The sequence below is a fragment of the Streptomonospora nanhaiensis genome, from assembly GCF_013410565.1.
In the GTDB taxonomy this organism is placed as follows: domain Bacteria; phylum Actinomycetota; class Actinomycetes; order Streptosporangiales; family Streptosporangiaceae; genus Streptomonospora; species Streptomonospora nanhaiensis.
This window is the reverse complement of record NZ_JACCFO010000001.1, coordinates 2,114,591-2,172,261: the sequence shown is the minus strand read 5'-3', so window position 1 is coordinate 2,172,261 and position 57,671 is coordinate 2,114,591. Positions and strand designations below refer to the sequence as shown.

48 protein-coding genes and 1 tRNA gene (2 of these 49 running past the window's edge) are annotated in these 57,671 nt (G+C 73.1%); 22 read left to right on the top strand and 27 right to left on the bottom strand.

The window, feature by feature from the left end; genetic code table 11:
- Window positions 1-245, bottom strand: the start of a protein-coding gene (gene nhaA, locus HNR12_RS09295; RefSeq protein WP_179767108.1) for a Na+/H+ antiporter NhaA. Its footprint begins 1,045 nt before the window's first position; the window shows 245 of its 1,290 coding nt (coding positions 1-245); its start codon is at window positions 243-245; its stop codon lies off the left edge, out of view.
- A gap of 236 nt (window positions 246-481) precedes the next feature.
- On the bottom strand, window positions 482-1,393 hold the full coding sequence (locus tag HNR12_RS09290; RefSeq protein ID WP_179767107.1) for a cation diffusion facilitator family transporter: 912 nt from the start codon (window positions 1,391-1,393) through the stop codon (window positions 482-484).
- A gap of 94 nt (window positions 1,394-1,487) precedes the next feature.
- Here HNR12_RS09290 and cmtR point away from each other — a divergent pair, with 94 nt between their 5' ends.
- The 3 genes from cmtR (at window position 1,488) to HNR12_RS09275 (ending at window position 5,942) form a co-directional block, all read left to right on the top strand.
- Window positions 1,488-1,835, top strand: a complete 348-nt coding sequence (gene cmtR, locus HNR12_RS09285; RefSeq protein WP_274614001.1) for a Cd(II)/Pb(II)-sensing metalloregulatory transcriptional regulator CmtR — start codon at window positions 1,488-1,490, stop codon at window positions 1,833-1,835.
- A 527-nt stretch (window positions 1,836-2,362) separates the two neighbouring features.
- Window positions 2,363-5,629 carry an efflux RND transporter permease subunit gene (locus HNR12_RS09280; RefSeq protein WP_179767105.1) on the top strand — a complete coding sequence of 1,089 codons (3,267 nt, stop codon included), beginning with the start codon at window positions 2,363-2,365 and terminating at the stop codon, window positions 5,627-5,629.
- A 166-nt stretch (window positions 5,630-5,795) separates the two neighbouring features.
- On the top strand, window positions 5,796-5,942 hold the full coding sequence (locus tag HNR12_RS09275) for a hypothetical protein (RefSeq protein ID WP_179767104.1): 147 nt from the start codon (window positions 5,796-5,798) through the stop codon (window positions 5,940-5,942).
- A 171-nt stretch (window positions 5,943-6,113) separates the two neighbouring features.
- Here HNR12_RS09275 and HNR12_RS09270 read toward each other — a convergent pair whose 3' ends face one another.
- Window positions 6,114-6,566: an ATP-binding protein gene (locus tag HNR12_RS09270; RefSeq protein WP_179767103.1), complete on the bottom strand. Its 453-nt coding sequence runs from the start codon at window positions 6,564-6,566 to the stop codon at window positions 6,114-6,116.
- Between the two features lie 764 nt (window positions 6,567-7,330).
- Between HNR12_RS09270 and HNR12_RS09265 the strand changes: the two genes are divergently transcribed.
- From HNR12_RS09265 to HNR12_RS29735, 9 genes are all read left to right on the top strand, one after another.
- Window positions 7,331-9,370, top strand: coding sequence for a PhoX family protein (locus tag HNR12_RS09265; RefSeq protein ID WP_179767102.1), 2,040 nt, complete (start codon window positions 7,331-7,333; stop codon window positions 9,368-9,370).
- A gap of 127 nt (window positions 9,371-9,497) precedes the next feature.
- Window positions 9,498-10,574 carry an L-glyceraldehyde 3-phosphate reductase gene (mgrA, locus tag HNR12_RS09260; RefSeq protein ID WP_179767101.1) on the top strand — a complete coding sequence of 359 codons (1,077 nt, stop codon included), beginning with the start codon at window positions 9,498-9,500 and terminating at the stop codon, window positions 10,572-10,574.
- A gap of 410 nt (window positions 10,575-10,984) precedes the next feature.
- On the top strand, window positions 10,985-11,968 hold the full coding sequence (locus tag HNR12_RS09255) for an ABC transporter permease (RefSeq protein WP_179767100.1): 984 nt from the start codon (window positions 10,985-10,987) through the stop codon (window positions 11,966-11,968).
- Window positions 11,969-12,017: 49 nt separating this feature from the next.
- Window positions 12,018-12,923 (top strand): ABC transporter permease, encoded by a 906-nt coding sequence (locus HNR12_RS09250; protein WP_308118625.1) that lies wholly within the window; start codon window positions 12,018-12,020, stop codon window positions 12,921-12,923.
- A 9-nt stretch (window positions 12,924-12,932) separates the two neighbouring features.
- Window positions 12,933-15,065, top strand: coding sequence for an ABC transporter ATP-binding protein (locus HNR12_RS09245; RefSeq protein ID WP_179767099.1), 2,133 nt, complete (start codon window positions 12,933-12,935; stop codon window positions 15,063-15,065).
- 68 nt (window positions 15,066-15,133) lie between these two features.
- The gene (locus HNR12_RS09240) at window positions 15,134-16,849 is read left to right on the top strand and encodes an ABC transporter family substrate-binding protein (RefSeq protein WP_218902451.1); all 1,716 of its coding nucleotides are present in this window, start codon (window positions 15,134-15,136) and stop codon (window positions 16,847-16,849) included.
- Window positions 16,850-17,439: 590 nt separating this feature from the next.
- Entirely contained in the window at window positions 17,440-18,018 is a 579-nt protein-coding gene (locus HNR12_RS09235; RefSeq protein WP_179767097.1) for a hypothetical protein, read from the top strand.
- Window positions 18,019-18,077: 59 nt separating this feature from the next.
- Window positions 18,078-18,937 (top strand): IS5 family transposase gene (locus tag HNR12_RS09230; protein WP_372454511.1). Its coding sequence is split into 2 segments (ribosomal slippage): window positions 18,078-18,453 and window positions 18,453-18,937, totalling 861 coding nucleotides; the frame shifts between segments, so codons are not numbered across the junction.
- 39 nt (window positions 18,938-18,976) lie between these two features.
- The gene (locus tag HNR12_RS29735; protein WP_179767096.1) at window positions 18,977-19,420 is read left to right on the top strand and encodes an ankyrin repeat domain-containing protein; all 444 of its coding nucleotides are present in this window, start codon (window positions 18,977-18,979) and stop codon (window positions 19,418-19,420) included.
- Between the two features lie 473 nt (window positions 19,421-19,893).
- Here HNR12_RS29735 and HNR12_RS09220 read toward each other — a convergent pair whose 3' ends face one another.
- The 17 genes from HNR12_RS09220 to HNR12_RS09140 form a co-directional block, all read right to left on the bottom strand.
- A complete protein-coding gene (locus HNR12_RS09220; protein ID WP_179767095.1) occupies window positions 19,894-20,313 on the bottom strand; it encodes a hypothetical protein in 420 nt (139 codons plus the stop codon).
- Window positions 20,314-20,561: 248 nt separating this feature from the next.
- Complete coding sequence (locus HNR12_RS09215; RefSeq protein ID WP_179767094.1) at window positions 20,562-22,166, bottom strand: hypothetical protein; 1,605 nt, start codon at window positions 22,164-22,166, stop codon at window positions 20,562-20,564.
- A 194-nt stretch (window positions 22,167-22,360) separates the two neighbouring features.
- Complete coding sequence (locus tag HNR12_RS09210; RefSeq protein ID WP_179767093.1) at window positions 22,361-23,212, bottom strand: hypothetical protein; 852 nt, start codon at window positions 23,210-23,212, stop codon at window positions 22,361-22,363.
- A 137-nt stretch (window positions 23,213-23,349) separates the two neighbouring features.
- A complete protein-coding gene (locus HNR12_RS09205; protein ID WP_218901897.1) occupies window positions 23,350-23,931 on the bottom strand; it encodes a C40 family peptidase in 582 nt (193 codons plus the stop codon).
- Window positions 23,932-24,032: 101 nt separating this feature from the next.
- Window positions 24,033-24,608: a hypothetical protein gene (locus tag HNR12_RS09200; RefSeq protein WP_179767092.1), complete on the bottom strand. Its 576-nt coding sequence runs from the start codon at window positions 24,606-24,608 to the stop codon at window positions 24,033-24,035.
- An 8-nt stretch (window positions 24,609-24,616) separates the two neighbouring features.
- Complete coding sequence (locus tag HNR12_RS29500) at window positions 24,617-25,540, bottom strand: OmpA family protein (protein WP_338119745.1); 924 nt, start codon at window positions 25,538-25,540, stop codon at window positions 24,617-24,619.
- 181 nt (window positions 25,541-25,721) lie between these two features.
- Entirely contained in the window at window positions 25,722-26,369 is a 648-nt protein-coding gene (locus HNR12_RS09190) for a pilus assembly protein TadG-related protein (protein ID WP_179767091.1), read from the bottom strand.
- A gap of 22 nt (window positions 26,370-26,391) precedes the next feature.
- Window positions 26,392-26,613 carry a hypothetical protein gene (locus HNR12_RS09185; RefSeq protein ID WP_179767090.1) on the bottom strand — a complete coding sequence of 74 codons (222 nt, stop codon included), beginning with the start codon at window positions 26,611-26,613 and terminating at the stop codon, window positions 26,392-26,394.
- A 109-nt stretch (window positions 26,614-26,722) separates the two neighbouring features.
- A complete protein-coding gene (locus HNR12_RS09180) occupies window positions 26,723-27,622 on the bottom strand; it encodes a type II secretion system F family protein (protein WP_179767089.1) in 900 nt (299 codons plus the stop codon).
- A gap of 22 nt (window positions 27,623-27,644) precedes the next feature.
- Window positions 27,645-28,577: a type II secretion system F family protein gene (locus HNR12_RS09175; RefSeq protein WP_179767088.1), complete on the bottom strand. Its 933-nt coding sequence runs from the start codon at window positions 28,575-28,577 to the stop codon at window positions 27,645-27,647.
- A 58-nt stretch (window positions 28,578-28,635) separates the two neighbouring features.
- The gene (locus HNR12_RS09170; RefSeq protein WP_179767087.1) at window positions 28,636-29,988 is read right to left on the bottom strand and encodes a CpaF family protein; all 1,353 of its coding nucleotides are present in this window, start codon (window positions 29,986-29,988) and stop codon (window positions 28,636-28,638) included.
- A 55-nt stretch (window positions 29,989-30,043) separates the two neighbouring features.
- Window positions 30,044-30,412 carry a TadE/TadG family type IV pilus assembly protein gene (locus HNR12_RS09165; protein ID WP_179767086.1) on the bottom strand — a complete coding sequence of 123 codons (369 nt, stop codon included), beginning with the start codon at window positions 30,410-30,412 and terminating at the stop codon, window positions 30,044-30,046.
- A gap of 32 nt (window positions 30,413-30,444) precedes the next feature.
- The gene (locus HNR12_RS09160; protein WP_179767085.1) at window positions 30,445-32,088 is read right to left on the bottom strand and encodes an AAA family ATPase; all 1,644 of its coding nucleotides are present in this window, start codon (window positions 32,086-32,088) and stop codon (window positions 30,445-30,447) included.
- Complete coding sequence (cpaB, locus tag HNR12_RS09155) at window positions 32,088-32,915, bottom strand: Flp pilus assembly protein CpaB (RefSeq protein ID WP_179767084.1); 828 nt, start codon at window positions 32,913-32,915, stop codon at window positions 32,088-32,090. Before cpaB ends, HNR12_RS09160 begins: the two co-directional genes overlap by 1 nt.
- Before the next feature lie 79 nt (window positions 32,916-32,994).
- Complete coding sequence (locus HNR12_RS09150; RefSeq protein ID WP_179767083.1) at window positions 32,995-34,872, bottom strand: hypothetical protein; 1,878 nt, start codon at window positions 34,870-34,872, stop codon at window positions 32,995-32,997.
- Window positions 34,873-35,399: 527 nt separating this feature from the next.
- A complete protein-coding gene (locus HNR12_RS09145; RefSeq protein ID WP_179767082.1) occupies window positions 35,400-36,782 on the bottom strand; it encodes a hypothetical protein in 1,383 nt (460 codons plus the stop codon).
- A 323-nt stretch (window positions 36,783-37,105) separates the two neighbouring features.
- Complete coding sequence (locus tag HNR12_RS09140) at window positions 37,106-37,510, bottom strand: nuclear transport factor 2 family protein (protein ID WP_179767081.1); 405 nt, start codon at window positions 37,508-37,510, stop codon at window positions 37,106-37,108.
- An 86-nt stretch (window positions 37,511-37,596) separates the two neighbouring features.
- Between HNR12_RS09140 and HNR12_RS09135 the strand changes: the two genes are divergently transcribed.
- Window positions 37,597-38,223, top strand: coding sequence for a TetR/AcrR family transcriptional regulator (locus HNR12_RS09135; protein ID WP_179767080.1), 627 nt, complete (start codon window positions 37,597-37,599; stop codon window positions 38,221-38,223).
- Here HNR12_RS09135 and HNR12_RS09130 read toward each other — a convergent pair.
- The 6 genes from HNR12_RS09130 to HNR12_RS09105 all read right to left on the bottom strand — a co-directional run bounded on the left by HNR12_RS09130 (window position 38,212) and on the right by HNR12_RS09105 (window position 45,542).
- Window positions 38,212-38,287, bottom strand: a tRNA-His gene (locus tag HNR12_RS09130). The two genes, HNR12_RS09135 and HNR12_RS09130, sit on opposite strands and share 12 nt — an antisense overlap.
- 74 nt (window positions 38,288-38,361) lie before the next feature.
- A complete protein-coding gene (gene orn, locus HNR12_RS09125; RefSeq protein WP_179767079.1) occupies window positions 38,362-39,009 on the bottom strand; it encodes an oligoribonuclease in 648 nt (215 codons plus the stop codon).
- Between the two features lie 106 nt (window positions 39,010-39,115).
- On the bottom strand, window positions 39,116-40,909 hold the full coding sequence (locus tag HNR12_RS29120; protein WP_179767078.1) for a DUF2510 domain-containing protein: 1,794 nt from the start codon (window positions 40,907-40,909) through the stop codon (window positions 39,116-39,118).
- A 62-nt stretch (window positions 40,910-40,971) separates the two neighbouring features.
- A complete protein-coding gene (locus tag HNR12_RS09115) occupies window positions 40,972-41,646 on the bottom strand; it encodes a hypothetical protein (RefSeq protein WP_308118638.1) in 675 nt (224 codons plus the stop codon).
- A 144-nt stretch (window positions 41,647-41,790) separates the two neighbouring features.
- Window positions 41,791-43,590: a substrate-binding and VWA domain-containing protein gene (locus tag HNR12_RS09110; RefSeq protein ID WP_179767077.1), complete on the bottom strand. Its 1,800-nt coding sequence runs from the start codon at window positions 43,588-43,590 to the stop codon at window positions 41,791-41,793.
- A 257-nt stretch (window positions 43,591-43,847) separates the two neighbouring features.
- Window positions 43,848-45,542 carry a substrate-binding and VWA domain-containing protein gene (locus HNR12_RS09105; RefSeq protein WP_179767076.1) on the bottom strand — a complete coding sequence of 565 codons (1,695 nt, stop codon included), beginning with the start codon at window positions 45,540-45,542 and terminating at the stop codon, window positions 43,848-43,850.
- Between the two features lie 333 nt (window positions 45,543-45,875).
- Between HNR12_RS09105 and HNR12_RS09100 the strand changes: the two genes are divergently transcribed.
- The 5 genes from HNR12_RS09100 (at window position 45,876) to HNR12_RS09080 (ending at window position 51,847) form a co-directional block, all read left to right on the top strand.
- Window positions 45,876-46,403 (top strand): hypothetical protein, encoded by a 528-nt coding sequence (locus HNR12_RS09100; protein ID WP_179767075.1) that lies wholly within the window; start codon window positions 45,876-45,878, stop codon window positions 46,401-46,403.
- 67 nt (window positions 46,404-46,470) lie between these two features.
- Window positions 46,471-47,286 carry a TrmH family RNA methyltransferase gene (locus HNR12_RS09095; protein WP_179767074.1) on the top strand — a complete coding sequence of 272 codons (816 nt, stop codon included), beginning with the start codon at window positions 46,471-46,473 and terminating at the stop codon, window positions 47,284-47,286.
- 86 nt (window positions 47,287-47,372) lie between these two features.
- The gene (locus tag HNR12_RS09090) at window positions 47,373-48,290 is read left to right on the top strand and encodes a 2-hydroxyacid dehydrogenase (RefSeq protein WP_179767073.1); all 918 of its coding nucleotides are present in this window, start codon (window positions 47,373-47,375) and stop codon (window positions 48,288-48,290) included.
- A 487-nt stretch (window positions 48,291-48,777) separates the two neighbouring features.
- Complete coding sequence (locus HNR12_RS09085; protein WP_179767072.1) at window positions 48,778-50,478, top strand: bifunctional 3'-5' exonuclease/DNA polymerase; 1,701 nt, start codon at window positions 48,778-48,780, stop codon at window positions 50,476-50,478.
- A 190-nt stretch (window positions 50,479-50,668) separates the two neighbouring features.
- Window positions 50,669-51,847 (top strand): C40 family peptidase, encoded by a 1,179-nt coding sequence (locus HNR12_RS09080; RefSeq protein ID WP_179767071.1) that lies wholly within the window; start codon window positions 50,669-50,671, stop codon window positions 51,845-51,847.
- Window positions 51,848-52,233: 386 nt separating this feature from the next.
- On the opposite strand, the gene HNR12_RS09075 is transcribed toward HNR12_RS09080, so the two are convergent.
- Entirely contained in the window at window positions 52,234-52,980 is a 747-nt protein-coding gene (locus HNR12_RS09075) for an IclR family transcriptional regulator (protein WP_179767070.1), read from the bottom strand.
- A gap of 241 nt (window positions 52,981-53,221) precedes the next feature.
- Between HNR12_RS09075 and HNR12_RS09070 the strand changes: the two genes are divergently transcribed.
- The 4 genes from HNR12_RS09070 to HNR12_RS09055 all read left to right on the top strand — a co-directional run.
- Window positions 53,222-54,181, top strand: a complete 960-nt coding sequence (locus HNR12_RS09070) for an MBL fold metallo-hydrolase (RefSeq protein ID WP_179767069.1) — start codon at window positions 53,222-53,224, stop codon at window positions 54,179-54,181.
- 38 nt (window positions 54,182-54,219) lie between these two features.
- On the top strand, window positions 54,220-55,944 hold the full coding sequence (locus HNR12_RS09065) for an FAD-dependent monooxygenase (RefSeq protein WP_179767068.1): 1,725 nt from the start codon (window positions 54,220-54,222) through the stop codon (window positions 55,942-55,944).
- A gap of 117 nt (window positions 55,945-56,061) precedes the next feature.
- Window positions 56,062-57,231, top strand: a complete 1,170-nt coding sequence (locus tag HNR12_RS09060; RefSeq protein ID WP_179767067.1) for a homogentisate 1,2-dioxygenase — start codon at window positions 56,062-56,064, stop codon at window positions 57,229-57,231.
- Between the two features lie 122 nt (window positions 57,232-57,353).
- Window positions 57,354-57,671: the beginning of a hypothetical protein gene (locus tag HNR12_RS09055; protein WP_179767066.1), read on the top strand. It continues 528 nt past the right edge of the window; 318 of the gene's 846 nt are visible here — the first part of the coding sequence; its start codon is at window positions 57,354-57,356; its stop codon lies beyond the right edge, outside the window.

Below are 57,671 nucleotides of genomic sequence, written 5' to 3'. Positions count from 1 at the left end.
AGGCCGTCGGCGGCCCACGCCTCGACGCTCAGGTGCAGGTGCAGCGGCTCCGGGCCGAAGGAGAAGGTCCGGATGGACTCATAGGCCCCGGCCCAGGGGGAGTTGGCCCAGACCAGTGCGACCACGGCGCCCGCGATCAGCAGGAAACCGCTGACGACGTCCTCGCGGAGGGCGTCGGTGAGCCTGTTGAGGCCGCTGGGCCTGCCGGCCCCGCCGATCGCGCCCGGGCTCCGTCCCTCGGTCATGTATCGCGCTCCCCACAAGCTGGTCGACGTCGTGACGCACCGGCTCCGCCGCGGCCCGCGCCCGGCGCGCCCGAGGGCGTGCCGGGCGGCCGGCGGGGGCGCGCAGGCGCCCGCCCCGGCCGGGCGGCGACGTTGCCGACCCCTTCGGTGCTTTGTCCAGGTCACGACCTGTCCGCACCGTTGGGGTCCGATGACGATACCCCGCCGGGCGGTGCGGCGCGCCCGGCGGGGGCGGCTCAGGCGTGGCAGGGGCCCTCGTGCTCGACGTGGCCGGCGGGCTCCAGTTGCAGTGTGGAGTGCTCGACGTCGAAGTGCCCGGACAGACACGCGTGCAGGTCGTCCAGCACGCGCCCGGCGTCGGCCAGGCGGCCGTCCTCGACCACCACGTGCGCCGACATCACCGGGGTGCCCGAGGTGATGGTCCAGGCGTGCAGGTCGTGGACGTCCAGCACGCCGGGCTGGCGCATCAGGTGGGCGCGGACCTCGTCGAGGTCGACGTTGCGCGGCGTGGCCTCCAGCAGGACGTGCACGGCCTCGCGCAGCAGGCTCCAGGCGCGCGGCACGATGAAGGCGGAGACGGCCAGGGAGACCAGGGAGTCGACCCGCTCCCAGCCGGTGAGCCAGATCAGCCCGCCGCCCACCAGCACGCCCACCGAGGCCAGGGCGTCGCCCATGACCTCCAGGTAGGCGCCGCGGACGTTGAGGCTGTCGCGCTGGCCGCCGCGCAGCACCAGCAGCGCGACCACGTTGGCGGCCAGTCCCACCGCGGCCACGGCCGCCACCCAGGGGCCGGCGACCGGCTGGGGGTCCAGCAGCCGCCGCACGGCCTCGACGGCGACGAACCCGCACAGGGCGAAGAGGGTGAGGGCGTTGAGGGCGGCGGCCAGCACCTCGGCGCGCTGGAGGCCGAACGTGCGGTCGGCGCTGGGCGGCCGTGCGGCGACCCACACCGCCACCAGGGCCAGCACCACGCCGAAGGAGTCGGCGACGGTGTGCCCGGCGTCGGCCAGCAGCGCCAGGCTGCCCGAGGTGGCGGCGCCGGCGACCTGCACCACCGCCACCCCCAGCATCAGCGCCAGTGCGGCGGCCAGCCGCCAGCGGTTGGCGGCGGCGGCCGTGGCGTGGCCGTGGCCGTGTCCGTGGCCCATGCGGATCCTCCTCGCGCGGGCGGCGCCCGAGTGCCTACTGTTCAGTCGCCACTGTTTATACAGCCTGGACTGTCTATACAGCAAACGCTGTAAAATGGTTTTCATGTTGACTTCCGAGCAGCGCCTCGCCGCGATCCAGCGCCTGGGCCGGGCACTGGCCGACCCCACCCGCTGCCGGCTCCTGCTGGCCCTGCTGGAGGGCCCCGACTACCCGGCGCACCTGGCCGAGCAGTTGGGTCTTACCCGGCAGAACGTCTCCAACCACCTGGCGTGCCTGCGGGAGTGCGGCCTGGTCGCCACCACCGCGCGCGGCCGGCAGGTCAGCTACCAACTCGTCGACGCCGCGCTGGTGCACGCTTTGGAGGACCTGCTGCGCGTGGTGTGGGGCGTGGCCCAGGAGCACCTGCCGCCCGGCGAGACCACCCCGGTGGCCGCCGGCTGAGCCGGGCCCGCGCGGCGCGCCCGGCGCCGCGCGACCGGTGCCGGCTCTCCCGCGGGGCCTCCTTTGGGGCCGGGGGCGGGCCTCCCCGCGGGCCTGACGCGCCCTGTGCCGCCGGGCCGGAAGTTCCCGCCGCGGCCGGCCGAATGCGGTCCGCCGCGGGCCGCCCGGCGCGAGCCGCGGCCGCCCCGGCGCCCGCGCCCGCCGTCGGCGCCGCTCAGCGGCCGGGGGTACCCCTGATATCCCCCTGACAGGCCCCTGACACCTGCCTGATGTCGGCCCGATCACGGTGAATTCCCGGCATATCGCGAAGTATCGTTGTTGACGCGTGCCCGGCAGTACCCCACTCGGATCCCCGTTTCGAGACAGCCGTGTGGGTGTCCATCGTTCTACCGCTCGTCGCAGCGGTGCCGTTCGCAGCGCGAGAATCCCTTCCGAGGAGTAACGACTCTCATGTCCCACACTGCCAAGTCCGTTCTTGGCGTCCCCTTCGGCCCCTTCCCAGCGGGCACGCGGCGTAGGGGGGCGCGGTGAACCGGCTCGCACAGCTCTCCCTGGGCAACCGCGCCCTGATCCTGCTCATCACCCTGGCCGCGGCGGTCTTCGGCACACTGGCCACCGTCAACACCGAGCGCGAGCTGATGCCCACGCTCGACGTCCCGATGGTCATGGTCAGCGCCCAGTACCAGGGCGCCTCTCCCGAGGTCGTCGAGACCGAACTGGCCGAGCCGCTGGAGCAGGCCGTCCAGAGCGTCCCCGGCGTCGTCAGCTACACCTCCACCTCCAGCACCGGATCGGTGCAGGTGACCGCGGAGTTCGACTACGGCGACAGCAGCGACGACGTCGTGCGCGACGTCCAGCAGGCCGTCGACCAGGCCGAGGGCCTGCTGCCCGAGGACGTCGACCCCTCCGTGACGGCCTTCGGCACCGACGACATCCCCGTCGTCATGCTGGCCGCCGGCGCCGGCGACGGCGACGAGCAGGCCCTGGCCGAGCCGCTGGAAGAACAGGTCGTCCCCGAACTGGAGTCCATCGACGGCGTGCGCGCCGCCACGGTCACCGGTGTGCGGGAGTCCTCCGTCGTCATCACGCCCGACGACGACGAGCTGGAGGACCGCGGGCTCACCGCCAACGACATCACCGGCGCCGTCCAGGCCAGCGGGGCGCTCACCCCCGGCGGCGACATCACCGAGGACGGCCGCACCCTGACCGTCACCACCGGCGACCAGTTCGAGTCGGTCGAGGACGTCCGCGACATCCTCGTCACGCCCGGCGGGCAGGCCGGCGCGGGCGGTGCCGGCGCCGCGGCGGGAGCCGGCGCCGCGGGCGCGGCCATGCCGGGCGCGGCGGCCGCGGCCCCCGAACCCGTGCGCCTCAGCGAGATCGCCGACGTCGAGCTGCGCATGGACGAGCAGTCCAGCATCACCCGCACCGACGGCGACCCCAGCCTCGGCGTCATGGTCACCAAGACCCCCGACGGCAACACCGTCGAGATCTCCGAGCAGGTCCAGGCGGCCCTGGACGACCTGGAGCCCATGCTCGGCGACGACGCCGAGATCACCGTGGTGTTCGACCAGGCGCCGTTCATCAACGACTCCATCGTGGCCATGGCCGAGGAGGGCGCGCTGGGCCTGGCCTTCGCGATCGTCATCATCCTGGTGTTCCTGGTCTCGATCCGCTCGACCCTGGTCACCGCGGTGTCCATCCCGGTCTCGCTGCTCGTGGCGATGATCGGCGTGCAGGCGTTCGGCTACTCCCTCAACCTCCTCACCCTGGGCGCGCTGACCATCGCGGTGGGCCGCGTGGTCGACGACTCGATCGTGGTGCTGGAGAACATCAAGCGGCACATGTCCTACGGCGAGGACAAGTTCCACGCCGTGCTCACCGGTGTGCGCGAGGTCGGCGTGGCCATCACCGCGGCCACCCTGACCACCATGGCGGTGTTCCTGCCGATCGGGTTCGTCGGCGGCCAGGTGGGCGAGCTGTTCCGGCCCTTCGCCGTGACCGTGAGCCTGGCGCTGGCCGCGTCCCTGCTGGTGGCGCTGACCATCATCCCGGTGCTGGCCTACTGGTTCATGCGCCCGCGCGTGGTCCCGCCCGAGGAGCTGGAGCGGGTCAAGGCCGAGGAGTACCAGCGCGAGCTGCGCACCCCGCTGCAGCGCATGTACCTGCCGGTGATCCGGTGGACCACCCGCCACCGCATCATCACGCTGGCGGCCTCGGTGGTCCTGCTCATCGGCACCTTCGCCGCGGCGGCCAACCTGCAGACCAACTTCCTGGGCAACCAGGGGCAGAACACCTACCAGGTGACCCAGGAGCTTCCCGTCGGCACCTCCCTTGAGGAGGCCGACCAGGAGGCCGCGAAGGTCGAGGACACCCTTGAGGGCCTGTCCTGGGTGGAGTCCTACCAGACCTCCGTGGGCGGGGGCGGCCCCGAGGCCATGCTGATGGGCGGCGGCGGAGCCGACACGGTGACCTACACCGTCACCTCCGACCCCGAGGAGGACCAGGCCGCGATCGAGGAGCGGCTGCGCGACGCCCTTGAGGACGTCGACACCGACTCCGAGCTGCGGCTGGCCTCCGCCGGCATGGGCGGCTCCACGCTGCAGGTCGAGGTCCGCGCCGAGGACCAGGACACCCTGGTCGACGCCGCCGGCATGGTCGAGGACGCCGTCCGCGACATCCCCGGCGCCGCCGACGTCGAGAACAGCATCGCCGCCGCCCAGCCCGCGCTGGAGGTCAACGTCAACGCCGAGGACGCCGCCGACGAGGGCCTGACCGAGGCCGCGATCGGCCAGGCGGTCTCCCAGGCGTTCCAGGGCGCCGAGGTGGGCACCGCCGTCATCGACGGCGCCCAGCGCGACCTGGTGGTGCGCGACACCGAGCGGCCCGCCACGGTCGGCGACCTCGAGGACCTGCGCATCGCCACGCCCACCGGCGACGAGGTCCGGCTCGGCGCCGTGGCCGACGTCGAGGAGGTCATGCAGGCGCCCCAGCTCAACCGCTCCGACGGCGTGCGCAGCGCCACCGTCTCGGCCACGCCGACGGCCGAGGACCTCGGCGCCGTCACGACCGAGCTGACCCAGGCGCTGGACGAGCTGGACCTGCCCGAGGGCGCCACCGCCGAGATCGGCGGCGTCAGCAGCGACCAGACCGAGGCGTTCGCCCAGCTGGGGATCGCCATGATCGCCGCGGTCGCGATCGTCTACCTGATCATGGTGGCGACCTTCAAGAGCCTGATGCAGCCGCTCATCCTGCTGGTCTCGATCCCGTTCGCGGCCACCGGCTCGATCGGCCTGCTGCTGGCCACCGGCCAGCCCATGGGCCTGGCCGCGATGATCGGCATGCTGATGCTGATCGGCGTGGTCGTCACCAACGCCATCGTGCTGATCGACCTGGTCAACCAGTACCGGTCGGAGGGCATGGAGCTGCGCGAGGCGGTCGTGGAGGGGTCCCGGCACCGGCTGCGGCCCATCCTGATGACCGCGCTGGCCACCATCTTCGCCCTCACCCCGATGGCGCTGGGGATCACCGGCGGCGGCGCGTTCATCTCCCAGCCGCTGGCGATCGTGGTCATCGGCGGCCTGGTCACCTCGACGCTGCTGACCCTGGTCCTGGTGCCGGTGCTCTACACCATGGCCGAGGGCCGCAAGGAGCGCCGCGCCCAGCGGCGCCAGGCCAAGCGCGACGCGGCCGTCGAGGAGGAGCGGCGCCGGCGCGCCGGCACGGAGTCCGGCTCCGCCGCCGACGACTCCGAGTCGGCCGAGGCCGACGTCGCCGGGAAGCCGCGCGGCTAGCCGCACGGCGTCCGGCCGCCGGCAGTGCGACGGCCGCCGCGGGATCCTCCCGCGGCGGCCGTCCGCGTTTTCCGCGGGCGCCGCCCGCCCGCCGCCGGTGTTGCGTTTCGCGCAACGCCGAGGCGCCGATTTGTGATCGGCCCTCTACGGAAGGCAAGCTGCAGGCATGGATCCCAAGGAAGCAGACCTGGACGACCTGGTCCGCGAGGAGCTGGGCGGCGAGCCCTCGCAGGAGGCCAAGGACTACGCGCGCGAGCTGTATGAGAAGTACCGCCTGCCCAGCACCCCCGCCCCACCCAAGGAGGACAGCTAGCCCGAGCAGCGCACAAGCCGCGCAATCCGCACAACGGCGGACAGCCGGCCGCGGCCCGGGGGCGCGACCGGCGGCATCGGCGGCACCGTCGACGTGGGGCCTCCCCGCGGTGGGAGGCCCTTCACCGACGATGCCGCTCCGCGGGCCGCCGCGGCCCGCGGAGCGGGCGGGTCAGTCCCGGTCCGCCCCGCTCTCGCCGGGGTCCCACACCAGCTCGAACCACACGAGCCGGCCCAGGCCGTCGGGGCGGGGCTCGGTGCCCCACTTGGCGGCCAGCGCCTCGACCAGGTCCAGGCCCCGGCCGTGCTCGCTGGTGTCGTAGGGGTCGCGGTGCTGGGCGCGCGGCTGCTCGGGACTGCCGAGGTCGCGCACCTCCACCCGCGCCCAGCCGGGCGCCAGGTGCACGGCCACCTCGAACTTGCCCCCGGGCAGGCCCGAGGAGCTGTGCGTGATGGCGTTGGTGGCCAGCTCGCTGGTGAGCAGCGTGGCCGTGGTGATCTCGGGTGATGGGGCGATCGTCCGCTCGACGAAGCGGCGCGCGTACTGGATCTGGCTCGCGAGGGCCGGGAACCGGCGGCGCGCGGGCGGTCGGGAGGCTCCTGCGGTGGCGTGGGGCTCTTCCATGGTGTTCGCCGGACGTTCGGTGGACGGGTGGGTGCTGCCCGGGGCGACGGGCGGCGCGGTACGCGGGCGGGTCAGGCCTCGCGGCCTCGCCGTCGGGATGTCGGGCACGTGATCTCACTCCCCTGTGGCAGTGGCGGACCGTCACACCCGGACGAGCCGCGGTGACGTCGAGCGGTTCCCGCGGGGTGCGTCCGATGCCCGGATCCGGGTCACGGCGCGTGGCCGCGGGCGTAGGGGATCGCTCTTCGGATCGGTGTCGTGCGTGGAGTCGGTTCTGGTAGGGGCGCCTCACAAGCCGAACGGGCACGCCCGAGCCCAGAATACGCGGGTGGACTTCTGGTGAACCAGGTGGGGGTGATGAGCGGCCGCCGTCGGCGCCGATTCCGCGGCGGCCCGAGCCTGGGCGGCGGAAACCGCGTACATCACGCGCGGTCACGGGTAGTCACAGGTTACGAATAGGTGTCCGGAGGCGGACAGGCGGCGCCGCGGGCCCGCGGCGCCACCGGGCGGCCCGATCGGCGGTGGCGCTGCTCACGCGGTGCTCCACCGCCGTCGCGAGGAGGTGGATCCGCAACGCGTGTGGCGAAGTTGTCAGTGCATTAACGGCGGATTCACTCGGACGAGTCCCTTGTCCGCAAAGGTCAAGGACGTTCGGGTACCCCCCGCCACCCCGGACACGGACCTCCGGCGGCCCGCGCGACCCCCGCGACAGCGTCGTGCGGCCCCCGTTCGGCGGTCATCCCCGTGAGCCATAGGAGGACCCAGTGCCGCAAACCGCGCCTCACCGTCGCCTGCTGCCGCTGCTCGGCCAGGTCGGCGGCGGCCGTTCCCGGACCACCTGCCGCTTCCGCTGCGGCGACGCCTGCTTCCACGAGGCGCCCAACACGAGCGACAACGCCTATTTCGGCGACATCGCCGCCGCCGCGCTGTCCCGCCGAAACGTGCTGCGGGCCGGAGCGGTCGGCGCGGGTGCGACGGCAGCCGTCGGCCTGGCCGGGTTCGGCCCCGCGCTGGCCTCCCCCGGGCCGCGCAACCCCCGCCTGAAGTTCGACGGCATCGAGGTGGGCACCTCCGACCGCGTGGAGATCCCGCGCGGCTACGAGCAGCGCGTCGTCGTGCGCTGGGGCGACCCGGTCGTGCCGGGCGCGCCGAAGTTCGACATCAACCGCCAGACCGCCGAGGCGCAGGAGAAGCAGTTCGGCTACAACTGCGACTACGTCGCCTTCCAGCCGCTGGGCCGCGACCGCGGGCTGCTGTGGGTCAACCACGAGTACACCAACGAGAACCTGATGTTCCGGGGCTACACCGACGGCGCCGAGGCCGACCTGGAGCACATCCGCATCGCCATGGCGGCCCACGGCGGCTCGGTCGTGGAGATCCGCCGCGTGGGCAGGACCGGCGGCTGGCGCCTGGCCGACGGCGGCCGCCACTTCAACCGGCGCATCACCGCCACCACCCCGATGAAGCTCACCGGCCCGGCCGCCGGCAGCGAACTGCTGCGCACCGAGGCCGACCCCGAGGGCACCCGGGTACTGGGCATGCTCAACAACTGCGCCGGCGGCATGACCCCGTGGGGCACCATCCTCACCTGCGAGGAGAACTTCAACCAGTACTTCGTCGGCGGCGAGGGCGCCCCCGAGGAGAAGAAGGCGGCGCTGCGGCGCTACGGCATCGCCACCTCCGGCGACACCCGCGCGGGCAACCGCCGCTTCGACCGGGTGGACGAGCGCTTCGACCTCTCCCGCCACCCCAACGAGGCCAACCGGTTCGGCTACGTGGTGGAGATCGACCCGTTCGACCCCGACTCCACGCCGCGCAAGCGCACCATGCTCGGCCGCTTCAAGCACGAGGGCGCCACCACCCGGCTGACCCGCGACGGCCGCGTGGCGGTCTACATGGGCGACGACGAGCGCTTCGACTACATCTACAAGTTCGTCAGCGCGGGCCGCTACCGCAAGGGCTCCCGGCGCGCCAACAGCAGCCTGCTGGACACCGGCACCCTGTACGTGGCCCGCCTCAGCGGCGACAGCCCCGCCGAGGAGCTCGACGGCTCCGGCGCCCTGCCCGCCGACGGCGCGTTCGACGGCCGCGGCGAGTGGGTGGCGCTGTGCACCGACAAGAAGAGCTTCGTCGAGGGCTTCACCGTGGCCGAGGTGCTGGTGCACACCCGCCTGGCCGCCGACGCCGCCGGCGCCACCAAGATGGACCGCCCCGAGGACATCGAGGCCAGCCCGGCCACCGGCAAGGTCTACTGCGCGCTGACCAACAACTCCGCCCGCGAGCCCGGCCAGGCCGACGAGCCCAACCCGCGCGGCCCCAACCGCTTCGGCCACATCCTGGAGCTCTCCGAGCAGGGCAACGACGCCGGCGCCACCCGGTTCCGCTGGGACGTGCCGATCGTCTGCGGCGACCCGGAGGACCCCAGCACCTACTTCGCCGGCTACGACAAGTCCAAGGTCGTGGCGATCTCCTCGCCGGACAACCTCACGTTCGACGAGCAGGGCAACCTGTGGATCTCCACCGACGGCCAGCCCGGCACCATCGGCGTCAACGACGCGCTGTTCGCCGTGCCGGTCGAGGGCCGCTACAAGGGCGAGCTGAAGGCGTTCGCGTCGGTGCCGGTGGGCGCCGAGTGCTGCGGCCCCTTCATCACCGAGGACCAGAAGACGGTCTTCATCGCCCCGCAGCACCCCGGTGAGGACGGCACGTTCGACGAGCCGCAGAGCACCTGGCCCGACGGGGACTTCCCGCGCCCCTCGGTGGTGTCCATCTGGAACAGCAAGGGCCACGACATCGGCCGCTAGCCCCGCGCCCCCAGTGCCCCCAGGGCCCGCTCGCCGCCGGTTTTCGGGCGGCGGGCGGGCCCGCGCCGGCGCCCGCCCGCGGTGCTCGGTTCGGGGCGGGCGCGCACCGGGTGGAATGATGGGGCCCATGGTGCGAGAACACGACGTCCCCCGGCTCGACGCGCCACCGGCCGGGGTGCACACCGCCGACCCCGGGCGCTACGACGGGCGCATGCCCTACCGGCGCAGCGGGCGCAGCGGGCTGGACCTGCCCGCCGTGTCGCTGGGCCTGTGGCAGAACTTCGGCGACGACCGGCCGCTGGAGACCCGGCGCGCCATCCTGCGCCGGGCCTTCGACCTGGGGATCACCCACTTCGACCTGGCCAACAACTACGGCCCGCCGGCCGGCGCGGCCGAGGTCAACTTCGGCCGGATGCTGCGCGAGGACTTCCGGCCCTACCGCGACGAGATCGTGATCTCCACCAAGGCCGGCTACGACATGTGGCCCGGCCCCTACGGCAGCGGCGGCTCGCGCAAGTACCTGCTGGCCAGCCTGGACCAGTCGCTGGCCCGCATGGGCCTGGACCACGTCGACATCTTCTACAGCCACCGCTACGACCCCTCCACGCCGCTGGAGGAGACCATGGGCGCGCTGGCGCACGCGGTGCGGTCGGGGCGGGCGCTGTACGCGGGGATCTCCTCCTACTCCGCCCGGCGCACCGCCGAGGCGGCGGCGCTGCTGCGCGAGATGGGCGTGCCGCTGCTCATCCACCAGCCGTCGTACTCGATGGTCAACCGGTGGATCGAGGAGCAGGACCTGCTCACCGTGCTGGAGCGCGAGGGCGCGGGCTGTATCGTGTTCTCGCCGCTGGCCCAGGGCCTGCTGACAGGCCGCTACCTGGGCGGGGTGCCCGCCGACTCCCGGGCCGAGCGCGGCAAGGCGTTCTCCCGGGACTGGCTGGGCCCCGAGGTGCTGGAGCGGGTGCGGGCGCTGGACGCGCTGGCGCGCGGACGCGGGCAGACCCTGGCCCAGCTGGCGCTGACCTGGGCGCTGCGCGACCGGCGGGTGACCTCGGCGCTGATCGGCGCCAGCAGCGTGGCGCAGCTGGAGGAGAACGTGGCCGCGGTGCGCGGCCCGGCCCTGAGCGAGGAGGAGTTGGCCGAGATCGACCGGCACGCGGTGGACCTCGGGGTCAACATCTGGCGGCGCTCCAGCGACGCCTGAGGGGCCCGGCCGGCGCCCCGGCCCCCGCCCGCGGCGGGTGCGCGCGGGGCCGCCGGGCGACCTGTGGATGATCTGAGCGGAAGCGTCCGGGGGTGGTTTATATTCTGCTGTGAAGTGCGGGGATGTGAAGAAAAACTACGCTCGTTGTGCTTTCTTGATAGCCCGGTAACCTTCCGGTGTCCGAGAACAGCCCAAACTCGTGTCAATTCGGATCACTGACCGTGAATCGGATGTAAGTGGATTGCGGTCACGCCGGGGAGCCGATCCTCTCCCGCGGGACTGGACTCCATTCCTCGCGCCCGTCTGAATGTAGGTAGGCACAGAACGCACTCTGTGGGCCATGAGGACTTGCGCCGATCGTCGACAGCGGGTCCGAACCGGTCCACCCGGGCGAGACGTAGGGGCATCCGTTGGCGAAGTTCCTGATCAGGAGACTGCTCAGCTCACTCATACTGGTCTTCCTGGCGTCGAGCCTGGCCTATCTGCTGGCCGCCACCACGCTCAGCCCGCGTACCAACTTCGAGCAGCAGCAGCCGCCGCTCAGCGCCGAGGCGATCGAGCGCGAACTCGACCACCTCAATCTCAACGACCGCACACCGCTGGCGGAGCGCTACGCGACGTGGCTTTCCGGGGTAGTGGTGGGTGATTTCGGCCAGACCATTACCGACCAGAGCGTCAACGAGCACATTGCCAGAAAAGCCGGGGTCACCTTGCGGCTGATCGTCGTCGGCGCGGTCATCGGCGCCACCCTTGGCGTGGCGGTCGGCGCCTATGCCGCCGTCCGCCAGTACCGCGCCTTCGACCGGGTGGCCACCGTCGTCGCGTTCTTCCTTTTGGCCGTGCCCACCATCGTGATCGCCGTGGTCCTCCAGGTCACCGCCGTGTGGATCAACGACGTCACCGGGCAGCAGCTCCTGGAGTACGGCGGCGAGTACACCGCCAACCTCGACGCCGGGTTCTGGGGCACCCTGGCCGACCGCGTCCAGCACGCCATCCTGCCCACGCTCACGCTGGTGCTGGCGCTGTTCGGCGCCTTCAGCCGCTACCAGCGCAACATGATGCTCGACGTGCTGGCGTCGGACTTCGTGCGCACCGCCATGGCCAAGGGCCTCACGCGGCGCGCCGCCCTGTTCAAGCACGCGCTGCGCACCGCCATGATCCCCACGATCACCTACTTCACCTTCACCTTCGGCATCCTCATCGCCAACGCCACCTTCACCGAGAAGGTGTTCGGCTGGCACGGCATGGGCGCGTGGGTCGTGGACTCCATCGTGACCAACGACGTCAACGCGGTCGCGGCCGTCACCTGCTTCATGGCCGTGTGCGTGATGGCCGCGTCGTTCCTGTCCGACGTGCTCTACGCCTGGCTCGACCCCCGGGTCCGGGTGAGCTGACCGTGCGCACCGCCCCCGCATCCCACCGCCCGGCGTTGGAGGAGTCCCCGTGAGCATCGCAACCGAGCGCGAGGCGCAGGCGCCCGACGACACCCCGCCGGCCATCACCGGCCGCTGGTCGTCGCTGGCCAAGGAGGTCCTGGGCACCCCCCGGGTGGTCGTCGGCCTGGTGATCATCGGAGCCCTGGTGGTCATGGCCTGGGTCGGGCCGCTGTTCAGCCCCTGGGAGTTCGACGAGCGGGACTTCTTCGCGTTCCGCAGCCCGCCCTCGGCCGAGCACTGGTTCGGCACCAACACCACCGGGCGCGACGTCTTCCACATGACCATGGTCGGCCTGCAGCGCTCCATCGTGATCGGGCTGTGCGCGGCCGTGGCCACCACCGTGGTCGCCGCGATCGTGGGCGCCTTCGCCGGCTACTACCTCGGCCCCACCGACCGCGTGCTGATGTGGATCACCGACCTCTTCCTGGTGCTTCCGCAGTTTTTGATCCTGGCGATCCTCTACCCGGTGCTGCGCGGCTCGGAGTGGCCCGTCTTCGTCATCCTGCTCGCGGCGCTGATGTGGATGGTCACCGCCAAGATGGTGCGCGGCATGACCATCTCGCTCAAGGAGCGCGAGTACGTGCTGGCCGCCCGCTACATGGGGGTCAGCAGCGGGCGCATCATCCTGCGCCACATCCTGCCCAACATGTCGTCGCTGCTGATCGTCGACATCACCATCAACGTCAGCAGCGCCATCATCCTGGAGACGGCGCTGTCCTACTTCGGATTCGGCGTGCAGCCCCCCGACGTCACCCTCGGCTCCCTCATCGCCGAGGGCTCGCGCCAGGCCCTGGCCTTCCCGTGGACCTTCTGGTTCTGCACCGGGCTGCTCATCCTGCTGGTGCTGGCGGTCAACCTGGTCGGCGACGGCCTGCGCGACGCCCTTGACCCGCACTCCAGGCGCAGGAGCTAGAGGGGAACCATGACCTCCACCACCGCCCACACCCACGGCAGCGCCGCGCGGCCCGACGGCACCGACACCCCGGTCCTCCAGGTCACCGACCTGGAGGTCACCTTCCCGGGCACCCGCAACAACCCCGACGTCACCGCCGTGCGCGGTGTCAGCTACGAGCTGCGCCGCGGCGAGATCCTGGGGATCGTGGGGGAGTCCGGGTCGGGCAAGTCGGTGTCCTCGCTGGCCGCCATGGGCCTGCTGCCCGACTACGCCCGCGTCAGCGGCTCCATCCGGCTGCACGGCGAGGAGCTGCTGGGGCTGGACGACCGCGCCATGGCCGCCAAGCGGGGGCGCGCCATCTCCATGGTGTTCCAGGACCCCCTGTCGGGGCTGACCCCGGTCTACACCGTGGGCGACCAGGTCGCCGAGGCCGTCCGCGCGCACAACCCCGGGATCGGCAAGGAGCGGGCGCTGGCCCGCGCCGTCGAACTGCTCACCCTCGTCGGCATCCCCGACGCCGCGCGGCGGCACCGCTCCTTCCCCCACGAGTTCTCCGGCGGCATGCGCCAGCGGGTCATGATCGCCATCGCGATCGCCAACGACCCCGACGTCATCATCTGCGACGAACCCACCACCGCCCTCGACGTCACCATCCAGGCCCAGATCCTGGAGGTCCTCAAGACCGCCCAGCGCGAGACCGGCGCGGCCATCATGATGATCACCCACGACCTGGGTGTGGTGGCCGGCCTGGTGGACCGCGTGCAGGTCATGTACGCCGGGCGGCTGGTCGAGACCGGCCCCGTCGACGACGTCTACTACCGCACCCGCATGCCCTACACCATGGGCCTGCTGGGGTCGGTGCCGCGCCTGGACCAGGACGGCAAGGCCCCGCTCATCCCCATCGCCGGAAGCCCGCCCTCGCTCACCGACATGCCGCCCGGCTGCCCGTTCGCTCCGCGCTGCCCGCTGGCCGTCGAGGCGTGCACCGCGGCCGAGCCCGCCCTGGAGCAGGTGGGCGCCCCCGGCCACCGGGCGGCCTGCGTGCGCGCCGGCGAGATCGAGGCCAACGGCTGGGGCGCGCGCGACGTCTACCCCGTGCCCGAGATCGGCGAGCCACCCCAGGCGGCGGTCCCGCGCGAGGAGCGCACCACCGTGCTGGAGGTCGACAACCTCGTCAAGCACCACCCGCTGATGCGCGGCGCGCTGTTCAAGCGGCGGGTGGGCACCGTCTACGCCGTCGACGGCGTCAGCTTCGACATCCGCGAGGGCGAGACCCTGGGCCTGGTGGGGGAGTCCGGCTGCGGCAAGACCACCACCCTGCTGGAGATCCTCAGCCTGGACAAGCCGCAGAGCGGCGCGGTGCGGGTGCTGGGCACGGAGTCCGGCCGGATCGGCGCGCGCGAGCGCATGCGGGTGCGGCGCGACATGCAGGTGGTCTTCCAGGACCCCATGAGCTCGCTGGACCCCCGCATGCGGGTCTTCGAGATCGTCGCCGAGCCGCTGCGCACCCACGGCCACCCCAAGGACCGGCTGCAATCGCGGGTCATGGAGCTGCTGCGGCTGGTCGGCCTGGAGCCCGAGCACGCCGCCCGCTACCCGGCCGAGTTCTCCGGCGGCCAGCGCCAGCGGATCGGGATCGCCCGGGCGCTGGCCCTGGAGCCCCGGCTGATCGTGCTGGACGAACCCGTGTCGGCGCTGGACGTGTCGATCCAGGCCGGGGTGATCAACCTGCTGGACGACCTGAAGGCCCGGCTGGGCCTGGCCTACCTGTTCGTCGCGCACGACCTCTCGGTGGTCCGCCACATCGCCGACCGCGTCGCGGTGATGTACCTCGGCAAGATCGTGGAGATCGGGGACGTCGACACCCTGTACCGGCAACCCACCCATCCCTACACCCAGGCGCTGCTGTCGGCGATCCCGCTGCCCGACCCCGAGAAGGAGCGGCAGCGGTCCCACATCGTCCTGGAGGGCGACCTGCCCAACCCCGCTGACCCGCCCTCGGGGTGCCGCTTCCGCACCCGGTGCCAGAAGTTCGCCGTCCTCGGCGAGGAGGAGCGCGCCGCGTGCCGGGAGCGGGAACCGGAACTGCGGCGCCGCGTGGAGGGCGCGGCCGACCAGGCCGCCGCCTGCCACTACGCCGAGCGGCACGAGCCCCTGTGACCATCGGAGGGCCGATCGCGCCCGGCCGATCCCCCAGGAAAGTGATCAGTGAGGAGACTCCCGTGCGGATGAGACGCGCCGCCAAACTCGGCGCCCCCCTCGTGGTCCTGGCCCTTGCGGCCAGTGCCTGCGGCGGTGGCGGCGGAGACGAGGGGAACGAGAACCAGGAGACCCTGGCGGACATCCCCGCCATCGACATCAACCAGACGGACCGGGCCGACCTCCAGGAGGGCGGCACCTTCCACTGGGGGATCAACGAGTTCCCGCCGCAGTACCAGGTGCACCACACGCAGGGCAACCTTGCCAACGCCGAGCGGATCGTCTCCGCGGTGATGCCGCAGGCGCACTACTTCGACCAGAACGGCGAGCCGCACCCCGACGAGGACTACGTGCTCTCCAGCGAGATCAGCGACGACGGGCGCACGCTCACCTTCGAGCTGAACCCCGACGCCGAGTGGTCCAACGGCGAGCCCATCACCTGGGAGGACTACGCCGCCCAGGTCGAGACGGTCGGCGGGCACCGCGACAACGACAGCGACTTCGACATCGGCGACAAGACCGGCTACGAGCGCATCGGCGACGTGGAGCAGGGCGAGGACGAGTACGAGGTGGTCTTCCACTTCGACGAGCCCTTCGCCGAGTGGCCGCGCCTGTTCGACGCCCTGTACCCCAAGGAGTACATGGAGGACCCGGACAAGTTCAACGAGGACTACGAGCTGGCCTTCCCCGTGACGGCGGGGCCGTTCGGCGACGTGGAGTTCGACGAGACCGCGCAGACCATCACGGTCAACCGCGACGACAACTGGTGGGGCGAGCCCGCCATCCTGGACTCGATCGTGTTCCACACCTACGGCAACGACGCGCTGCCCGGGGTGATGAACAACGGCGAGATCGACGGGTTCTACCTGGGCTACGACGCCGCCGCCTACGAGCTGCTGAGCGACGCCGACGGCGTGCGCCTGACCAAGGCCATCGACAACGCCTACCGGCACATCACCTTCAACGCCGGCGAGGGCCGCCTGCTCGCCGACCGCGAGGTCCGCAACGCGCTCGTGCACGCCATCGACCGGTCGCAGATGGCCCAGGCCACGCTCAGCGGCGTGAACTGGACCACCGATCCCACGGTGAACCGGCTCATCCGCTCCAGCCAGACCGGCTTCCGCGACAACAGCGAGGGGTTCGGCGAGTACGACCCCGAGCTGGCGGCGCAGATGCTGGAGGACGCCGGGTGGACCCTGGAGGGCGAGGGCGAAGTCCGGACCAAGGACGGCGAGCGCCTTGAGCTGGACTGGGTGATCCCCTCCGACCTGCAGAACACCGCGGACGAGGCGGAGATCGCCAAGGCGCAGCTGGCCGAGGTGGGTGTGGCGGTCAACGTCGAGACGGTGCCGAGCAACGCCTACTTCCCGGAGTACGTCGTGCCGGGCGAGTTCGACGCCACGACGTTCGTGTACTCCAGCACCAACCCCTACGCGGGGTACTTCGCGGAGAACTTCACCGGCCCGGTGGGCGAGGACGAGGACGGCAACCCCACGTGGGGCAACAACCTGCACTTCTCCTCCACCGACGAGATCAACGAGGCGTTCGACGAGCTGTCCAAGGAGACCGACCCCGAGGCGTACGCCGAGCAGGCCAACGAGATCGACCGGATGCTGTGGGAGGAGAGCATGGCGGTGCCGCTGTTCCAGCGGCCCGGTATTTACGCGGTGAACCCCAACGTCGCCAACTGGGGTGCCAACGGGCTCGCCTCCATCGAGTACACCGACATCGGTTTCGTGGAGTAACCCGGCGGTCGGGTGATTCCGGTCCCCGGACCATCGGAGCAGCCCCTCATCCGCTCCACCGGTCGAGCAGCCCCGCCCGACCGCCATCCTCGCGGTAACCGTTCGGTGCCCCCGCCCTGCCCCGGGCGGGGGCACCGCCGTGTGCGGGGTGCGCGGACGGAGGCGGGGGAGGCGGGGGAGGCGGGGGAGGCGGGGAGAGGGAGGGGGAGCGGGAAAGGGCGGGACGCTTCGGACGGGTGCGGTGGGACGCCCGTTCCGTCTAGACTCACCGCTGAACCGCCCGCACCGGCCGCGGCCGCGCGCCGCCCGGCGCACAGTCGGGATCCGCACGTCAGAGCGGTGGCGGCGGCCGGGGAGGACAGGCGGCCGGGACGGCCACGAGCCATGACGGCCGCGGCCGTCCGGCGGCGGATGGGTGGCGGTGCGGTGGGAGCCAAGGGCGAGCCGGGGCAGAGCCGGCCGGTGGGACCCCGTCGGCACCGGGAACGCCGCTCACCGGCGGCGGGACCGGAGCACGGACGCGGATCGCGGCGGGGACGGCGCAACTCGCGGGGGATGGACGCATCCGAACACGAGTCGGCGGAGGGACAATGGTCGAGTTCGTCCGGGCCTGGATCATCGGCGCGGTGTCATGGTTCATGCTCACCAACATCGGCGCGCTGGCGTTCCGTCTCCTGGCTCCGCCCGAGCACGCGGGGAGCTTCGGCTGGGCGCTGCTGTGGCTGGGCGGGATCGGGTTCGCCGCCTACTTCCTGACCGTGGTCGCGACCGCCCTGGTCCACCGGGCCCCGGACCGCCACGATCTCGGCCGCAACGCCCTGGCGGTGCTCCTGGCCCCGCTGGTGGGGACCGCGATCGACACGGGCCGCCTGCTGGCCGGCACGGGCGTGAACTGGCCGCTGTACGGAAGTTGGACGGCCATCGCCCTGGTGGGCGCGGTGCTGGCCTTCCTGCTGATGCGCCGGCTCCAGCGCCCGGCCGTCGTCGAGGCGGAGACGGGCGACCGCGTCCCCAAAACCTACTGGGACCGCACCGACGCCGGCTCGGCTGAGGAGCACGCGCCCGCCCCCGAGTCCGAGGCCCCCTCCGGCACCGAGAAGGAGCAGGACGCGGATTCGGCGCAGAGGCAGACCGAGCAGACCCCCGACTCGGCGTCGGCACCGGACTAGGGCCTGTTGTGAAAGTGGATCTTGGTCGTGAATGATCGCGCCTTGTTGGGCGTAGTGATCTGACGAATGGCCAGTGGGCCCGGTTGGAGCCGCTGTTGCCGCAGGGCATCAAGCCGGGCCGTCCTCTGGTGTGGACGCGGCGGCAGTTGATAGACGGCATGCGGTGGCGGACCAGGACCGGTGCCCCCTGGCGCGATGTGCCGGAACGCTACGGGCCCTGGGATCGGGTCTACGACCTCTTCCGACGCTGGCAGCGCGATGGGACCTGGGCCAGGATCGTCACCCGGCTCCAGGCCGAGGTCGGCGCAAAGGGCCTGATCACCTGGGACGTTAACGTCGACTCCACCGTCTGCCGGGCCCACCAGCACGCCGCCGGGGCGTCAAAAACGGGGACCTGCAAAAGGAGCCACCCGGCGGCATCGTCGTCGAGCCGGCGGACCACGGTCTCGGACGCTCCCGGGGCGGGCTGACCACAAAGGTCCACCTCGCGGTCGAGCAGGGACAGAAGCCGCTCTCTATCGTGATCACGGCCGGTCAGCGGGGTGATTCCCCGCAGTTCGAGCCGGTCCTGGAGGCGATCTGGGTGCCCCGACTCGGCCCTGGGCGGCCTCGCAGGCGACCCGACCGGGTGCGGGCCGACAAGGCGTACGACTCCCGCCGCAACCGGGCCTACCTGCGCAGACGCGGGATCAAGGCGACCATCCCGGTCCCGGCGGAGCGGGTCCGCAACCGCCACAAGCTCGGCTCCCGGGGCGGTCGGCCTCCGAAGTTCGACAAGAGCGACGACCGCGAGCGGCATGCCGTCGAGTGCGGCATCGATCGCCTCAAGCGCCATCGGGCCGTGGCCACGCGATACGGCAAGCTCGCCGTCCGCTACGAGGCCACTGTGCTGGTCGCAATGATCAACGAATGGATATGAGTGGTTCTGACGTACGCCCGATCGCTAGCCTTACCGGCTATGAAGCAGCGGCAGCAGAAGAAGCTCTCCCACCGCCTTTTCGAGGCAATCCTGTCAGGTGACGCCAGGAGCGTGAAGACCCTGCTGCGCCGTGGAGCAAATCCGGAGAGAAGGAACACTGACGGCACCACTCCTCTGTACCTTGCATCGGTGCAGGGAGAGGCCGCGGTGGCCCGCTTGCTCATGGAGTCCGGCGCTTCCCCTGACACTGAAAGCAGCGGTCCCGGCTCGGAGGGCACACCGCTGTGCGCAGCTGCTAGCTGGGGACACACCGCAACGGTCCGGGAACTGTTGGCGCATGGGGCCGATCCCACCCTCCGCGAAGACCACGGCGCAGGCTGGTCTCCGCTGGACTGGGCGGACAATGGCCCCCACCCCGAGACTGCCGAGGTCCTCAGGGCCGCAGGAGCGCACCCAGCAACGAAAGCTCACCCAGCTCTGTAGCCAGGAAAGTCTCACTACCCACTTTCCCAACAGGCCCTAGGGCGGCGGCGTCCGCGGTCGCGGGGACCAGGCCCGCGGACCCAAGGCCGCGGAGCGGTGTGGGCGGTGCCGGAGGCATTCGGCCTCGCCGCATCCCCTTACGGCAGAGCGGATCGGGGCCGGGGCGGCAAAGCGAAAGCCCTGGCCCGGTTGCCGGTGCGGGAAGCATCGGACCACGGTGGCGGCGAGCGGGCAGGCGGTTCGGGTAGGGGTCGCTCGGGCGGGGAGGCGACGGGTGTGGCCCGGTCGGGCGCGGGCGGCGTCAGGCCACGGTGGCGGAGCGTGCGGTTGTGGTGGCCGTGGGCCTCGCCGTGAGGACGTCGGCCAAGGGGGACCGGCCCCGCCGGCGATTGCGGCCCGCGCGTGGAAGGCGCGTGCGCCTTCGGGCGGCCGTCCTTCCGCGAGGCGCACGGCTGCCGGTGTCGGCCGAGGGGTCATCGGGTGGACCGGGAACGCGGTGGGCGGAGTACCGCGGCCAGCCGGAGCCCTGCGGCGCTGCCGAGGGTGAGCATGCTGAGCGCCACGGCCGCTGCGGCGGCGTCGGTCGGATCCGGGCCGCCAGGAGCAAAGGCATGCGCGGCGACCTCGGCCGCCGCGCCCAGTCCCGGGACCGCGAGGGCCGCCGCGAGGCGGCGGCCACGGCGGTCGCGATGGGGTCGGGGATGGGCGAGCCCGCCCGCGAAGGCGACGAGCGTGTACCCCGTCAGCGTGGTGCACGCGATCCAGTTGAGCCTGGCGGAGGTGTCCGCCAGGGCGCCGGGCGGCAGCCACGACAAGTGCGCCTGGGCACTGGCCACCGCCCAGCCCGTCCACACCGTCAGCCCCACCGTCCAGGCCCGCAGCAGATCTAGCAAACCGTCCTCCTTTCTCAGGCCCGTGCGGACTCCGCCGCCGGGCCGCCATGGGCGTCCTCAGCACCGCGTTCGCCGGTGCCCGGAGCGAGCGCGCCTCGCCGGAGCGCGGCCGGCCCTGCGAGTGCGGCCGTGGCGAGGGCGCCGTCGCGCGCAGGGATGCCGAGGGGAAGGGGTGCGGAGTGGGTGCGGGGGGCAGTGCCCATCGGCGGAGGAGCGCCCGGCCGCATCGCCCCTCCCTCTCGCCTGCCTCAGTTCGTGCATGCCGCGAAGGGAACGAGGTCGCGCCGTCCGTCGCCGTCGGGGGCGCCGAGGTACCGGGCGCCGGTGGCGGTGCGGGATACCGACTCCCATCCGGTGGAGCCGCCGAACGCCCATCCGGCGAGGGTGGCGTCGGCGCTGAACTCCCGGCCGCCGGTCTCAACGGCGTAGCGGACCGTGCTGTAGACGCCCTCGGCGTGGAGGAGCCGGTCGAAGTCGCTGAGGCGCACGCGGCGCCCCTCGCCCGCGTGCTCCCTGTCCTCCCCGCCCTCTTCGACGTCCCCGCCGCCGCTGTCGCCGCTGTCGCCGGACGCGGGGCGGCCCGGGGCATCATCCGCTCCGCCGGGCGGATGTTCGGCGCGCGGATCGGTGGCGTCCTTGGGGCGGCCGGTGGTGGAGAGGAAGGACAGCGCCAGCAGCGGCTCCCCGCCGTTGAGCCAGGCGCGGACGGTGGCGCGGTTGGCGTCGGTCACCGCGAGGCGGGCTGTGCCCTCCGTCTGGCCGTGCTCGTCGGCGGCGTTGACGACGCGGATGGCGACCTCGGTCAACCGGCCCGTCCGGCGGTCGCGGGTGGTGGTGAGGGCGGCGCTGACCACGCGGTCGCGGGCGTCCTCGGGGGTGACGACGGACCTCGGCATGAGGCGACCGACCTCTCCCGCCTCCTCGAAGGCGAAGCCGACGGTCTCGGCGACCGTGTCCCGGCGTTCATCGGTCTCGCGCGAGAAGTGCGCGCTGCCCTCGGCACTCGCCGATACCAGGTGCAGCAGGTCCACGCCGCTGGCGACACCCTGCCGTCCGGTACGGGGGCCGGAGGGGGCGCCCGGGGCGTCGGGCGCCGCCGGGCCGCCGTCGGAGCCGGAGCGCTCGGGGCCGGCGGCGCGGCGACCGCGCCCGCCCAGCGTGGCACCCAGCTCCCCGGTCAGCCGTACCCCGCCGTCGGCCACCACCTCGCGGCGGTCGGGCGGAGGCAGCCCACCCGAACCGCCGCCGGCCTCGGGGCCGCCGGTGCCCAACGACCGCTCCAGCAGGCCGACGATCTGCGCCCCCACGGCGTCGAAGGCGCCGCTGTCCTCGGTCAACTCGTCCAGATGTACTTGGCGCGCGACCCGCTCGCGGAAGGCGGTGGCCGCGCGGCGGTCGTCGAGCACCCAGGTATCGACCGCCGTGACCCCGCCGCGCACGCCTGCGGCGACGCCGGCCTCGGCCTCGGCGAGATGGCCGACACCGGCTCCCCAGCGGAACGGGCTCGGCAATTCCGCGGCGGCCTCGAAGCCGCGCGCCAGGCTGACCTCCACGGTGCCGTCGGAGTTGACCCGCTCGGCGATCCGGACCTTGCCGCCGGGGGAGACGGCCACCGAGACACCGGTGGCGGCGGTCAGGGACGACGTACCGGTGGTGCAGCCCTGGGGGCGGAACGCGGAGTCGGGGTTGGCGGCGGCACCCGCCCCGGCCGTGCCCGTGCCGCACCCTTCCAGCCGCAGCACGGCGCAGACGGCGCGCTCGACCTCCGCGAGGGCGCGCCGGCCGGGCTCCGTCAGCCCGGCCATGCCGGTGGCCACGCCCGCGACCAGGGCGAGCACACCCGCGTACTCCAATAGGGTTCCACCGCGATCACCGCGGCCGGTCCGGCGGCACAGCGCCATGGCAAGCCTCGCAAGCAGCGCTCAACAGCGACAACGAGAAGAAGCCGGAGGAGCCAGGCACAGGGCCGGCGGCGCGATCGCCGCACTGCCGCGCGGGGAGGCGGATGCCGCCGCGCGCCGAAACGGCGGGCGGGGCGGGCATCGGTCTAGGGCGCGGTCACCGTCTCGTCGGTGCTCCAGTCCGTCAGGGTCAGGGCGAACCAGCGGTTCTGCAGGCCCGTGCGGTCGGGCGGAAGGTGCTGGTAGTACACGAGCGGCCGGTTGGCGTCGTCCACCCACAGTTCGACGTCGACGGCGGCCTCGCCGAGGCCCATGTCGACCAGGGCGGTGTACTCGCTCCGGGCGAAGCCGACCGCGTGCTCCCGGAGGTCGTCGATGTAGGCGGTCCCGCTCCAGTGGGCCGTGGGGGTGCCGTCGACCTCGACCGCGTCCACGAGGCGGAGGTCGGTGCTGACGGCCAGCGCGGCGGTGATGTGCGAGCAGTTGGCGCCGCGCGCGGCGGTGAGGTCGGGCAGGTAGTCGGAGGGGATGTCGGCGGCGCGGTAGTCGTCGCCCAGGGGCCAGAAGTCGCCGCCGGAGGCACTGTGCAGGCCGTCGTCGGTGGCCACCGAGCCACTGGCCTGGACGTCGGCGGCGGAGGTCTCGTCGCCCTCGTAGTCGCGGCCGGGCACGAAGTCGGGCTCCAGCACGTAGCGTGTGGCGTCGCCATCGACGCGGTAGACCCCCGAGCCGTCGCCCGAGCAGCTCAGCCGCCCGCTGTTGAGGGTGGCCATGCCGCTGCTGTCGAAGCTCTGCAGCCGCCACGCCGCGGAGTCCTCGGCGTCGAGCGCGGCGGTGACGGCCTCGGCCAGTTCGGTCCGGTCGGAGGCGTCGCCCGGAGTGGGCACGGCCGTGCCCTGCGGCTCGGGCCCGCCGGAGGCCCCGACGCAGGAGGACAGCACCGCGACACACAGCGCGGCGGCCATACCGGCGGCCATCCGGCGTGTCGCGCGTGTCACGCCGCCAGCGGGCATCGCGTGCGCCGCACACCCCACACGCGCCCGTCGGGCCGCGCGCGCACCCGCGCCCCCGAGGGACCCGCCCGCGCCCGCCCCGTTCACGCCGTTCACCCCGCTGTCGTCCACCCCGATCACGGTCACCCCTGCGGCACCCGCGCCTGCCCGACCCAGATCGACTCCCAGTGCGGGTTGCCGATCACCTGCGTGACGTTGACCGGATTGCCGGCGTGCACCATCTGCCCGTTGCCGATGTACATGCCGACATGCGTGGGCGGCTCCATCTCGGGCATCGTGTGGAAGAAGATCAGGTCGCCGGGCTGCAGTTCGCCCTTGGAGATGTTCGGCAGCGCCGCGATCTGGTCCCAGGTGGTCCGCGGAAGACTCACCCCCGCCTCGCGCCAGGCCTCCATCATCAGCGAGGAGCAGTCGTACCCGTTGCGCCCCGTGGCCCCCCAGATGTACGGCTTCCCCTGCTGCGCCAACGCGAACGCCACCGCCACCCGGGCGTCCCCCTCGCCGCGTACCTCACCGTCCCACGTGCTGGAAAAGGTCCACACATACTCCTCGGGCTCTTCGGGCCGCTCATGCTCGACCCAGCTCTCGCCCCCGCATTCGGGCCCTTCGACCCGACACACATAGTCGCGCGTGGCATCGTGCAGCACATCGGCGATCGACGAGGAGGAAAGCCCGATCACAACCACCGCGGCAATGGAGATCAAAGCCGCCGTCTCCATAATCGAGGCCCCACGATCACCCCCTCGCCCAGAAACCCGAGCAAGCGGAGTCACGGACTTGCCCACCGGATCACTCCTTCTCCGCCTCAGCCGACCGGGACGTTCTCAATCGGATCGAAACCAGGGATCTCGACGGTAAACGACGCGGTATCGGACGGGGTTCGGTAGGTAGTCCAGTAATCGACGCTTTGATTTGGTTCGATGAGCGGGTCATAGGGAGATAGGGAGACATATCCCGAACAAAGGCAGTTGGTTTCGGCGTCGATCAGTGGGTGATGGCGGATCTGCGATGATTCGTCAAGCAGAGTGACTCCGCTGAGATGGGTGTGTCGGTAATCGTAGATTGGATTGGCGAAGTTGTTGGCGTGAATGTTTTCGGTGCCTGTGTTGGTGATTCTTACAGTAAGAACGGTGAGCCCACTGCTCGTTGAGTGCTTGAGGTCCAGGACCTCGGCCATTGCATCAGAGACGTTTTCGAGTTCTCCACTGCTTTCAGTGCTGCCAAGCGCTGGAGAAGCGGACGTTCCCGGAGTCGATTCGGACCCTGGCGACGGTGATGGCGAAGTAGCGGCTGCAGACGCGCTTGAAAAGGGGACAACGAGCAGGGATGTCGCGGCCACCGTCCAGGTCAGGCAGTGCACAAGATAGCGTTTCTTTTCCATGTGCTTCCTTATTTCGCGAAGGTAATAGTGACCCGGCGGTTTTTCGATCTCCCCTCCTCGCTGTCGTTGTTTGCGATCGGCTGACCGGCCCCGTGCCCTGCGACCTCGTAAGAGATCTCCTCTTTCTCCACAAGATCGGCCAGGGCGTCGCGTACAGCACGTGCTCGGTCCTCGGAGAGAGGAATGTTGACACTGTCGTTTCCAGTGTTGTCGGTGTGGCCGTCTACGCTGACCGTCCGTGCTGAAGAGTCGTCAATCTCCCTGGCCACCTGCTGGATAACCTCGTTGGCGGATTCATCGAGGGAGGACTCGTTGGTGTCGAACAGGACATCCGAAGACAGTGATATGGCGACCTCTTCGGAGGTCTCCTCTCGAGTGGAATTGTCCTCCAAGCCTTCCTCAAGGCTTTGCACGTCCCAGATCTGGGGCGTGGACAGTTCCTGTGCCGGCTCCTCGACTCTCTCGCCAGGCGAGTCGGTCACGGGTATGTCCAAGATGGGCGGAGTCGCATAGGAGAGGAAGGTCATGTGCTCGACGTCTGCAGGCGGGGCAGGGAAAGCCACCCACGCTCGCACAGATTCTCCAGGTGCGAGCGAAGTGTCGTGCCACGCTTCGCAGTAGCAGGTGCCGTCTTCATACAGAAGGGGAAGATGCTTTTTGCTATTAGCTCCGTCGATTAGAGTCAGGGACTGAAGGTCGCCAGGTTCTTCGCCTTGCTGGGGTGGAGCATAGATCGAAACGGATTCGGTCGGGCTGGTATTCGAAATGGTGAGGTCCAGTGTGACAACGTCGGCGTTCTGGCGGTTCAGCGAGTGGATGTCGATGCGGAACTCGGACCCGATTTCTGTCGATGAGGTCGTGCTTCCGGCTACGACGTCGCCCTCTGTGAGGTTTCCGCCCGCGGACGGGCCTCCCGATGGTTCGGTGTTCACGGTGTCGTCGCCGTTGCCGTCACCAGAGGAGCCCGAACTGACACACGATGACGAAAGTGAGCAGGCCAGAAAGAGCAGGAAAAGAGATCGACCACCGCGGCGGAGGCGTGAAGGTATTCTCCAAGTTCCCACGATCATCCCTTTTCCGTGCAGAGGTTCAATCGGGATAGCAGTTTCCTGTCTAGACGACTGTCCCGATCGGCTTGTAGATGTACTGGCCTTCGCTGTTGGTGAGCCGCACATCGATGGCCCGCCGTGCCTGATTAATTTCGGTTATCCGGACGCCATCGCATATTAGTCCACCGATTTCTGTGCCGGTTATTCCGTACTCGCATTCAGGGATCACGACCTCGGCAATTGCTGCCGCGTTTCCCGTATGATTCGCGTCGTGATCGGGGGTTCCGCAGTCGATGTTCGCCCAGTGCCGGGTGCGGTCCTGTTCCAGTTCGGCCTGGCATTCGGCACTTCGCACCTCGACGCGTACGATATTTCCCAGATTTCCTTGGCTGTCGTCGCTGGCTCGTATGTCGTCGAGTATCGCTCCGTTCACTTGGGCATACTGTTCAGCCCTGCTTCTTCCTTCGGCCGGATCGTAGAGGCGGCTGTAAGGCATGTTGCCTTCGGCCAGCTCCTGCGCGGCCTGTTCACGGGCAACACCGGCTGCGGCCAGGGCAGCCGCGTCAGCCGCAGTCTGCGACTGTGTCCGCAGGTCGTTGGCATTCCCAAGCCGCACGAAGAGCAGCATGATCGCTATGAGAGACAAGGTCAGGCCCACCAGTAGATACAGGTTGGCCTGGCCGCTGTCCGACGATCTCAGGCGGGCTGACATCACAATCCTTGGTCGACCGCCACTATCCCATTTCGGCGAGCAACTCGTCCACACGCTGCTCAAGGGTGTTCACAAGATTGTCGAATACCTGCAATTGCAGGAGCGCCACGGCGACTCCGGCGACCAGAACGATCACCGCGGCGTACTCCAGGATGCTGGCGCCCTTGTCTTGGTTGGGCTGGGTGAGGTGTTTTGTGATCATTGCTCGTGTTCGGGCTTGTAGGGACAGCAGACGGTATTGCATTCAGCCCTCCCGGGGGTGTGCGAAGGGCTTGGGGGCCCTGGCGACAGTTATTAAGTTACGGGGGCCGCGACCTGTTGTGTAGGGGTTGGGGCCGGGTGTGGATAGTGGGTCAGCCACCGAGGACTCCGGTGAAGTCGATGCCGGAGCCGAGGATCATGGCGCCGCCCACCAGGAGGAGCAGGCCGGGGAGCATGGTGGCCGCCGTGATGCCCGTTACCCGGGGGTTGAGGCGCTGCGCCTTGCGGCGCATGTACTGGGCGTCCTGGCGGCGCATGTCCTGGCCGATGTTGAGGAGGGTGTGGGAGAGCGGGGCGCCCAGTTCCTCCGACTGCTGGATGGCTGTGACGAACTTGCCCAGGGCCTCGTTGCTGTTGCGCTGGCGCAGGGCCTGGAACGCCTCCCTGCGGCTGGTGCCGAGGTCCATCTGGCGCAGGACGATGCGGAACTCGTCGGCCAGGGTGCCGGGCATGGAGTCGGCCACGCGGGCCAGGGCCTGGCGGAAGGCGAGGCCGGCGCCGACGCTGACCGCCAGGACGTCGAGGAAGTCGGGGAGTTGGCGCTGGATGTCGTCCTGGCGCTGGCGGGTCTTGAGGAGCAGGTCGGCGTCGGTCAGCACGACGAAGCACAGGGCCAGCATGGCGAGCATGGTCTGGCCGCGGGTGAGCAGCAGGATCGCCGCGGTGCTGTAGAGCAGGATCTCGCCGACCTTGCGCTGCAGGTAGCGCTCGACGGTAAGGCCCTCGGGGCAGCCGGCGGCCTCGATGCGGAGGCGGATGCTCTCCTCGCGCTCAGGGCCCACCAGTTCCTTGACCGCGCCGACGAACGGGCGGCCGATCAGCTCGGTGATCCGGTTGAGGATGAACGTGGACGGCCGCTTGGGCTTGGGCGGGGCAAGGGAGATGTCGCCCGCCACCTCGCTCTGCTTGGTGAACAGGTAGACACCCCAGCAGAAGACGGCCACGACCGCGGCGGCGGCCAGGCCGAGCGCGACGATCAGCACGAAGGACATGAGGGCTCCGGGGGCGTGGCGGCTAGAAGTCGATCTTGGTGGTGATCCGGCGCACCAGCAGGAAGCCGGTCAGGAACAGGCCGCAGGACAGGGCGAGCACGACGGTTCCCGCCGGCGACTCCGTCATGGTGCGGATGGCGTCGGGCTGCAGCATGTTGACGAGGAACAGCGCGCCCACGCCCATGGCCAGCAGCGCCCACGCCGTCGACGTCGTCTCGGTGAGGATCGTGTGCACCTCGCGGCGCGACTCCTTGCGCTCCTCCAGGGTCTCGGCGATCGACCGCAGCGCCGAGACCAGGGCGCCGCCCGAGCGCGCCGACACCAGCAGGGTCGAGATCAGCACGCCGATCTCGCGTGAGGGCATGCGCTCGCGCAGCTCCCGCATCGCCTCGTCGAAGGGCTGGCCCAGTTTCATCGACTCCGCCGCCCGGCGCAGCTCCGAGCCCGCCGGGTCGTCCAGCTCCTCGGCGGCCATGTCGATGGCCGTGGGCAGTGCCAGCCCCGCCTGCGTGGCGTTGGACAGCACGCGGGCCAGCTCCGGCAGCTGCGCGGTGAACTCCTCCTTGCGCCGCTCCTCCTGGCGCTTGAGGTAGGCGAAGAAGATGAAGCCCACCCCCACCGCCGCCGCCAGCCCGAACACCGGCGCCAGCGCCTGCCACACGAACACGATGGCCAGCGCCGCCGCCCCCACCAGCAGCAGGACGAAGGTCGACACCTTCACCTTGACCCCGGCCCGCGCCAGCCGGTACTCGATGCGCCGGCCCGGCTCGGTGCGCCGCAGTACGACGTCCAGCCGCGCCAGGGGCGTGTTGGCGCGCCGCTCGACCTCGTGCAGCGCGCTGCGCGAGGCCAGTTGGCGCCGCTGCACGGTGCCGTCGATGTAGACCACCAGGCCCCAGATGAAGACGCTGATCGTGACCAGCGACAGGCCCAGGATGATCACGGTGTAGGTCACGGCCCGACCTCCGGAGACGACTCGTGTGCCGTGCGGCGGTTGGCGGTGGCGGCGGGGGTCACAGCGGGACCTCCGGGAGCGTGAAGTCCGTGCGCGCCGCGCGGCGGGCCTGCGGGGCCGGCTGGACGCCGAACGCCGCGGGCACGCTCTCGCCGGCCGCGTGAATGCGCGCCGCGATGTGGCGCGGCAGCGGGAACCGGCGGAACTCGCCGCGCACCGTGCCGCTGCCGTCCTGGGGGTAGGCCTCGAACTTCAGCAGGGGCTCCAGCCGGAACTCCTCCTGCCGGGTGGAGGCCACCACGGCGACCTCGGCCACCCGGCGCGAGCCGTCGGGGTAGCGGCTCAGGTGCACGAGCACGTCCACCGCGGCGTTGATCTGGTCGCGCAGCGCCTCGAACGGGATCTTGACCTCCGACATCGAGGCCAGCGTGAGCAGCCGGTGCACCGCGTCCTCGGCGGAGTTGGCGTGCACCGTGGCCAGGGAGCCGTCGTGGCCGGTGTTCATCGCCTGCATCATGTCCAGGGTCTCGGCCCCCCGGACCTCGCCGACGATGATCCGGTCAGGCCGCATCCGCAGGGAGTTGCGGACCAGATCGCGGATGGTGATCTGCCCGGCGCCCTCGATGTTGGGCGGCCGCGCCTCCAGCCGGATCACGTGCTCCTGCTGGAGCTGCAGTTCGGCGCTGTCCTCGATGGTCACCACGCGCTCGTGCGCCGGCACGAAGCTCGACAGCGCGTTGAGGAACGTGGTCTTACCGGTGCCGGTACCCCCGGAGATGATCACGTTGAACCGCGCCCGCACCAGCGACGCTAGCAGCACCGCGGTCGCGCCGTCGACGCTGCCCTTGGCCACCAGCTCCTCGACGGTGAACGGCTTGGGGAACCGCCGGATCGTGATGACCGGCCCGCTCAGCGACAGCGGCGGGATGATCACGTTGACGCGCTCTCCCGTGGGCAGCCGCGCGTCGACCATCGGGCTGGACTCGTCGATGCGCCGGTTGACCTGCGACACGATCCGGTCGATCGTCTGCATCAGCTGCTCTTCGCTGGTGAACGCGGTGTCGATGCGGTGCACCCGGCCCCGCTGCTCGATGTAGATGTTGTCGGGGCCGTTCACCATGATCTCGGTGATGCTCTCGTCGGCCAGCAGCGGCTCCAGCACCCCCAGCCCCAGCGCCTCGTCGACGACGCGCCGGACCAGCGAGCCGCGCTCGCGGTCGCTGAGCACCGGCCCCTCGCGGGAGATGATGTGGCCCACGACCTTCTCCAGGCGCGTGCGCCGCTGCTCCAGCGTGAGCGTGGCCATGTCGTCCAGGTTCACCTCGTGCAGCAGCCGCTGCCGCCAGTGGGCGATCTGGTCGATGGGGTGGTCGTTGCCGTGGTCCTCGGTGAGGCGGTCTTTCAGTGCCATGGGCGTACCTGGGAATCGGTCGGGCGAAACGGGCGGACTAAGCGGGCGGCGGGGGTCATAGCGGCATGTCCACGCGCCGGGTCAGGTCGAGTTCGAAGCCGGGGGTGGGGAACATGAGCGGGAAGTCCACCGTGATCTCGGTGTAGTACCCGCCCTCACCGTTCTCTCCCACCGTCACCTCGGCCTGATCCAGCCATGTCGGAAGCGCCGAGCGGGCCGTGGCACCCGCCGCGTCCAGCCCCTGGATGCCGGCGATCCGCGCGCCCGCCCGCGCCGCGTGCTCCATGCGCTCGGCGGCGATGAACGCGAAGAAGGTCTCCAGGGCGATGGTCGCCACGAGCACGAACAGCGGGAAGTACGCGGCGAACTCCAGGATCTGGGACCCCCGGTCGCCGCGCCGCCGTGCGCGCCTGTGCGGTCGCATGACTCACCTTTCGTCGTCCGATCGTCGCGGAATCAGCCCTCGGGCAGGATCAGCGCCTGGCTGCTGATCCGCCACGGGCCGTCGACGCCGGGCAGGAACACCGGCGTGGCGATGCTGACCTGCACGGCCTCACCGCCCTCGGTGTCGATGATCTCGACCGAGAAGGTCCCCTCCTCGTTCCACGGCGGGCTGACCCGCTTGGCCGCCTCCTCCTCGATGGCCTCCAGGTCGGAGGAGTCGATGGCCGCCTGGCGCGCGCCCTCGTTGGCGGCGTGCGAGGCGAACATCCCGGTCAGACCGACGAGCAGGATCTGCCAGGTGATCAGCAGCGCCAGCCCGACGAAGGGCAGAGTCGAGGCGAACTCCACGAACAGCGCGCCGGAGTCGCCCCGCCGCCGCCAGGCGCGGACGCGGCGTCCGCGCGGCGAGGTGAGGTCGGGGTCGACGTCCAGCGGGCCCGAGGGGGAGAACACCGCGGACTCCCCGGGGCCGGTCTGGTCGTAGGGCGACTCCGGCCGGTTCAGCATGCCCAGCTCGCCCGCGATCTGGGCGTAGGCCCGCAGCAGGTTCTCGTCGGTCAGCCGCGCCGGGTTGCCGGTGTTGGCGGCCTCCTCGACCGCGCGGAACGCCGCCGGAACCGTGGTGCGCAGGGTGGGCGTGGCCAGCAGTTTGCGCGCGAAGTCGGGCTGGATCTCGTTCTTGCGGCTGTGCCGCATCAGCAGCACGGTGGTGTTGCGGGAGTCGCGGATCTGCAGCCGCCCCCACATCGCCACCACCCGCTGGGCCGCCCGCAGCGCCGGAAGGTCGGGGTTGACCAGCAGCACCGCGGTGTCGGCGAGCTCCACGGCCATGGCCGTGGCCTCGGTGGTGGCGGCGCCGCAGTCGACGACCACCAGGTCGTAGCGGGAGCGCAGCGCGCCCAGGATCTGGCGGGTGGCGCGGCCGGTGACGTCCTCGCCGCGCTCGCCGTCGTTGGGCGCCAGCAGGATGTGCAGCCCCTCGGAGTGCACGTACAGGGTGTCGGCCAGCATCGAGGCGCTGATGTCGTCGGACGCCTCGACCAGGTCCACGATGCTGCGCCGGTGCTTGAGGTCGAAGTAGCCGGGGATGTCGCCGGACTGCAGGTCGAGGTCGACCAGGCACACCACCCGGCCCGAGCGGGCCGCGATCCGGGCGAGGTGGATGGCGCTGGTGGTGGTGCCCACGCCGCCCTTGGCGCCCGACAGCGTGATGATCGACCCCTTGCGGCCGTCCATGGGGACGTCCAGTGAGGCCGCCTCCAGGTGGCGGCGCAGCGTGCGCGACCAGTCGGCGGCCGTGGTGACCCGGGCCCCGATCTGGTCGACCGTGGCGTGGGTGGGCAGCACGCTGCGCGCGCCCGCCTCCATCGCGTTGGTGAAGATGTCGGCGTCGACCTCGTCGACCACGAGGATGACCGCGAGCTGGGGGCGGCTGCGCGACAGGTCGCGGATGAGGTCGAGGACCGGCAGCGGCCCCATGCGCTCGTGCACCAGGACGACGTCGAGCGTGGGCACCTGCCCCACGCTGTCGCTGATCTCCTGCGAGGAGCGGTGCACGCCCACCACCTCGCAGTCGAGCAGTTCGTCGAAGCGCGCGGTCAGCGCCGCCTCGACGTCGGCCGAGGGCACCCCGAGCATGACCTGGTAGGTGCTCATCACTCGCCCTCGGGCTGCTCGGCCGCGGGGGACTCCTCGGCTCCGGCGGAGGGCTCGGTGGCGCCGGGCGCGACCGAGCCGCCGGCCTCGGCGTCGTCGGCCTGCTCCTCGATCAGCTCCAGTTGGTCCTCGGTGCAGAACTCCAGGTTGCCGGGGTCGCCCGACCCCTGCGGGCTGACCGCCGCCAGCCGCAGGCTGGTGGCGAACGCCTCGGCATAGGTGAGGTTGAGCGCCTGCTCGGGGGTGAGGCGGAAGGTGACGGGCACGACGCTGTTGGTGTCGCCCGTGGTCTCGTCGATGGAGGACCCGATGTCGCCGATGTCGAGGATCTCGATGTTGGTCAGCACCCGGTACGCGCACGCCTGCGCCTGCCCCTCGCCCGGGTTGAACGCGGCGTAGACGTCCACCCGCGACTGGCGCACCACCTTGCCGGCCACACCGGTCTCGGCGTCGACCATGATCGCGATCTCGCGCTCGCCCTCCTCAAGGTCGGGGGCCGGGATCACCATGCTGCGCTGCAGCAGCTCACCCTCCTGCAGCGCGCTGGAGGCCACCGGGAGCCGTCCGACCTCCTCGCTGATCTCGCTGAAGTCGCCGATGAAGGTGTCGGCGTCGAAGAACCGCGCCGGGACCTCGTACTCCTCCAGCATGTCCGGGGTGATCTGCTCGTAGGGCTGGACGTCCTGGGTCAGCCGCAGCGCCGTGCGGTAGCTGCCCAGTTCGTTGTTGAGCGTGCCCACATACGACACCACCGTGAGGAACACGGCCACACCGCCGATGGTGGCGATGATCATGAGCAGAACGCCGCGCCGTTGACGAGGGTTCATGGCGCTCCATTTCTAGACGGACGGGGGGCCACTGGGCCGCTGGGGTGGACGGCGCCGGGGCGGGGCTGCCGGGCGGCGCTCATTGGGGGGCGCGGGGGATGGAGAGGTCGTGTGCCCGGTCGTGGTCGTCGCCGAAGGCGTCCGCGGACAGGGCCTCAGACGGGACCGAGGCCGGATGGGCGGACGAACCCGTTGACGGGCCCGTGGACGGACCCGCGGGCGAATGGCCGGACACCGAGGAGGACGCGGCGGCCGAGGACCGCGCCGCCGCGGGCGCCCCGAGGGCCGCGGCGCGGGGGCCGGTGTCGGCGCCGGTGACGGCACCGCCGCGGCGGCGTACGTGCGGCAGCGCCGAGACCGGGAGCGACGCCGCGTGCGGCGCCGACTGCAGCCGGTAGCCGGGCGGCGCGGAGTCGGAGGGCGCCGTGGGTGAGGGGCCGGTGTCCGCGGGCCCGGGCGCGGCGGACCGGGGATCGATGGGCCCGGCGTCGCCGGACTCCCCGCCGGCGGGGCCGGATGCGGGCGGCGCTGTGGGGGCGGGGCCGGTGGGCGCGGTGCCGGTGGGACCCGCACCGGGAACGGCGGGGGCGGGCGGCGCGAAGGCCGAGGGACCGTGCGGTCGGGCGGGGTCCGCGGAATCCTCGTTCAGCGGCGGCAGTTCCTGCGGGACAGGCAGGTCCTCGTCCTCGATCGGCTCCGCGTAGCGCGGACGCGGCCGCTGCGGCGCGGCGGGACCGCCGGGCGGGGGCGCGCCGCCGCCCGGGTAGGGCGCCGCCGGCGGGTGGTGGGGCCCTGCGGGAGGGGCGGAGGGCGTGTGCGGGGGCGCCGGCTGGTGGTGGGGCGATGTCGGCGGGCGGTGGGGCCGGTCCGGGCCGGTGGCGGGCGGCGGACCGGGCACGGGGTAGGGCGCCGGGTGGTGCCCGGGCACGGGATGGTGTGCCGGTGCCGGTGCCGGTGCCGGTGCCGGTGCCGGGCCCTGGGGCCGGTGCGGGGCGGCCGGGTGGGGCGGGCGGGTGGGCGCGGTGTGCGGCGCGGCGACGGGCGCGGGCGCGCCCGGGGAGGGCTGCGCGGGCGCCTGCGGCGGCCGGGTGCGCCCGGAGGACGCGGTGCCCGCCGCGGCACCGCAGAACCGGCACGCGGGTCCGACGGCGGGTTCGCCGCACCAGGAGCAGGTGGTGGGCCGCACCGAGCGGGCGGGATCGGTGAGGGCGCGCGGGTGGGCGCTGAACGCCACGAACTCCACGTACTTGGCCGAGCCCCAGTACAGCGACCCCAGAGGCTGCGGCGGCAGCCGCCGCACCGCGACCGCCCGCATGGCGGGCAGGAACTGCTCCTCGAAGGGGGAGGGGTCGACGTTGTCGCCGCAGGAGTGCAGGACCTGCACCGGCTCCTGCGGGCGGAACGGCACGACGGAGGCGGGATCGGCCTTGTTCACACGGCTGACCTGGGGCGCCGGCGAGCACACCGCGAGGTAGGTGACCCCCGGCGCGAACGAGCCCAGGTGCTGGCGCACCGAGATCGGGATGGTGGCGAGGTTGGCGACGTTGCGCAGCCAGCCTCCCGCCAGGGTGTGCCGCGGGAGTTCGTCGGCCAGGCCGGCGATCATGCCCGGCGGCAGGTAGGGCGACAGGTAGGCGAGCTGGTCGGCGATCAGCGAGAGCGCCAGCGGCGAGAGGTCCATGCCCACCGCCGCGACGGAGTCGGACAGCAGCGCGCCGCGCGCGAAGGCGACCGCGCGCCGCGCGGGCTCGCCGCGCCAGCGCGGATAGAGCGCCACCACCTTGGCCCCCTGGGCCGTGTGGTAGCGGGCGAACTCCACGAACGCCCCCGCCTGACCGGCCAGGTCGTGACCGTCCAGGGCGAAGCGCTGCGCCTGGACCCCGCCGAGGTGCCCCGTGGTGGGGATGTCGGCGAGCAGCGCGACGACGCTTGAGGGCCTGGGGTGGTCGGAGGTCACGGGGCAAGCTCCCGGGGTCGCGGGCTTGATCTGGCCGTTTTCGACTTTTGTCGGCAGGCGTGTCAACGGCTTGTCGACAGGCGCGGTGATAGGGGCGGGTTGGCACTGTCCCGGCATATGGTAACGGGGCGCCGCTGATCAGTGGGGTTAGAGTCGGGTCTCCTGTGCGGCGGTGCGTGTGCCGGGGCTCACGGGAACGAGCGGGGCCGCCGGCCGAAGGCGCCGACGAGCGGAAACCCCTGCGGCGCCGCCGATACCGGTCACGGCCTCGGTGGGAGGCACCGCGCCGGAGCGGCGGGGTGCGGCGGCGCGCAGATTCGCGGGCCGATTCGCACACCGATTGTGGACGGCCGCTGAATTCCCGGTCGGCGCACCGTTCTTTGTTCTGTATTCATCTATCCGTCGTCGTTTCGCGTCGGGTTCTCCGCGGTGTCCGAAGTCGGCGCTTCCGATGGTGGCGCTTTCGAAGTCGGTGTGTCCGAAGGGCGGGATTGGCACCGCGGAGATTCGGTCGATGGGCTCTGTTTTCAGTTGTTCGTGGGCGCGCGCAGCGGGTGGCCGGGACGGCGGCCGTTCGGCGCGACAGGCAGCGATGCGGGGGGTTCGTGGAAGACCGCGACGGGCCGCGGTGCCCGGGCCGGGGGTGCGGTGGGCGCCGGACCGGGCCGAGACGCGGTCGGCGGGGGCGGCGCGGCTGCGGCGGGCGCGGGTGTGTCCGCGTCGGGAGCGGCGGGGCCGTCGGGCTCGCCGTCGGACGCCGGTACGGGCGCCGGTACCGGGTTCCGCTCCGGCCCCGAACCCGCACGCCGACCCGGCGTGGCACGCCAACCCGCATCCGGATCCGGTGATGTGTCCGGCGCCGGCGCCGGTTGCGACGCGAGCGCGGCGGCCGTGACGGGCGCGGCGGGCTCCTGGCGCGGCCGGGGGACGGTCATGACCGGAGCCGGGGGCGCGGGCTCGGCGGGGTGCGGCCGCTCGGGGAACGGCGGCGCGGGGGAGGCGAAGGCGGGGTCGGTGGGGGTGCCGGAACGCGCGGCCGAGCGGCGCGGGCGCACGCGCGGCGGCGGGGTGTTGGCGGCCGCGCAGAAGGGGCAGCGCCGCACGGCCACGGGTTCGCCGCACCAGGTGCAGGGGGTGGTGGCCACGGCCTCGACGGCCCGGCTCAGTGCCTGCGGGTGCACGCTGAAGACGGCGAACTCCACCAGGTGGTGGGACTTCCAGTAGCGGGTGGCCAGGGGCTGGGCGGGCGCGGAGGCGGTCTGGCTGGGCCGCAGCAGCGGGGCGAGGTGGTCGGCGACGATGTCGGCGGCGGCGTGGCCCGAGGGTGCGGACAGGATGCCCACCGGGGAGTCGGGGACCATCGGCGGGGGTTCGGGTTCGCCCCGGTGGAAGCGGTCGACCTGCGGCCAGGGCGAGCAGTAGGCCAGGAAGGACGTGCCCGGCGCGTAGGAGGCGAGGTGGCGGCCCAGCGAGGTGGGGAGGTCGGCGAAGGAGCCGAGGGTGCGCAGCCAGGCGCCCGCCAGCACGCGGCGCGGGAGTTCGCGGGCCAGCGCCGCCACCAGCCCTGCCGGGAGGTGGGGCGCGAGGTAGGCGAGCTGATCGGTGACAAGGGAGAGGGGCAGCGGCGCGAGTTCGACGGGAACGCCGGCGATGTGGTCGGTGAGCAGCGCCGCGCGCACGAATCCGATGGCGCGTTCGGCGGGCTCCGCGCGCCAGCTCGGGTACACGGCCACGATCTTGCGGCCCTGGGAGATCTCGGCGGCGGCGAAGTCGAGCAGCGGCAGGCAGCCCTCGCGGGGATCGCCGACGACGGGAAAGCGCGGCGCGCGCACCGGGCCGAGGTGGCCGGTACCGGGAATGTCGGCCAGCAGTGCCACCGTGCTGGCCGAGGCGGTGCGAGTGGCGGCCATGCGGGCTCCCCTCGGCGGTTGGCCGGACGGACGTGCGGGTCAGGGCAGGGCTCAGGCGACGCGTGGGGCGCCGGGGCGGGCGCGGTTCGGCGGAAAATCACCAGGGATTTGTATAGTAGCCAATTCCGATCAGCGCCCGGTGGCGGAAAGAACACGCTGTGGAAAAGCCTCTGTTGCGGTTGCCGGGTCCCCCCGTCCGCGCGCTCCGCCCGGTGGTAGGGGGGAAATCCCCGCGCTGAGCCGCCGCTACACATCCGCCGCGCGGATTATGGGCGCCTGCGGCAGGTGCGGCAGCGCGGCAAGCGCGGGCGGTCAGGGGCGGCTCAGGCCAGGGCCGCGGCGAAAGCGGCCGTGTCCTGGTACTCGCGCCAGTGCGCGATGCGCCCGTTGGCGGCCCGCAGCACCACCACGAACGCGCCTCGCGCCCGGGTGCCGGTCCGTGGGACCGTGGCCGTCAACCGGTACTCGGCGATGATCACCTCGGGGTCGGCGGTCTCGTGGATTTCCACCTCACTGAACCCCTCGAACACCACGGGCAGGGCCTCGCGGCCGGCCCGCGTCATGGCCACAACGTTGTCGCGGCCCTCGGTCCGGCGGTTGGCGGGGGGAGCGAACGGCTGCTCCACGACGACGTCGGGGGCCAGCATCTCCGCGTCGAAGCCGGGGCGTCCGGCGAGTGCGTTGCGCTGGAAGCGGGCGAAAAGGTCGCGCGGGCTCTGCTCGGACATGGGGGCGTCCCTTCAAAGGAGATAAGATGAGCCGAGGCTCATTTTGAAATTATGAGCCGCGACTCATTTTGTCAACGAGTGGACCCATGACACCCGACAAGCCCCTGCGCGCCGACGCCCGGCGCAACCGCGCCCGCATCCTCGCCGCCGCCGAGGAGGTGTTCGCCGAGCACGGGGACGCCGCGTCGACCGAGGAGGTCGCCGCCCGCGCGGGCGTCGCCATCGGCACGGTCTTCCGCCACTTCCCCACCAAGCGCGACCTCCTCGCGGCGATCATGAAGGATTTGAGGGCACGGCTCGTCGACCGGGCGCAGTCCCTCGCCGCCGAGGGCGACCCCGCGACCGCGCTCTTCGACTACTTCGGCTTCCTCGTGGAAAGCTCGGCCCGCATCGGCACCGTGGTGAGCCTCCTCGCCGAGGAGGGGACGTCCGTGGAGCCGGGGGAACAGGTGAGGGCGCTCACCGACAGGTTCGGGGCGTTCCTGGAGGCGGCGCGCGACGCCGGCACCGTGCGGCCCGGCGTCCGCCTCGACGAGGTCATGGCGCTGCTCACCGCCACCGTCCACGGCGCCGTGGCCGGCGCGTGGTCCGACGACCTGCGCCATCGGACGGTGGCCCGGGTCCTGGACGCGCTTCGCGCAGCGGAGGGGCCGGGAACGCGGAAGCCCCGCGGCACGGATTCGTGCGCGGGGCTTCGGAGCTGGGGTGAGTGAGGGGACTTGAACCCCCGACATCTTGGACCACAACCAAGTGCTCTGCCAACTGAGCTACACCCACCATGGTCGCCGACCGGGCAAGTGCCCGGCCCTGCGTCCGGGAATGATTCTAGCGGACCGGCGGGAGTGCTCCGATCAGTTTTCCGGCCCGGCGTCCTTGGCGTCCGCCGCGGCGGGCAGGCCCGTGCCGCCCGCCACGATCTCGGCGGCGATCGCCCGGGCGCTGGCGCTGTCGGGGCCGGGCGGGGGCACGAAGGCGGCCGCGCGGTAGTAGCGCAGCTCGCGGATGCTCTCGGTGATGTCGGCGAGCGCGCGGTGGCCGCCGTGCTTCTCCGGGCTGGCGAAGTAGATGCGCGGGTACCAGCGGCGCAGCAGCTCCTTGATGCTGGAGACGTCCACCATGCGGTAGTGCAGGTGCTCGTCGATCCGGGGCATGTCGCGCGCCAGGAAGAGGCGGTCGGTGGCGATGGAGTTGCCGCACAGCGGCGCCTTCTTCGGCTCGGGCACGTACCGCTTGATGTGCTCCAGCACCAGCTCCTCGGCCTCCTGCAGCGGCACCCCGTTGTCCAGGGCGTCGAGCAGCCCGGAGGTGGTGTGCATCTGCGTGACGAAGTCGCCCATCTGGTCCAGGGCCGCCCGCGGGGGCTTGATCACGACGTCGACGCCTTCGTCGAGCTGGTTGAGATCGCCGTCGGTGATCAGACAGGCCACCTCGATCAGCGCGTCGTGTTCGAGGTCGAGCCCCGTCATCTCGCAGTCGATCCACACCAAGCAGTCGTTCATACCGGCTAGCTTAAGCCGTTTCACCAGCGCGGGGCCCGGGCGCGGGCGGGGGTGCGGAGGCGGCACCGGCGGCCCGCCCCCGCACCCCGCCGGCCGGGCCCCGGGCCTACGTGCCGAGGAAGTCGACGGTGCCGGAAAGCTGCAGGTAGGCGCCGCCGACCAGCAGCACCAGGAGCAGGATCAGCACGAACATGAAGCAGCCCATGCACCCGCCGCAGCCTCCGCGCTTGCGCTCCTTGGGCCGCTGCTGAGGGGGCGGCTGCGGGCGGTTCCACTGCGCCGGGCCGCCGCCGGGCGCCCCGCCCCAGCCCTGCGCGCCGGGCGGGCCGTAGCCCCCGGCGGCCGGGCCCTGCGGCGGCTGGGCGGCGTGCGGCGGATAGCCCATGGGCGGCGGGCCGCCCGGGTAGCCCTGGGGAACGGGCGGCTGGGAGCGGTTGCGGCGGCCGCGCCCCTTGGGGGGCGCCGGCGGCGCGGGCGGCTGGGGGCCGTAGGGGGAGGGGGCGTATCCGGGGCCGGGCGGCGGGGGGTAGCCCGATCCCGGGTGGAACCCCGGCTGGGGGCCCGACGGCGGCGGATAGGCGGCGGGCCGGTCGCCGAAGCCGCGCTGCGGCCCCGAGGGGCCCGGCGCGGGCGGCGCGGGGTAGGAAACCGGCGGGTAGCCGGGCGGGGACGACGGCGCGGCGCCGGACCCGTGCGAGGGCTGCGGCCCCGAGGGCGGCGCGGGGTAACCCGACGGGGACTTGGCGTCGGCGGGCGGCTCCGGGGGCGCCGCGGGCGCCGCCCCGGCCGGGCGCTCGGCGGCCTCGCGCGCCTCCCGCTCGCGCCGCTCCTCGTCCTCGGCGGCGCGGCGCCTGGCCTCCTCCTCCGCCCGCTTGGCCTGCTCCTCGGCGTACCTGGCCTGCTCCTCCGCGCGCCGCTTGGCCTCGGCCTCGGCCTTCTTGCGCTCCTCCTCCTGACGCTGCCTGCGCTCCTCGGAGATCTCCGACAGGCCCTCCTTGAGGTCTCCGAGCAGCTTGTTGAAGCTGAACCGCTTGCGGGGCTTGGCCTCGGCCGCGCCGCTGTCGGCGCCCGCCGTCAGCATGGGGTCGTCGGGGTTGAACACCGCCGTGCGGGGAGCGGCGTCGTCGCCGGAGGAGGACCCGCCGCCCTTGAGGTCGGCGGTGGGGTCGTCGTTGGCCTTGAAGGGGTCGATGCGCATGGTGGAGGCCGCCTGCACGTCGGCGGTGGGCTCCTCGTCGGCGGGGGAGTACCCGGCGCTCGCGGGCGTGCCGGGGTCGAAGCGCATGGTCGAACCGGCCCCGCCGCCGATGTCGGCGGTGGGTTCGTCGTCGGCGGGGGAGGGCGCGGCGGGGCTGCGGGGGTCGAAGCGCATGGTGGCGCCGTCGGCCGGTCCGGCGATGTCGGCGGTGGGCTCCTCGTCGTCCGGCGCGGGCCGGATGTGGCCGGAACCGGCCTGGGGGGAAACACGCATGGTGGCGTCGGCGCCGCCCAGGTCGGCCGTGGGCTCCTCCTCGGCGGGGGCCGGGGCGGGCGGCGCCGACGGGGCCCACTGGCCCGGGTCGATGCGCATGGTGCTGGGCTCGTCGTCGGCCGGCGGCGGCTCGGACCGGGGCGGCGCGGCCGGGGGCCACTGTCCGGGGTCGATGCGCATGGTGCTGGGCTCGTCGCCGATGGCCGCGGATCCGCCGAGGTCGGGCGCGGTGCGCTCGGCGTCGGGACCCTGCGCGGCCGCCCCGCCCAGGTCGGCGGTCGGGTCCTCGGCGTCGGCCGCCGGCGCGCCGCCCTGGACTTCGGAGAGCGAACGCACGTGCTGCGTCCACTCCTCACCGTTCCACCATCGCAGCCGGTCCTCGCCGCCCTGCGGGTCCGCGTACCAGCCTGGCTCGATCGATCCACCCATGGCCGACAGACTAAGGGGTGCGCGGACCGGCGCAGACCGCCCTCCCGGGCCCTCACCGCCCCTCAGCCGCGGGCCGCCCCCACGTAGGGCCGGGCGCCCGCGCCGGGCCGATCGGCGGGCGCCGGGACGGGACGCGGCGGAGGTACCGCCGGGCCGGGCGCCGGCGGGCGGCGGTCCGGGTCCAGCAGCCGCTGCGGCGCGATCGCGCCGGGGCCGGCGGCGGTGGCGCCGGGCACCTGGGAGTGCCCGAAGTGGCCGCCGCGCGCCCACAGCCGCTCGCTCTGGCAGTCCTCGGGCAGTCCGGGGCGTGCCGGCGGGGTGCCCGCCGGCCAGCGTCTGGGCACCCGCCAGGAGTCCAGCCAGCGCAGGATGGGCTCCAGGCCGCGCAGCGGGCTGTCGGTGAAAGGCGCCAGCGTGTGGCCGATGACCTGGATGACCAGGCACACCCGCCCCTCGCAGGCGCGGTCGGTGCCGTCGGGGTTGAGCTGGCCCGCGGCCGCCGCGGTCGCGGGCAGCAACTGCGCGGTCTCCCCGGTGAGGGGGTTCCACACCAGGTGGGCGCTGCGTCCGTCGGCGACGAGGCGCTGGGCCACCGCCCGCGCCGAGAGCGCGGCGGGGTCGGACTCGGTCGTCGTCCACACGGCGCGGGGCGCGCCGCCCTGGAGCTGTCCTCCTCTCGCGTTCGAGCAGCAGACCCGTTTGGCCCCCGGCATCCACGCGTCGACCACAGCAGCCACCTCTCACCGCTCCCTCGCGTACCAACCCCCTTTGAGTACGTGAAGTCGTCCGCTAAGTCCAGGCTTGGGCGGATCTGGGCACCCGGAGGACAGGATGAACTAACCCCGCCGGAGGACGGTGCGGAACAGCTCCGCCACGCGGAGCTACCCGCCGTCTCCGGCGGCGTCCTCCCCGGGGGTGGGCTCCAGGCGCTGGGAGAACGCCTGGAGGAAGATGTCGCCGATCTCGGTGGGGTCCTCGGTGGTGTAGGCCGCCCCGCCGGTGACCTCGGCGATGCGCTCCAGCGGCTCGGGGTCGATGTCGGGCCCGAAGGCGATCGTGAAGACGGGGATGGGCCGCACCGTCGACGACTCCTCCTCCAGCGTGGTCAGCAGCTCCTCCAGGCTGATGCTGTCGGGGTCGTCGTTGTTGCCGTCGGTCAGCATGAGGATGGAGTTGACCCGGTCGGGCTTGTAGGTGCGCGACATCTGCCGGTAGGCGGCGAGGTAGGTGTCGTAGAGCCCGGTGTCGCCGTCGGGCACCGGCTGGAGCCCGGCCAGCGTGGTCTCCAGCGCGTCCTTCTGCGTGCCGCCGTCGACCTCGGCGGTCAGCTCGCGCACCGGCAGCAGCTCCTCGTAGTCCAGGTCGTTGTTGATGCCCACGGAGAACCGCCACAGCCCGTGCTCGGCGTCCTCGGGGAACAGGTTGAGCCCCTCCACGGCCGCCGTCGTGGTGACCTGCATGCGGTTCATCCCGGTGCCGGGGACCTCCTCCAGCATCGAGCCCGACACGTCCACGACCGTCAGCAGCCGCGAGTCGAGCTTGAGCCGGTTCCACGCCTGGGTGAGGCGCTGCACGTTCTGCGTGGAGGGCACCGGCAGGTCCTCGGGCATCTGCCGCTGGAAGCCCTCGGCCGGGTCCAGGACCTCGGGGTCGGCGGTGCCCCCGGGGGTGCGGAACCCGTGCGCGGTGATGACCTCCTGGGCGGCGTCGCGGGTGAGCCGTTCGCGGAACAGGTCGGCCGCGCGCGAGACGACCGGGTCGGTGCTGCGGTCGATGTAGGGGTAGTCGAGGGCGTAGGTGCCGCCGGCGGGGTAGCCCACGCGGGCGGGCGAGCGCTCGTGCTCGGAGTTGTAGCGCCAGGCCGCCTGCTCGGAGATCACCAGGAGGCGGCCGGACTCTCCCTCCTCGGTGAGGACGCCGAAGGCCGACTCCTCGTCGGGGGCCACCCCCCGCTGCAGCGCCTGGAGGGCGGCCACCAGTCGCGGGCCGTTCTCCTCCTGCTCCTCCTGGCCGACGGCGCCGGCCACGAGCGCGAGCGTGGCCAGCCCGGCCGAGCTGCGCACCGGGTCGACGAGGCGGACGTCGGTGCCGGTGTCGCCGGCGGTGGGCGCCGAGGTGGGCACCAGGGAGTCCCAGGAGGGCGCCTCCTCCTCCCCGTCCTCGCCGTCCTCGGCGGGCCGGGCCAGGACCAGCGGCGAGGAGGCCACGGACGTGCCGGTGTCGGTGAACACCGCGTCGCCGCCGTCCTCCTTGACCAGGTTGGACCACAGCGAGGAGTCGGGGATCCAGACGTCGGAGCCGGTGTCGCCCATGGCCGGGCCCGACCCGGTGATGCCGTAGGTCATGTTGGCCGACTCCGCGCCGCGCACCTCCACCGCCACGCAGCGGCCGTCGACGCCGGGGTTGTCGGCGTTGAAGCCGGCGGCGATCTCGCGCAGCGCGGGCGCGATCTCGGGGCTGGCCGCGACGTCGAGGGCCACGTCCTCGCCGCCGCAGGAGCCGCGGCCCTGCAGGACGTACCAGCCGGTGACGCCCAGGCCGACCACGACGGCGAGGGCGGCGGCCAGCGCCGTGACGGCCCGGCCGCGCCGCCGGCGCCGCCGGGACGAGCGGCGGTCGCCCCGGCCGCGGGGGGCCGGCCGGGCCGGTTCGTCTTCGGGGGTTCCGCGATGGCGTCCCAAGATCGTTCCTCACGGGGTCTGGAGCAGGGGAGGGGGATGTGTGGAGAAAGGTACTTAAGTCCGGAATCGGGTTAAAGACGGGTTAAAAGTCGGGGGTCGCCGCCGAGGCCGGCGGATGATCTTGCTCACGGTGCGCGACGGGCGGGCCGCCAGGGCTTTCGCGAAACCGCACGCCCGGCCCCGGCCGCCCGCCGCGCCCGCCACGGCGCGTGACACTGTTATCCGATCGTGACCGGCCGCGGGTGCCGCGGCGGGCCCTACTCGCAGTCGGGGACGCACAGCCGGCGCGAGATCGAGCTGAGGAAGATGTCGCCGATCTCGCCGGGGTCGTCGGCGACTGAGAGCGTGCCGCTGGTGGCCGCCGCGATCTCCGCCAGTTCGGCCCGCTCGGGCTGGTCGCCGAAGGCGATGATGAAGAGCGTCACCGGGCGCTCGGGGTCGAACCGGTCCTGCAGTTCGGCCACCAGTTCGCCGTGGGAGATCTCGCTGGAGCCGTCGTCCCGCCCGGCGGTGAGCACGATGACGCTGTTGATGTGGTCCTCCTCATAGGAGCCGTCCACGGTCTCGTAGGCCGCCAGGATGTTGTCGTAGAGCCGCGAACCGCCGCCCTCCACGCCGATGTCCTCGGCGATCGCCTGCAGCTCCTCGCGCCGGGTGGTGCCGCTGCCGGCGTCGGAGCTGCCCAGCTCCGCCAGCCCCTCGGCCTCCTCCCGGCCCGTCTCGCCGAACTCGTCGGAGAGCAGCCACAGCCCCATGTCGGTGTCGTCGGGGAACAGCGTCAGGCCCAGCAGCGCGGCCTGGCGGGTGACCTCCAGCCGGCTGGGGCCGCCGGGGGCGATGTCGGCCCGCATGTGCGCCGAGACGTCGGCCAGCACCAGCGCCCGCGAGGGCATCGACAGCCGGTTCCAGTCCTCCACCGCCGACAGCAGCGCGTCGCCGGTCAGGTCGTCGTGGGTGCGCGGCCGCGCGGGGTCCAGCCCGGCCAGGCCGGCCAGCCGGTCCGGCGCCGCGCCGTCGGGGTCGCGGAAGCCCATGTCGCGCAGCCGCTCCCGGTAGCCCTCGCCGCTGAGCACGTCGAACAGGTCGTCGGCCGCCTCGCGCACGACCGGGTCGTCCCCGGCCGTGACGAAGGGGTAGTCGAGGCTGACCGTGCCCTCCCGGGGGTACAGCGCCTCCAGCGGGGTCTTGGGGCCGTCGGCGTTGTAGGCGGCCACGGCCTGTTCGGGCACCACCGCCACCGGCGCGGCGCCGGACGGCGCCGGGTACACCCCGGCGAGGTCGATCTCGCCGAAGGCGGTGTCGGGCTGGGCGTCGCGCACGAAGTCGGTCATGGCGGTGTCGGCCGCGTCGCCGGTGCCCAGGATGCCGCGCACGGCGTGCATGGCCGCCATGCCCGGCACACCCCGGTTGGGGTCCACCATCACCAGGGGGCTGCCCTCGGGCCGCTCCCCCGGCAGCAGTGCCTCCCAGCTCGCGGCCACGCCGTCCGTGCCCCGCGGCACCGCCACCACCACCGGCGAGGAGGCCAGCGAGCGCGGCTCGGTCTCGATCGTGCGCGCCCCCGACTCCGAGACCCGGGCCAGCTCCACCCACGCCGAGGACTCCGGCACCCACACGTCGGGCACGACGCCGGAGCCGCCCGCGCCGCCGCCCGACAGCTCGGTCATGACGCGGTGCGGCGGGACCTCCGCCGCCTGGGCGAACACGCACGTGCCGGAGTACTCGTGGCCGGCGTCGTTGAACTCGTCGGCCGCCGACTGGAGCACCGGCGCGATGCCCAGCGCGCCCGCCACCCGCAGGTAGCGGGTCTCGCCGCAGCCGGCCAGCCGCACGGCATAGGGGATCGCCACGCTGAGCACGGCGATCAGCGCGACCGCGACCGCGGTGAATCCGAGCGGGGAGGCCAGCGCGGCGCGGGCGCGCGAGGGCTGGCGGTGTCGGCCGTTGGGCACGTTCTCTCCGAGGGCAGGTGCGCGACGGGGGGTCGGGCGACGACCTTACTCGCTGGTAACGAAAGAGAGAAGGGCCACATCCCGCCGCGCAGCGAACCGCGGACCGATGGTGACCACTCACACCGGACATGGCTAGTATGCGTACTCGGCTTCGACCGGTATCTTGCGATACGCGCATTCGCGCGGCCGGACCCTCCCGGTGCGCCGCGGCGCCGGGACGCCGACTCCCCGGCGAGCCAGGTGCGATGGGCGCAATCACGGGAATCAGGAGCGATGCGGGAGCTTTCCCCGTTGCTCCGATGCGCAACCGAACGACTTCCTAGAGTGGCGGCCATGTCCCAGCGAAACCCCCGCCGCGGACTGCTCGGTTCGATTGGAACCGCGGTCCTCGGTTCGCTCTGCCTCGGTGGAGCGCTCGCCTACGGCGTCGCCGTGGGCGGGTCGATGACGGCTCCCGAACCCCCGGCGGCGGCCGACTCCGAGGCCGACCGCGTCAGCGACCTCAGCACGCTGTCCGAGGCGCCGGTGGGCGACCTGCGCATCCAGGTGGTCGACGAGGGCCACGCCTACGTGCAGAACCTGGAGTGCACCGGCGACCCCGACACCGACCCCGGCGCCTGCGCCGAGATCGCGCGCGTGGCCGCCGAGTGGGCCGAGGACGACGACCAGGCCTCGGCCGACAACCCCTTCGCCGAGGTCGCCCGCGGCTCGGTCTGCACCGAGCGCGAGTACGGCCCCCAGGAGGCCGTCATCACCGGCACCTGGCAGGGCGAGGAGGTCAGCACCGAGTTGAACCGCGCCAACTCCTGCGAGGAGGCGCGCTGGCAGCGGCTGCGCGCCGTCACCGCCCCGCTGGACTGACCCCCGGGGCCCCGCCCCGCCGCCCGGCGTCCCGGGCGGCGCCGCCACCGGCCGATAATCGGTGGCCATGGACGTCATCGAGGTGCCCGACCCCGCCGACCCCCGGCTGGCCGACTACGTGCGGCTGCGCGACACCAACCTGCGCCGCAGCATCGAGGCCGAGCACGGCCTGTTCATGGCCGAGGGCGACAAGGTCATCCGCCGGGCCCTGACCGCCGGGTTCGCGCCCCGCTCGCTGCTGCTGACCCGGCGCCGCCTCGACGCCCTGGCCGACCTCGCGGCGGCCGTGGACGCCCCCGTCTACGTGGTCGACCAGGCGGTCGCCGAATCCCTCACCGGGTTCGACGTGCACCGCGGAGCCCTCGCGGCCTTCCACCGCCGCCCCCTGCCCGAGCCCGGCGCCGTGCTGGAGCGCGCCCGCCGCGTCGTCGTCCTGGAGGACGTGCTCGACCACACCAACGTCGGCGCCATCTTCCGCAGCGCCGCCGGACTGGGCGTGGACGCCGCCCTGCTGGCGCCCCGCTGCGCCGACCCCCTCTACCGGCGCGCCATCAAGGTCTCCATGGGCGCCGTGTTCACCCTGCCCTACAGCCGCCTGACCGACTGGTACGGCGGCCTGGGCCTGCTGCGCGAGCGGGGCTTCCACCTCATGGCCCTCACGCCCGCAGCCGACGCGGTGCCGCTGCCCGCCGCCCTGGCCGCCGCGGCCGGCCGCCCCGCGGCACTGCTGCTGGGCAGCGAGGGCGACGGCCTGTCCTCGCGCTGGCTGGCCCAGGCCGACACGCCCGTGCGCATCCCCATGGCCGGCCGCGACGTGGACTCCCTCAACGTCACCGCGGCCGCCGCCATCGCCTGCTACGAGCTGACCCGCCCGGCCGCCTGACCACCGCGTCCCCGCCCGCCGCCCCCTCCGGGCGGCTTCGCTAGGGTGCCCAGCAGCAGAGGACGACTGGGATCGGGGGAGCGGGCATGGCCGACCGCGTGCTGGTGCCGTGGGTGGAGAACCGGGAGAACGCGCCGGAGGGCGTGGTGTGCGACGTCTACGACGGCACCGGGGAGCCCGGCGTCGACCTCGCCGAGGTGGCCTTCTACGTGGTGCCCTACGGCCGCGGCCCCCGCCTCGACCTGATCGCGCGCATGCCCAACCTGCGGGCCGTGCAGCTGCTGACCGCCGGTTACGAGACCGCCCTGGCCGTGCTGCCCGACGGCGTCGAACTGGCCAACGGGCGCGGCCTGCACGACGCCAGCACCGCCGAGCACGCGCTCGCGCTCATCCTGGCCGCCCAGCGTGAGCTCCCCCGCTGGTCGCTGGACCAGACCGCGCACCGCTGGGAGCCGCACTACACCCGCTCGCTGGCCGACTGCCGGGTGCTCATCGTGGGCTACGGCAGCATCGGCGCCGCGCTGGAGCGGCGGCTGGTGCCCAACGAGTGCGAGGTCGTGCGCCTGGCCCGCCGCGCCCGCCCCGACGAGGGCGTGCACGGCATCGAGGACCTGCACGCGCTGCTGCCCGAGGCCGACGTCGTGGTGCTGACCGCGCCGCACACCCCCCAGACCGAGGGGCTCATCGGCGCGGCCGAGCTGGCCCTGATGGCCGACGACGCCCTCGTCGTCAACGTCGGGCGCGGCCCGCTGCTGGACACCGCCGCCCTGCTGGCCGAGAAGGGCCGGGTGCGCGCCGCCCTGGACGTCACCGACCCCGAGCCGCTGCCCGCCGACCACCCGCTGTGGGAGGCGCCCAACGTCTACATCACCCCGCACGTGGGCGGCGGCGCCGCCGCGTTCTACCCGCGCGCCCGCCGCTTCGTCGACGAGCAGCTGCGCCGCTGGGCCGCCGGGGAGCCGCTGGCCAACGTGGTGCGGCCGGGGGCCGCGGGGCGGGGGTAGGTGCGCCGAAGGGCAGGTGGTGCGGGGGTAAGTGTGGCGGGGGAGGCGTGGCGGGGCGCGGGGTTGGGCGTGCGGTCATCGGTCCCCGGAGTGGATGCGTGGGGTGGCCACGGGGCGCCGAGGTGGAGCGTGAGCCGATGCGTGCGGCCAGCGGTCCCCGAGGCGGATGGCCGGGTGGCGCCGGGGCGCCGAGGCGAGGAGCGGGCTCCGGCCCGCGATCACGGGTCCGCGGGCTGGTGGTTGCGGGCGCGACGGGCGCCCGACTCTTCGGGCGACGATATGTGGCTCTGGGGTAATAACGAGGAACCGTGACCGTATCTCGTGGCGGAAGGGGCCGTATGATCGCCCACCCAGGCCGTCCGCCGTCGCCGCCGTCTCCATGCGGCCGGGTTCGGGCGAGGTATGGCGCGCGGGCCGGCCCGGTGCCCGCCCGACACGGTACGGGTAGTGTGCGGAAATGTCGTCTCCGTGCTTCAGACTTGCCGGTATGCGTATTGCGGCGGTGCCAGGGGCCGAGGGCGGCGGCCGTCTGCGCGAGCTGGACACCGCCGGCGGCCGGGGCGCGCTGTGGCGGGTCGACGACCTCGCCGGAGCCGTGGCCGACCTGGAGTACCGGGGCGAACACGAGCCCGGCGCCGATCCCGTGCGCTGGATCTGGGCCGACACCGAGCAGATCTACCCGGCGCTGGTCAAGCGCGGCGTGCGGGTCGCCCGCTGCCACGACACCGCCCTGGTGGAGTCCCTGCTGCTGGGCTACCACGGCCGCTTCGGCGAGGCCCGCTCGCTGGGCGCCGCCTGGGCGCGGCTGCACGGCCGCACCGTGCCGCCCGACCTCGCCCCCGGCCACGCCGCGGGCCCCGCACCCCAGCCCGCCCTCTTCGAGCCCGACCGCTCCACCCTGCCGCCGGGCACCGACCGGCTCGACGCGCTCATCGAGGTCCACGCCGACCAGCAGCGCCGCATCGCCGAGGTCGAGCACCCCGACCGCTTCGCGCTGCTGGCGGCGGTGGAGTCTGCCGGGGCCCTGGCCGCCGCCGAGATGGCGCACGCCGGAGTGCCCTGGCGCGCCGACATCCACGACGCCGTCCTCACCGAGCAGCTGGGCCCGCGCCCGCCGGCGGGGGCCCGCCCGCCCGTCCTGGCCGACCTCGCCGAGCGGATCTCCGCCGCGTTCGGCCGCACCGTCAACCCCGACTCCCCGGGCCAGGTCACCCGCGCCTTCGCGGCCGCGGGCCACCCGGTGCCCTCCACCCGCTCCTGGGTGCTGCGCCGGGTCGACCACCCCGTGGTCCCACTGCTGCTGCGCTACAAGGAGCTGGCGCGGCTGCACTCGGCCCACGGCTGGCAGTGGCTGGACACCTGGGTCTCCGGCGGGCGGTTCCGCACCGACTACGTGGTGGGCGGCGTCGTCTCGGGCCGCTGGGCCACCCGGGGCGGCGGCGCCCTGCAGATCCCCAAGGTCGTCCGGCGCGCGGTGGTGGCCGACCCCGACTGGACGCTGGTGTGCGCCGACGCCGGGCAGCTCGAACCCCGCATCCTGGCGGCGGTCTCGGGCGACACCGGGCTGGCCGCCGCGGCCGGCAGCCACGACCTCTACGCCCGCCTGGCGGGCTCCTTCGGCGGCGACCGCCAGCGCGCCAAGATCGCCCTGCTGGCCGCCATGTACGGCCAGACCAGCGGCGACGCCGCGCAGCTGCTCCCGGTGATGCGCCGCGCCTACCCCCGCGCGCTCGACTACGTCGACTCCGCCGCCGCTGCGGGCGAACAGGGCCGCCTGGTCCGCTCGTGGCTGGGCCGCACCTGTCCGCCGCCGCTGCGCACCGGAACCGACGACGACCCCGGCGACGGCGACGGCGCCCAGGGCCGCGACCGCCCCGACCGCGCCGCCCGCGACCGCGGCCGCTTCACCCGCAACTTCGTCATCCAGGCCACCGCCGCCGAGTGGGCCCTGGTCCTGATGGCGGCGGTGCGGCGCGACCTCGCCGGCCTCGACACCGCCCGCGGCACCCCGCAGATCGTCTTCTTCCAGCACGACGAACTCGTCCTGCACGTGCCGCGCGCGCTGGCCGACGACGCCGTGACCATCGTGCGCGGCGCCGCCGACGAGGCCGGCGCCCGGATGTTCGGCCACACCCCGGTGCGGTTCCCCCTCGACGTCGCCGTGGTCGACTGCTACGCCGACGCATGATCCCCCGGCCCCGCGGCGTTTCGCGTTCGTTTCCCGATTTGTGCCGCGCTGACCTCGGCCGGAACGGCACCGGGACGCGCGTTCACGTTTCGGTCGCTTGAAATCACCGGCACACCCCCATCATGCTTGTGCTGGTTTGGCGGCCCGGCGCGCACAGCGCCGGCGGGACGGCAGGAGAGCGGGGTCGACGGTGGGTCGTCGGTGGAGATCGTGCGCGGGTACGACGGCGGCGTTCGCGGTGGCCTTCACCGCCTTCGGTGCGGCGCCCGCCTGGGCCGACCCCCGGCCCAACGTCCAGGAGCGGCCCCCTGTGGACGCCCCCGCCGACTCCGCGGCGTTCGCGGCGCCCGCCACCGGCGCCGACCCCTCCCCGCCGGTGGGCGACACCGGTGACCTGCGGCGCGACGTCGAGGTCGCCGACCTCGCCAAGCCGCGTTCGCGCGAGTACTTCGCGGTGCTGCCCGACACCGTGCCCCAGCGCCGCGTCGAGGAGGTCGAGCGGCTTCCGGGCGTCGAGGCGGTCGAGGTGGTCGACGCCGCGCGCGTCGACCTCGACGGCGAGAGCACCGCCGTGCTCGGCGTGAACCCGTCCCGCTTCCGCAACTACGCGCCCGAGCCCTCCGCCGTCTCCGACGACATCTGGCAGGGCATCGCCGAGGGCCGCGTGGCGCTCTCCGACGAGGCCGGCAAGCAGCGCCGCCTCGACGTCGGCAGCGAGGTCACCCTGTCGGGCGCCAACGGCGAGATCACCCGCGAGGTGTGGACCCACGCCACCTCCGGCGTCGCCGGGATCGACGCCCTGGTCTCGCGCGGCCTGGCCCGCGAACTGGGCATGCCGCGCGGCAACGCCCTCATCGTCTCGGCGCCCGGCGCCGACCTGTGGGAGCTGGAGGACCGGCTCGGCGAGGTCCTGGGCGACGACGCGTCGCTGCAGCTGCTGGCCGAGGACCCCGAGCCCCGCCCGGCCGGCGCCCCCGGCGAACCGCTGCCCTCCGACACCCTGGAGACCGCGATCGCCGCGGCCCAAACCCGGATCGGCGTGCCCTACGTGTGGGGCGGGGAGTCCATGGCCGAGGGCGGCTATGACTGCTCCGGACTGGTGCAGTGGGCGTTCGCGCAGGCCGGCGTGGCCCTGCCGCGGGTCACCCACGACCAGTGGTTCGCCGGCGAGCAGATCGACTACGCCGACGCCCGCCGGGGCGACCTCATCTTCTGGCGCACCGACCCCACCGCACCGGAGTACATCTCCCACGTGGCCATCTACCTGGGCGAGGGCCGCATGCTGGAGGCTCCGCGCACCGGGCTGGACGTCCGCGTCACCGAGGTGCGCACGGCCAACATGGCCGGTGTCGTGCGGGTGCACGCCTAGCACACCCCGGCCCTGCCCCCCGCGCACCGCCCCGCCGTCCGGCGCGGGCGGCGCGCGGCGTGCCGGCGCGGGGCAGCGGTTCAGGGCGTCAGGCACCGGAGGACGACGAAGGGGCGGCGCCGCGCCGGCACCGCCCCTTCGGCTCCTGTCGAACGAGTCCAGCCGGGAGGGGGAGGCTGCACTCCACAGGAGGGGAAGCAGGGCAAGTCACTGAGGGAGGGGGAGCCAGCGAAACCAGCCCTGCTTGTGGCATATGTCGGGCGCCGCACACGGCGGCGTCCGTTGACTTCTGGATCAAGGTAAGCAGCGCTTACCCGATTTGGCAAGGCCCGTGGCGGCTCCTGTCCGGCTCGCAAACATGATGAAAACCGGCACTCCGCCATTCTTTATGGCAAATCAGCCGCGATTTCCTTTGCCGCCGCGCGGACCCGCTCGGCCAGCGCGGCCCGGTCGGTGTCGTCGTCGCCGTGCGCGCCCTCCACGTAGATGACCGCCACCGCCGCCACCCCCTGCCGCGAGGACGGCGCCGCGACCGGGGCCGCCACCGACGACATCCCCGCCAGCACCTCGTCGCGGGAGTAGGCCCACCCCCGCGCGCGGGCCTCGGCGACCTCCGGGCGCTCGCCGGGGCGCGGCGGCCCGGCGGCCAGCAGCGCGATCCCCGGCGCCCCCCGGTCCAGCGGGTGGCGCACCCCCGGCGCGTAGGCCACGTGGGCGGGCGCCAGCCGCGGCTCGACGCTGGTGAGCGTGATCGCCTCGGCGCCGCTGGGCACCACCAGGAAGGCGGTCATGGCGGCGTCGTCGGCCAGCGCCGACAGCACCGGCAGCGCCGCCGACTGGAGGTCGTGGGACACCCCGCGCGCCAGCACCGGAAGCCCCAGGCCCAGTTCGTAGGCGCCATCGGGGGTGCGGGCCACCAGCCGGTGGTCCTCCAGGGTGCGCAGGATCCGGTAGATGATCGAGCGGTGGACCGCCAGGCCCCGCGCGAGTTCGGCGATGCTCATCGGCCGGCCCGCGCGGTGCAGCAGCTCCAGCGCGCGGATGCCGCGGTCCAGGGTCTGGGAGCGGGTGCCCGCCGCCGCGCCGGACCGGGCCGGGGGGCCGCCGGCCGGGGCGGTGGTGTCCTCGGTCATCGCCGTCCTCCTCGCCGCTCGCCGACCGCGCCGCCGCGCCGACCGGACAACCGCCCCGCGGGCGGGCCGCGGGCGAAGCAGGTGATCTGTGCCCAATGGTCGCACAGCGCCCGCGCCGGCATGCTCCCGCGCGGTCCGCGGCGGCATCCGCCGCCGCCCTCTGGAAAGTGCTGTGGATCACATCTAGGATCACTCTATAAGCGATCGCCCGATTCGATAATCGACGCCGGGAGTGCTCCCCATGGGCAAGCCGTTCGCCAGCTCCGCCGACCTCGACGCCAAGCCGCAGACCCTGGAGGTGCTCGCCGACGGCGTGTACGCCCTCACCGCCGAGGGCGACCCCAACGTCGGCGCGATCGAGGGCGAGGACTTCCTCGTCTGCTTCGAGGCGCTCGCCACCCCCGCCGCCGCCCGCTCCTGGCTGGCCCTGCTGCGCGAGCACACCGACAAGCCCGTGCGCTACCTGGTGCTGTCCCACTACCACGCCGTGCGCGTCCTGGGCGCCAGCGCCTTCGGCGCCGACGTCGTGGTGGCCCACGAGAACACCCGGGCGCTGGTCGCCGAGCGCGGCCAGGCCGACTGGGACAGCGAGTACGCCCGCATGCCCCGCCTCTTCGCCGACCCCGCCTCCATCCCCGGGCTGACCTGGCCCACGCTCACCTTCACCGACCGCCTCACCATCGACCTCGGCGGCGACCGCGGCGACCTCGTCCTGCAGTACTGCGGGCGCGGCCACACCGAGGGCGACATCGTCGCCTGGCTGCCCCAGCGGCGCGTGCTGTTCGCCGGCGACCTCGTCGAGGCCGAGGCCGCCCTCTACACCGGCGACGCCTTCCACCACGACTGGGCCACCACCACCCTGGACCGCGTCGCCGCCTTCGGCGCCGAGGCCCTGGTGGGCGGCCGGGGCGCGGTGGCCCGGGGCCGCGCCGCCTGCGACGCCGCAGTCGCCCAGACCCGGGGGTTCCTCGACACCCTGCGCGCCGAGGTCGGCGCCGTCCACCGGCGCGGCGGCACCCGCAAGAAGGCCTTCGCCGCCGCCCGCGCGGCACTGGCCCCCGACTACGGCCACTGGCCGATCTTCGAGCACTGCCTGCCCTTCGACGTCGCGCGGCTGTGGGAGGAGTACGAGGGCGTGGAGCGCCCCACCGTCTGGACCGCCGAGCGCGACCGGCGGGTGTGGGCCGAACTCCAGGACTGACCCCCCGACCGCCGCCGGCCGTCCATCCGGGAGGAACCATGCGAGCCGTGCCGCCCCCCGCGCCCGCCGCCGACGACCGCGGCGCGCGCACCGACCCCGTGCTCGTCGCCGGCGGCGGCCCCGTCGGCCTGTGCGCCGCGCTCGCGCTGGCCCGGTCCGGGGTGCCCTCGGTGGTGCTGGAGGCCGGCCCCGACCCCCGCACCGACCCCGCCCGCGCGGCCGGGTCCAAGGCCATCTGCTTCCAGCGCGACGTCCTGGACGTGTTCGACCGGCTCGGCGCGGCCGGGCCGCTGCTGGCCGAGGGCACCACCTGGACCACCGCCCGCACCTACTACCGGGGCCGCGAGGTCCGCACCGTCACCTTCCCCGACACCCCCGGCACCCCGGGCCGGCTGCCGCCCTGGATCAACATCTCCCAGGCCCGCGTGGAGCGGGAGCTGCTGCGCGCCGCCCTGCGCAGCCCGCTCGTCCGGCTGGTCCACGGCCACCGGGTGGCCGGGCTGCGCCAGGACGCCGGCGGCGTCGTCGCCGCCACCGAGAGCGCCGACGGCCCGGCCGAGTGGCGCGGCAGCCACCTGGTGGCCGCCGACGGCCCGCGCAGCACCGTGCGCCACCTGCTGGGGATCGGGTTCCCCGGGCACTCCTTCGCCGACCGGTTCCTCATCTGCGACATCCGCGCCGACCTGCCCTTCCCCAACGAGCGCCGGTTCTACTTCGACCCCGACTGGAACCCCGGCCGCCAGGTGCTGGTGCACCAGTGCCCCGACTCCACCTGGCGCATCGACTGGCAGGTGCCCGAGGACTACGACGCCGAGGCCGAACGCGCCTCGGGCGAGCTGGACCGGCGCATCCGCAAGGTCGTGGGCGACCGCCCCTACACCGTCGTGTGGTCCTCGGTGTACCGCTTCCACCAGCGCTGCGCCGACCGGCTGCGCGCCGGCCGGGTGCTGCTGGCCGGCGACGCCGCCCACCTCTACGCCCCCTTCGGCGCGCGCGGCCTCAACAGCGGCGTGCACGACGCCGAGAACCTGGCCTGGAAGGTGGCGGCGGCCCGCCGCGTCGAGGCGGCCGACCGCGGGGCCGCCGAGGTGCTGCTGGAGAGCTACCACGCCGAGCGCTGGGCCGCGGCCCAGGAGAACCTGCGCGTCACCGGCGCCACCATGCGCTTCCTGGTGCCCCACGGCGAGGCCGAGCGGCGGCTGCGCCGCGAGACCCTGGAGCGCGCGCTGACCGATCCCCGGGCACGCGAGCGAATCGACTCCGGCAAGCTGGCCGAACCGTTCTGGTACACCGGGTCGCCGCTGACCACCCCCCGGCCCGGCGCCGAGCCCGTACCCGGCGAGCCGGGGCGGGCGCGCCCGCCCGTGCCCGGCGTCATCTGCCCCGACGCGGGCTGCCGCGCGCCCGGCACCGGCGAGCCCACCCGGCTGCGGCGGCTGCTGGGCCCGGGGTTCACCGTGCTGGTGCCCGACACCGCGGCGGTCGGCCCGGTCACCGCCGCCACCGCCGGGCTGCCCGCGCCGGTGGCCGTGCTGGCCCTCAGCGACCTCGACACCCCCGACGGCGCCGTGGCCGCGGCGCTGCGCTGCGCGGGCACCGCCCACGTCGTGCGGCCCGACGCCCACCTGTGCGCCGTGGTGCCGGCCGGCGACGGCGCGGCCGTGCGTGCCGCGATCCGCCGCGCCTGCGGCGCCGGGCCCGAGGCGGCCGCGGGCACCCCGGGCGCGGAGCGGGCGCACCGCCCGGCCGGCCCCGAACGCTGACAGCCTCCGGCCGGAGGCCGGAACCCACCCACGACGGGCGGACGGCCACCGCCGCCCGGCACCAACACGCACAGGCGGGCGCGGGCCGGGCCCGCACCCGCCGAGGAAGGAGCCGGCATGCCCCACTACCGCGCGGTCGGGGAGCTGCCCCGCAAGCGGCACATCGTCTTCCGCCGCCCCGACGGCGGCATCTACGCCGAGGAGCTGATGGGCGAGGAGGGGTTCTCCTCGGACTCCTCCCTGCTCTACCACCGCAACCTGCCCACCGCGATCGTGAAGTCCGAGCCGCTGCCCGACCCCCGCGCCGCGGAGCCGGCCGAGCCCAACCTGCCGCTGGCCCCGCGCCACTTCCGCACCGGCGACCTGCCCGCCGGCGGCGACCTGGTCGCCGGCCGCCGGCTGCTCGCCGGAAACGGCGACGTGCGGCTGAGCTTCGCCGCCGTGGACCGGCCCAGCGAGCTGTACCGCAACTCCGTCGGCGACGAGACCGTCTACGTGCAATCGGGGTCCATCCGGCTGGAGTCCAGCTACGGCGCCATCGACGCCGGCGCGGGCGACTACGTGTGCGTGCCCACCGGCACCATCCACCGCTGGGTGCCCCGGGGACCGGTCACCGCCCTGGTCATCGAGGCGTCCGGGCACATCCGCCCGCCGCGCCGCTACCTCTCCCAGTACGGGCAGTTCCTGGAGCACGCCCCCTACTGCGAGCGCGACCTGCGGGCCCCCGCCGAGCCGCTGCTGGCCGAGGGCGGCGAGGCCGACGCCCCCACACCGGTCGTCGTGCGCACCCGGGGCGGACTGACCCGCATGACGTTCGCCCACCACCCCTTCGACGTGGTCGGCTGGGACGGCTGCCTCTACCCCTACGCCCTCAACATCGCCGACTTCGAGCCCATCGTGAAGAAGACGCACGCGCCCCCGCCGGTGCACCAGACCTTCGAGGGGCCGGGGTTCGTGGTGTGCTCCTTCTGCCCGCGCCCGCTGGACTTCCACCCCGAGGCCGTGCCGATCCCCTACAACCACCACAACGTGGACAGCGACGAGTTCATGTACTACGTCGGCGGGGACTACGCGGCGCGCAAGGGGTCGGGGATCGGCATCGGCTCGGTGTCGCTGCACCCGGCGGGGTTCACCCACGGCCCCCAGCCCGGCGCGGTCGAGGCCGCCCTGGGCGCCAAGCGCACCAGTGAGACCGCCGTCATGGTCGACACCTTCCGCCCCCTGGACCTCGGCCCGGCCGCGCGCGCCTGCGAGGACCCCGGCTACGCCTGGACCTGGGCGCGCTGAGCCGCCGCGCGGCGCGCCCGAAAAGGGGAGGCGGCGGGCGGAACGGGCACACCGGTTGTGCAGACTGGGTGCGCCGGGCGCCGCGGCGCACCCGGCCACGGCGGAGACGGGGGTGGTGCGCGGTGGCGGACACCGGGGCGCAGGTCCTGCTGCGCGGGCTCATCGACGACGCGGGCCTGTTCCCGCCCACCGCCCTGCCCATGGTGCAGGCCGTCGAGCGGCACCGATCCGACCGCATCGTCTCCCACCCCATGCTCTCCCACCGCCTGGTGTGCCCGGCCAGCCGGTGGGGCGAGCTGGTGGCCCGCCTCGACGGCGACCAGCGCGTCGACGTCGGCCTGGTGCTGGACACCGACGCCGGGGCGGCGGGCACCCTGCCCGACTCCGACCCCCGCGTGCGCGTGGCCCGCTACGAGACCCGCGCCCGACCCGACGACCTG

Coding starts and splice junctions, on each gene's coding strand:
- HNR12_RS09290 (WP_179767107.1), bottom strand. CDS start 1,393: ATGGGCCACGGACACGGCCACGGCCACGCCACGGCCGCCGCCGCCAAC.
- cmtR (WP_274614001.1), top strand. CDS start 1,488: ATGGTTTTCATGTTGACTTCCGAGCAGCGCCTCGCCGCGATCCAGCGC.
- HNR12_RS09275 (WP_179767104.1), top strand. CDS start 5,796: ATGGATCCCAAGGAAGCAGACCTGGACGACCTGGTCCGCGAGGAGCTG.
- HNR12_RS09270 (WP_179767103.1), bottom strand. CDS start 6,566: ATGGAAGAGCCCCACGCCACCGCAGGAGCCTCCCGACCGCCCGCGCGC.
- mgrA (WP_179767101.1), top strand. CDS start 9,498: ATGGTGCGAGAACACGACGTCCCCCGGCTCGACGCGCCACCGGCCGGG.
- HNR12_RS09245 (WP_179767099.1), top strand. CDS start 12,933: ATGACCTCCACCACCGCCCACACCCACGGCAGCGCCGCGCGGCCCGAC.
- HNR12_RS09240 (WP_218902451.1), top strand. CDS start 15,134: ATGAGACGCGCCGCCAAACTCGGCGCCCCCCTCGTGGTCCTGGCCCTT.
- HNR12_RS09235 (WP_179767097.1), top strand. CDS start 17,440: ATGGTCGAGTTCGTCCGGGCCTGGATCATCGGCGCGGTGTCATGGTTC.
- HNR12_RS29735 (WP_179767096.1), top strand. CDS start 18,977: ATGAAGCAGCGGCAGCAGAAGAAGCTCTCCCACCGCCTTTTCGAGGCA.
- HNR12_RS09200 (WP_179767092.1), bottom strand. CDS start 24,608: ATGGAAAAGAAACGCTATCTTGTGCACTGCCTGACCTGGACGGTGGCC.
- HNR12_RS09190 (WP_179767091.1), bottom strand. CDS start 26,369: ATGTCAGCCCGCCTGAGATCGTCGGACAGCGGCCAGGCCAACCTGTAT.
- HNR12_RS09185 (WP_179767090.1), bottom strand. CDS start 26,613: ATGCAATACCGTCTGCTGTCCCTACAAGCCCGAACACGAGCAATGATC.
- HNR12_RS09180 (WP_179767089.1), bottom strand. CDS start 27,622: ATGTCCTTCGTGCTGATCGTCGCGCTCGGCCTGGCCGCCGCCGCGGTC.
- HNR12_RS09170 (WP_179767087.1), bottom strand. CDS start 29,988: ATGGCACTGAAAGACCGCCTCACCGAGGACCACGGCAACGACCACCCC.
- HNR12_RS09165 (WP_179767086.1), bottom strand. CDS start 30,412: ATGCGACCGCACAGGCGCGCACGGCGGCGCGGCGACCGGGGGTCCCAG.
- HNR12_RS09160 (WP_179767085.1), bottom strand. CDS start 32,088: ATGAGCACCTACCAGGTCATGCTCGGGGTGCCCTCGGCCGACGTCGAG.
- cpaB (WP_179767084.1), bottom strand. CDS start 32,915: ATGAACCCTCGTCAACGGCGCGGCGTTCTGCTCATGATCATCGCCACC.
- HNR12_RS09145 (WP_179767082.1), bottom strand. CDS start 36,782: ATGGCCGCCACTCGCACCGCCTCGGCCAGCACGGTGGCACTGCTGGCC.
- HNR12_RS09140 (WP_179767081.1), bottom strand. CDS start 37,510: ATGTCCGAGCAGAGCCCGCGCGACCTTTTCGCCCGCTTCCAGCGCAAC.
- HNR12_RS09135 (WP_179767080.1), top strand. CDS start 37,597: ATGACACCCGACAAGCCCCTGCGCGCCGACGCCCGGCGCAACCGCGCC.
- orn (WP_179767079.1), bottom strand. CDS start 39,009: ATGAACGACTGCTTGGTGTGGATCGACTGCGAGATGACGGGGCTCGAC.
- HNR12_RS29120 (WP_179767078.1), bottom strand. CDS start 40,909: ATGGGTGGATCGATCGAGCCAGGCTGGTACGCGGACCCGCAGGGCGGC.
- HNR12_RS09100 (WP_179767075.1), top strand. CDS start 45,876: ATGTCCCAGCGAAACCCCCGCCGCGGACTGCTCGGTTCGATTGGAACC.
- HNR12_RS09095 (WP_179767074.1), top strand. CDS start 46,471: ATGGACGTCATCGAGGTGCCCGACCCCGCCGACCCCCGGCTGGCCGAC.
- HNR12_RS09090 (WP_179767073.1), top strand. CDS start 47,373: ATGGCCGACCGCGTGCTGGTGCCGTGGGTGGAGAACCGGGAGAACGCG.
- HNR12_RS09085 (WP_179767072.1), top strand. CDS start 48,778: ATGCGTATTGCGGCGGTGCCAGGGGCCGAGGGCGGCGGCCGTCTGCGC.
- HNR12_RS09075 (WP_179767070.1), bottom strand. CDS start 52,980: ATGACCGAGGACACCACCGCCCCGGCCGGCGGCCCCCCGGCCCGGTCC.
- HNR12_RS09070 (WP_179767069.1), top strand. CDS start 53,222: ATGGGCAAGCCGTTCGCCAGCTCCGCCGACCTCGACGCCAAGCCGCAG.
- HNR12_RS09065 (WP_179767068.1), top strand. CDS start 54,220: ATGCGAGCCGTGCCGCCCCCCGCGCCCGCCGCCGACGACCGCGGCGCG.
- HNR12_RS09060 (WP_179767067.1), top strand. CDS start 56,062: ATGCCCCACTACCGCGCGGTCGGGGAGCTGCCCCGCAAGCGGCACATC.